This window comes from Streptomyces sp. NPDC006872 (assembly GCF_040635845.1).
Taxonomy (GTDB): Bacteria; Actinomycetota; Actinomycetes; order Streptomycetales; family Streptomycetaceae; genus Streptomyces.
The window spans coordinates 54972-109733 of the sequence record NZ_JBEYIL010000025.1; the positions used below are offsets into that span (position 1 = coordinate 54972).

The window sequence follows — 54762 nt, forward strand, 5'->3', positions numbered from 1 at the left end:
CGCGGCCTCCGCGCGCGCCTGCTTCACCGGCTTGCCCATCTCGGTCGTCATGACCCGGCCGATGTCGGCCTGGTCCTCGTCCAGGAGGTCGGCGGCCCGGTTCAGCAGACGGGCGCGTTCGGCGTACGTCGTCGTCCGGTACGTACGGAACGTGGCCTCGGCGAGCTGGAGCCGGCGCTCCAGCTCCTCCTCGCCCATGGCCTCGTACGTCTGAAGCGTCTCGCCGCTGGCCGGATTCACCGTCGCGATGGGCATGACCGACCTCCTGAAGAGCTGACCGTGCTTCGACCTTCCCGCGCCGGGCCCGGGGCCGCAACGCGTGGGCGTCCGCGGATCCGCTCAGTGCGAGTGCTCCGCCAGCCGGTCGAGAAACGCGGCCTGCGCCGGGACGATCAGCTCGCGGGCGCGTTCGACGCCGAGCCACGCCACCCGGTCCAGCTCGGGGAACTCCTGCGTACGGCCCGACCGGGGCGGCCACTCCATCGTGAACGTGCCGGGCACCACGGCCGCCGGATCGAGGTCCGCCTCGATCGCCCATACGGTGACGATCTTGCCGTTGTGCTGCCTGACCTCCCCGAGCGCGATCGCCTCGCCGTCGGGCGGGGCCAGCCCGAGCTCCTCCCGGAACTCGCGCCGGGCGGCCTCCCAGGCGGGTTCGTCGGGCTCGTACTCGCCCTTGGGGACGCCCCAGGCGCCCGCGTCCTTCTTCGCGAAGTACGGCCCGCCCATATGGCCGAGCAGCACCTCGACGCCGTTCTCGCCGCGTCGGAACAGCAGGAGCCCGGCGCTGCGCTTCTGTGTCACGGGTGTACCTCCGGGTGGGCGGCCAGCAGGGTCTCCACGGTGTCGGCCTCCTCCGGCCGTTTGTCCTCCCGGTAGCGGACCACCCGGGCGAAGCGCAAGGTGACGCCGGCCGGGTAGCGGGTGGAGCGCTGCAGGCCGTCGTAGGCGATCTCGACCACGAGCTCGGGGCGGACGGTCACCACCCAGCCGTCGTCCTCCACGGCGAGCCGCTGGAGGCGTTCCGTCTGCCAGGTGAGCATCGCGTCGGTCATGCCCTTGAAGGTCTTGCCGAGCATCGCGAAGCCGCCGTCGGCCGTGCGGGCGCCCAGGTGCAGGTTGGACAGCTTGCCGGTGCGGCGGCCGTGGCCCCGCTCGACGGCCAGTACGACGAGGTCGAGGGTGTGCACCGGCTTGACCTTCAGCCAGGACGCGCCGCGCCGCCCCGCGCTGTAGGGCGCGTCGAGGGCCTTGACCACGACTCCCTCGTGGCCGCGCTGCAACGTCTGCCGGGAGAACTCCTCCGCCGCCTCGACGTCCTCGGGGCCGGAGACGATCGTCCGGCGCACCCGCATCGGCTCGGGCGCCAGCCGGGCCAGTTCCGCCTGTCGTTCGGTGAGGGGCAGGTCGAGCAGGTCCCGGCCGTCCACGGACAGCACGTCGAAGAAGACGGGGGAGACCGGGACCGCCGAGGCCGCCGCCGTCACGTCCACCCGGGAGCCGACGCGGCCGGCGGTCTCCTGGAAGGAGCGGGGGCGTCCGGTCTCGTCGAAGGCGATCACCTCACCGTCCAGGATGAACCGCGACCCGGCCAACCTCCTTGCCGCGTCCGTCACTTCGGGCAGGCGGTCGGTGATGTCGTCGAGGGTGCGGGTGTACAGGCGGACGTCGTCGCCGTCGCGGTGCACCTGGATGCGGATGCCGTCCAGCTTCTCCTCCACCGCACAGGCGCCGAGCTTGCCGACGGCCTCGGTGACGGAGGACGCGGTGTGCGCGAGCATCGGCAGGACCGGACGGCCGACGGTGAGCCGGAACGCCTCCAGCGCCGGGGGGCCGTCGGCGAGCAGCGCCTGCGCCACCGTCCGCAGCGAGCCGGCCAGCATCACCGCCCGCCGCACGTCCGGCGCGGACGCCCCGGTCGCCTGTGCCAGACCCTCCACGGCGACGGCGTCCAGGGCGCCCTGCCGGACCTCGCCGGTGAGCAGGCCGAACAGGAAGCGCTGTTCGTCCGCGGTGGACGCGGCCATCAACTCGCCGACCAGACGCGTTCGTTCGGCCTGCGAGCCGGCCCCCGACAGATTGCCGAGCTCGGTGAGGCGGGCGTCCACCTCGCGCACGGTCAGGGTCGGCTCGCCGGCCGGGGCGACCGGACGGCTCAGCACCTTCCAGCCGACGCCCAGGCGGCCCTGGGGGAGCCGGCCGGCCAGGTAGGGGATGACGATCGGCACGTCGTCCGGCTCCGCGTCCCGGAAGAGCTCGGCGAGCAGGGCGATCTTGCGGGAGCGCGCCGAGGCGGCGGCGACCTCCCGGGACACGTCGGCGAGCCGGGTGAGCAGCATGCAGCCATGGTGCGGCGCGCTCCGCTGTTTTACACGCCGAGGAAGGGGTCGCCTTTCGTCTGCGGGCGCGTTGTGGCTGGTCGCTCCCCCACTCTCGGCTGCGCTCGAGCGGGGGGACCCCCATCGCGGCGGGAGCCGCACATCGATACAGCCCCGCGCCCCTTGGGGGCGTTGCCGAACCGCAGCCTGATTCGCCTGGGCGCTCAGCGGGCGGCCTCGGCGTCGAGGTCCGTCATCAGCAGCTCCCCGTTGATCGCGGCCCCCGCCCGGTAGCCGCGGCTGGCCGCGTTCACGACCTGCTCGGCGAACCCGGACGCGTTGCCCGCCGCCCACAGGCCGGGCACGGTGGTCAGCCCCCGTGCGTCGACCACTGGGTAGGCGCCGAAGGGGGTCTCGCTCATCTCGGCGCCCAGTCGGGACAGGAGGTCCGTCTGCGGCACCGCCCGGGGCGCGACGAAGAGCACCTCACGGTCGTGCACCCGACCGTCCCTGAGCCGGACCGCGGTGAGCCGGTCGTCCTCGACGACCAGCCCGGCCACCTCGCCGGGGACGACGTCCACGCCGGCCGCGGCCAGTCTGCGCCGGTCCTCGTCGGTCAGGTCCGCCTCGGCGACCGTGTGCAGGAAGAGGGTCACGTCCTTCGACCACTGGGTCACGATCAGCGCCTGGTGGACGCTCATCGGGGTCGTCGCGAGTACGCCGAAGGCCTGGTCGCGGACCTCCCAGCCGTGGCAGTACGGGCAGTGGACCACGTCCCGGCCGAAGCGTTCGGCGACGCCTTCGACGGGCGGCAGCTCGTCCTTCAGGCCGGTCGCGACGACGAGCTGCCGGGCGTGCACGGTCCGCCCCGCGGCCAGCCGGACGGCGAAGCCCTCGCGCTGGCCTCCGGTGACGTCCACCGCCCGGTCGTGGACCAGCCGCACGCCGTACCGCGCGATCTCCTCGCGGCCGACGGCCAGGAACTCGGCGGGCGGCATCCCGTCCCGCGACAGAAAGCCCTGCATGTGCGCGGCGGGCGCGTTGCGCGGCTCGCCCGCGTCGACGACCAGCGTCCGGCGCCGGGCCCGGCCCAGCACGAGCGCGGCGGACAGGCCCGCGGCGCCGCCGCCGACGACGATCACTTCGTACTTTCCGTCGAACGTCCCGTCGAGCGTCCCGTCGAACGTCCCGTCGTACGTCTCGTCCTGCTTCTCGGTCATGGTGACCACCTCCGCGGCCACGGTCGCCGGACTGCTGCGGGATTGACAAACATCTTTGCCGATTCGGCAAGATGGAGGGATGACTACCGATGACGTTCTCGCGGAGGTCGGCCCGAGGCTGCGGCGGATCCGGAAGGACCGGGAGGTGACGCTGGCGGCGCTGTCCGAGTCCACCGGGATCTCCGTCAGCACCCTCTCGCGGCTGGAGTCGGGGCTGCGCAAGCCCAGCCTGGAGCTGCTGCTGCCGATCGCCCAGGCCCACCAGGTGCCGCTGGACGAGCTGGTCGGGGCGCCGCCGGTGAGCGATCCCCGGGTCCGGGGCAAGCCGCTGGTGCGGCATGGGCGCACCTTCTGGCCGCTCAGCCGCCAGCCCGGCGGACTCCAGGCGTTCAAGGTGCTGGTGCCGCAGCGTGACGAGGAGCCCGACCCGCGCACGCATGAGGGCTACGAGTGGCTGTACGTGATGTCGGGGCGGCTGCGGTGCGTGCTGGGGGAGCATGACGTGGTGCTGGAGGCGGGGGAGGCCGCCGAGTTCGACACCCGGGTGCCGCACTGGTTCGGGTCGACGGGGGAGGGGCCGGTGGAGTTCCTGAGCCTGTTCGGGCCACAGGGGGAGCGGATGCATGTTCGGGCGAAACCCCGGCAGGGGTGACGGAGGCGACTCTTCCGTCGTCGCCTGTTCCCTCCCGGCAAGCGACCGCTTAGTATGCGATCGAACCGGTCAGCACGCCGGTCGGACGACGCAGTCCCGTGGAGGCTCCGCATGCAGGCATGGCAGGTGCACGAGAACGGCGAGCCGAGCGAGGTGATGCGGCTCCAGGACACGGAGCGGCCCACCCCCGGCGACGGCCAGGTCCTGCTCAGGGTGCGCGCCGCGAACATCAACTTCCCCGACGCGCTGATGGTCCGGGGCCACTACCAGGTGCAGCCCCCGCTGCCGTTCACCCCGGGCGTGGAGATCTGCGGCGAGACCGAGGACGGCCGGCGCGTCATCGCCAACCCGGCCCTGCCGTACGGCGGGTTCGCCGAGTACGCCGTCGCGGACGCCGCGGCCCTGCTGCCCGCCCCCGAGTCGCTGGACGACGCCGAGGCCGCCGCTCTGCACATCGGCTACCAGACGGGCTGGTTCGGCCTGCACCGCAGGGCTCGTCTGGAAGCCGGCGAGACGCTCCTCGTGCACGCTGCCGCGGGCGGGGTCGGCAGCGCGGCCGTACAGCTCGGGAAGGCGGCCGGTGCGACCGTCATCGGCGTCGTGGGCGGTGCCGAAAAGGCGGCCGTGGCCCGGGAGCTGGGCTGCGACCTCGTCATCGACCGGCGCGCCGAGAACGTGATCGGCGCCGTCAAGGAGGCGACCGGCGGCCGGGGCGCCGATGTGATCTACGACCCCGTCGGCGGCGAGGCCTACACCCAGTCCACCAAGGTCGTCGCCTTCGAGGGCCGGATCGTCGTCGTCGGCTTCGCGAGCGGAACCATCCCGAGCCCCGCCCTGAACCACGCCCTGGTGAAGAACTACTCGATCCTCGGCCTGCACTGGGGCCTGTACAACACCAAGAACCCGAAGCTGGTCCAGCACTGCCACGAACAGCTCACCGAGCTGGCCGCCCGGGGCGCGATCCGGCCGCTGGTGAGCGAGCGCGTGCCGCTCGACGGGGCCGCGGCCGCCGTGCAGCGGCTCGCCGACGGCGTCACCACCGGCAGGGTCGTCGTGGTGCCGTCGCTTGAGAACGGAGCCGCCGTATGACCGTCGACGCAGCCGAACTGCGCCGCCGCACACAGGAGTTGCTGGCCGCGCACCCTCCCGCCACGACCGACCGGCTGGACTTCCTCAAGGCCCGCTTCGACGCCGGACTCGCCTGGGTGCACTACCCCGAGGGTCTCGGCGGACTCGACGCGCCCCGCTCCCTCCAGGTCGTCGTGGACGCCGAGCTGGCGGCCGCGGCCGCCCCCGACAACGACCCGCGGCGCATCGGCATCGGCCTCGGCATGGCCGCGCCGACGATCCTGAAGTACGGCACCGAGGAGCAGAAGCAGCGCTTCCTGCGGCCCCTGTGGGTGGGCGAGGAGGTCTGGTGCCAGCTGTTCAGCGAGCCCGGCGCCGGCTCCGACCTGGCCGCACTCGGCACGCGTGCCGTCCGCGAGGGTGAGGAATGGGTCGTCAACGGGCAGAAGGTGTGGACGTCCAGCGCGCATCTCGCCCGCTGGGCCATCCTCATCGCCCGCACCGACCCGGACCTGCCCAAGCACGCGGGCATCACCTACTTCCTCTGCGACATGACCGACCCCGGCGTCGAGGTCCGTCCGCTGCGCCAGATCACCGGCGAGGCCGAGTTCAACGAGGTCTTCCTCACCGACGTCCGGATCCCCGACGCACGGCGGCTCGGCGAGGTCGGCGACGGCTGGCGGGTCGCGCAGACCACGCTCAACAACGAGCGCGTCGCCATCGGCGGCATGCGGCTGCCCCGCGAGGGCGGCATGATCGGCCCGATCTCGAAGACCTGGCGCGAGCGCCCCGAACTGCGCACCCACGACCTGCATCAGCGGCTGCTGAAGCTGTGGGTGGAGGCCGAGGTCGCCCGGCTCACCGGCGAACGTCTGCGCCAGCAGCTCGCCCAGGGCCAGCCCGGCCCCGAGGGCGCCGGCATGAAGCTCGCCTTCGCCCGCCTCAACCAGGAGATCAGCGGCCTGGAGGTCGAACTCCGCGGCGAGGAGGGCCTGTTGTACGACGACTGGACCATGCGCCGCCCGGAACTCGTGGACTTCACCGGCCGGGACGCCGGATACCGCTACCTCCGCTCCAAGGGCAACAGCATCGAGGGCGGGACCAGCGAGGTCCTGCTGAACATCGTCGCCGAGCGCGTCCTGGGCCTGCCGTCCGAGCCGCGCACCGACAAGGACGTCGCCTGGAAGGACCTGGCCCGATGAACGCACAGCCGGATCTGCTCTACTCCGAGGAGGAAGAGGCGCTGCGGGCCGCCGTGCGCGACCTGCTCGCCGACCACTGCGACGCGCCCGGAGTCATCGCGCGCACGGAGTCGGACGCACCGCACGACCTCGCGGCCTGGAAGGCGCTCTCCGACGGGATGGGTCTCGCGGGCCTGCTGGTGCCCGAGGCGCTGGGCGGCCAGGGCGCCACCCCTCGCGAAGTCGCCGTGGTCCTGGAGGAGTTGGGGCGCGCGGTCGCCCCCGTGCCGTACCTGACCAGTGCCGTGGTCGCCACCGAGGCGCTGCTGGCCGTCGGCGACGAAGAGCTGCTCGGCCGGCTGGCGTCCGGACGGACGATCGGCGCGCTGGCCGTGGGGCTGCACCTCGCACCGGGCACCGCCTTCAAGGCCGTACACGTCGAAGACGGCCTTCTCCGGGGGGAGTTGACCGGTATCGCGGACGCGGTCGTCGCCGACGTGCTGCTCGTGCCGGCGGACGACGGCGGGCTGTACGCGGTCGACGCCTCCGCCGTGACCGTCACCCCGCAGGTCTCCTTCGACCTGACCCGCCCCCTCGCCACGGTCACCCTCACCGGTGCCCCCGGCCGCCGCCTCGGCGACGCCGAACCCGCCGTCCGGCGTGCCCTGCGGGCCGGCGCCGGGCTGCTCGCCTCCGAGCAACTCGGGCTCGCCGACTGGGCGTTGACCGAGACCGTGCGCTATCTGAAGGAGCGCAACCAGTTCAACCGGCCGGTCGGCGGCTTCCAGGCGCTCAAGCACCGGCTGGCCCAGCTGTGGCTGGAGGTCGTCAACCTCCGGGCCGCCGCGCGGGCCGCGGCCGACGCGCTCGCGGGCGGCTCGGACGTGGACGTGGCGGTCGCCGTCGCCCAGGCCTACGCGGCGCCCGTCGCCGTACGGGCCGCCGAGGAGGCGCTGCAACTGCACGCCGGCATCGGCATGACGTGGGAGCACCCGGTCCACCTCAACCTCAAGCGGGCCAAGGCCGACTCGATCGCCTACGGCACGGCGGGCGCCCACCGGGCGGCCCTGGCCGAACTGGTCGACCTGCAAGCGCCCTGACCGACGCCCGACACCCGGTACCGGCATCCGGTGAAGCCCGCCCCACCTGGGGCGGGCTTTTTCGTGCGGCTGCACGGAAGGAGTGAACAAGCGACGGCGGTCCGGCCAACTCCTGGCATGTACAGGTTCGTCGGCGTTCGGACCGCCTCATACTCCCTGTGGTTCAGACCGCCCCACAGGGAGGAACGAGATGGCCCCCTTCACCCGCCGCAGAGCCCTCACCACCTTCGGCGCCACACTGGCCGCGGTGCTCGCCCCGCCCGCCGGCAGCGCCTTCGCCGACGGAGACCAGCGCGGCGCCCGCCCGCTGTGGCGCGCCCACGCCCACAACGACTACGAGCACCCCCGCCCCCTCTTCGACGCGCTCGACCACCGCTTCGGCAGCGTCGAGGCCGACATCTTCCTCGTCGACGGCGAACTCCTCATCGCCCACTCGGCGGACCAACTCGACCCGACGCGCACCCTGGAGTCCCTCTACCTCGCCCCGCTCGCCGCCCGTGTGAAGGCCAACCACGGCTCGGTGTACCGGGGTTACCGCAAGCCCCTGCAACTGCTCATCGACATCAAGACCGAGGGCTCCTCGACCTACCTCGAACTCGACCGTCAACTGCGGCGCTACAAGGGCCTGTTCACGACATACGCCCACGGCCGTGTCCACGCCGGCCCGGTCACCGCCGTCATCTCCGGCGACCGCGCCGCCCGTACGCCCATGGCGGCGCAGACCGTCCGCCGGGCCTTCTACGACGGCCGACTCGTCGACCTCGGCGCCTCCGAGGCGTCGTTCGCCTCGCTCATCAGCGACAACTGGGCCCTCAACTTCACCTGGCTCGGCGTCGGGGCCTTCCCCGAAGCGGAACGGCAGAAGCTGCGGAGCATCGTGGCGGCGGCCCACGCGCGCGGGCAGCAGGTGCGGTTCTGGGCCACGCCGGATCTCGCCGGTCCCGCCCGGGACGCGTTGTGGGCCGAACTCCTCGCCGCGGACGTCGACTACCTCAACACCGACGACCTGGCCGGCCTGGAGGCCTTCCTCGACACCCACCGAGCGGCGGCGTAACACGACTCGTCCGACGCCGCCCGTCCGACACCACTCGTTCGGCGGACGGCTCAGCCGCACGGACGAAACCTCCGTTACGCCACACTTGCGGCCGAACGCCGCGAAAACGGACGTGGCGGAGGAGGTTGACGATGGCCATTTCGATTTCCGTCGTGCTGCTGCTGCTGATCCTGGCGGTGATCTTCATGCGCAACGGCGGACTGAAGGTCTCGCACGCGCTGGTCTGCCTGCTGCTCGGGTTCTTCCTGGCCGGCACCAGCATGGCTCCCACCATCCGCAGTGGCCTCACGGCGACCGCCGACATCGTCGGCAGCCTTCGCCCGTGAGGCCACTGCGGGGTCGCGCACGACCCGACGGAACTACTTGACGAAGACCCCGATGCCGTTCGACACCGGGCGCTCATAACCGTCGGACGGGTGGTTGCGGACCGTCACCTTGGTCGCGCCCGACGGACGGGCCACCAGGGTCGACGAACCGCCGCCGTCCAGGCTGAAGCCCTCGGTCGCACCGAGGCTCTTCAGCTCGGCGGCGACCTCGGCGATGGTCAGGCCCTTGCGGTACGCGGTGGCGCCGTCCAGCGCGAACAGGAACACCTTCTTCCCGCCGTTGCCGATGCCCACGGCCGTCCGCACGGCCGAGACCGACGTGTCCAGACCGGCCAGCGGCTTGCTGCCCGACAGGATCGGATAGCCGCCGACGGCGAAGCTGTACGCCGACTTGGACGCGGACGTCAGCCCGTACCGCACCGCCACCCGCTGGCCCTTGACGAGCTTCTTCAGGCGCTGTGCGCCCGCCTCCCGCCCGACGAGGACCGTGGTGCCGGCCGCGATGGCGCCGCCGCCGGGCGTGGTCGAGGTCGACACGACCCGGCCCTTCTTGAGCGTCACCTCGTAGGTGCTGGTGCTGCACGCCGCGGCCCGTTCGGTGTCCGTGCCGCAGGTGGCCCGCTTGCGCGAGACGCTGCCCCAGTCCGAGGTGAACGCGCCGACGGAGTTCTCCGGCAGCGCGTACTGGTTGACGCCGCCCAACGGCAGCCGCCGCCCCACCGTGGTGTACGTCCCGTTGAGGGACAGACTGTCCACCTTGGCCTTGCCGTCGGTGCCGACACCGACCACCGCCTTGGTGGTGGTGCCCGGCGGCAGCGCGGGGCCGAACCGCTGCGCGTTCGGGACCGCGCCCTTGAGCGCCTTCCCGTTCGCGATCGCCGGACCCACGGTCGACCCGGTCGCGGAGACGCCCGGGTGCTGCACCTCGCTGATGTTGAAGAAGTCGCCGTTGATGCCGGCGACGGCGTTCTGCTTGTTCGCCATCGCGGAGATGTCCGCACGGGCCGCGACCGTCCCCGGGTACAACAGCCCGAGGCGGACGTGGGTGTTGGCGAGGTCGACGCTGAGCACGTGCACATGCGTCTTCCCGGCGGCCGCCTGCAGGTCGTACTGTCGGTACGCCACGCCTGCCGCCACGGTGGTCCAGGTCGCGGCGTCGGCCGTGGCCGCCCCCGCGAACGTCGCACCGGCCACCGTGCCGAGGGCGACGAGCAGCGACAGGGACTTCCTGCGCACCCCGGACCGTTTCTGATGTTGTGTCACAGACCCCCCTGGGTAGTTTTGGCTCGCAACTTTCTCACGGCCTGTGGTGACGACCGGCGGGGGGTGGGGGTGAACACCACGCGAACGGGTGAGGAAACGCACAAATTCGGGGCGTCACTGTCCCTTGTGGTCGTACTGACGGTCGGGTCGGCGGTCGTACGGGGTGAAGTGGGCCGGCGGGTGGTCGATCGGCAGGTCGGGGCGCCAGGCGGTGAGGGACTGGGCGCTGCACACGAACAGGGACGGCGGCAGGTGGTCCAGGGAGTACCAGCGCCAGTCGCCGACGCTCTCGCCGGGCTGGTCGGCCGGCTCGCCCTCCCAGTCGGCGACGACGGCGCCGACCGTCATCCGTACGACACCGTCGACCCGGTCGAGGAGCGTGCCCAGCAGGCGTACGTCCGAGGGGGCCGCCCGCAGCCCGGTCTCCTCCCGCAGCTCCCGTACGACCGTCTCCTGGAGCGACTCCCCGGGTTCCACCGTGCCGCCGGGCAGCTCCCAGGTGCCCCGACGGTGCCGGCCCAGGAGCAGTCCGCGGGGGCCGTACAGGATGGCGCCGACGCCGAGCGCCGCGTGCGCGACGGGCGGGAGGTCGGTGCGGGGCCGGGCGGAGACCCGCAAGGGGCGTCGCGCCCGGAAGACCCGATAGGCGGCGAGATTCGCGGGGTCTGCGGAGCCGGTGGGGTCTGCGGAGTCAGTGGGCCCGGAGGGGCCGGCGGCGGTGGGGGCGGGTGCCGTCACCGGCACCACCTCCTCGACGCGCAGCCCGTGCTCGGCGAGCAGCGCCTCCCACACCTCGGGCGTGGGCGCCCACATCCGGACCGTCGTCTCGCCGCCGCCCGCGAACCGCAGGGTCTCCGGCCGGGCCACGAGATCCGAAGTCGGCCCGTCCCCGCGGGAGTTGGTGTGCAGCACGGAGAAGCACAGCGTCCCGCCGGGGGCGAGCGCGGTCGCCAGCGCGGGCAGCAGCCGTCGTGGATCGACGAACGGGACGGCGTTGACGGAGTAGATCACGTCGTACGGCTGCGCCGCCGCCCGCAGATGCGCGACGGCGTCGGCGTGGAAGAGCCGCAGCCCGGGCAGCGAACCGTACCGGGCCCGGGCCCGCTCGATCTGGCCGGGCGCGGAGTCCACGGCGTCGACGACGGCCTCGTGCACGCGGACGAGCCGCGCCGCGTGCCGGGCCGTGCCGCAGCCGAGGTCCAGGACGCGCCGCCCCTTCAACTCGCCCAGGAAGGCGTCGTCCGGCCCCGCGTCCGGGAACCCCCAGTCGATCCGTTCCGCCTCCGCCAGGACCGTGCCGCGCCGCAGATGATGCGCGGCGTAGGCCTGCCAGGCGTCGGCGTTGACGGACTCCGGTCCGTCGGGGACGTCGAGGGGGTGGGGCGGCATGGGCGGGGCCTCCAGGGGCGGGCGGACAGACGGACGGTGCTCACTCACCGGCCAGACGATCCTTACCGCACTCGGCGCCGGACAATCGCCGGACTCAGTGCACGGGGTGCTTGCTGAGGACGGACACCCGGTTGAAGGCGTTGATGGTGACGGCCACCCAGATCACCGCCGAGATCTGGTCGTCGGTGAGCACCTCACGGGCGTCCTCGTAGGCGGCCTCCTGCGCGGCCGCGTCGGGCAGCACGGTGGTCGCCTCGGCCAGCGCCAGGGCCGCGCGCTCCAGGGGAGTGAAGAGCTCGGTGTCCCGCCAGGCCGCGAGGACAGCCAGCCGCCGGGCGTCCTCTCCCACGCGCAGGGCGGCTTTGGAGTGCACGTCGAGACAGAACGCGCAGCCGTTGAGCTGCGAGACGCGCAGGTTGACCAGTTCCACGACGGTGCGCTCCAGACCGGCCTCGGCGGCGGTCGCCCGCACGGCCTCGGACGTCTGGACCAGCGCGTGGTAGGCCTTGGGGCTCTGCTTGTCGATGAAGATCCGTCGAGTCATGTTGAACATCCAACCACTGGGACGAACGTGGATGCCGACGGCGGGCGACGCCCCGTACACGCAGCCTGACACTGGAAACACGTTGGGCCCAAATCACAAACAGTGTGTCTGAGCGATCATTGTGACATCCTTCGGACTGTCTTTCCCGAACGCCACAGAAAGCAGACAGGTCAGCATGTCGGATGAAGTCAGGCCGGTTCATGTTCCGGCGGACGGCGGGACTGCCGTTTTCCTGGACGGCCACACCTACACCACGATCATGTCGAAGGCTCAGAGCAACGGTGAGTTCTCACTGGTCGAGTGTGTGATTCCGGACGGGGCGGGGACTCCTCCGCATCGTCACCACAACGAGTCCGAGACGTTCTTCGTCCTGGAGGGCGAGCTCGTCGTGATGGCTGGGGACGAGGAGTACGAACTGCAGCCGGGTGGCCTGGTGTACGTGCCGAAGGGCACCCGTCACAACTTCCTGAACCGGAGCGGCAGGACCGTCCGTATGCTGGCTCTCTTCTCCCCCGGCGGCATGGACGGGCTGTTCACCGACGTCGGCAAGCCCGGAGTCCGTGGTGCGGCCGCCCCGCCGGAGCCCCCCAACTTCGAGCTCATGGCCCGCGTGGCGGGGCAGTACGGCTTCTCCATGGCCTGAGCAGGACTGGCCCGCTCCAGGTGTCGAAGGGTTCGTGGGTTCGTGCTTCTTCCCTTCTTGCGGTCTCTGCGCCTCAATGAGGCAATGCCTGAGCCGACTTGACCGGACTTGACCTGGAGTGACCCATGAGACCTACGACGCGTAAGTCACGTGCAGCCCTGGTCGCCGCCGCCTCCGCCGCCCTGCTGGTCGGGAGCGTGGCGTCGGCGCCCGGGGCGGGCGCCGTGACGCCGGACTCGGCCACCGCTCAGTACGACTGTGGAGTCTGGGGCCCGTCGACGGCCGCGTACTTCACGGCCACCCAGTCCGGCAGCGGGGCGACGATCACGATCACCCTGTCCTCGCTGACCGCCCCGCTCCCGATTCAGACGAACAGTGTGACGTCCACCCTGGTGCTTGTTAAGAACGGTTGGGAGACGACCGAGTTCACCGGGACGACCAACCCGTTCACGAGTGTGGGCACCCCGTTCGTCCTCGGCCCGCTCAGCGGCACGGTGGCACCGGGCGACACCCTGGACTCCTACTCCCTCGGCCTGTACTCGCTGCGCATGGTGTTCTTCGGGATCACGATCAACTGTGTGGCGAAGAGCTCGTTGTCCCCCGGCCCGTTCGTCTTCTGACGACGGGAGCCCCGGGACGGCACGGCCGCGCCGCCCGGTGCGGTCGCGGGCGGCGGGCCGTCGCTCACTGTCCCGGGGCGAGGATGTAGGAGTTGAGGGTGCCGACCGTGTCGAGCGGGGTGGGGGAGCCCAGGTCGTAGCGGTCCACGGCGAGGTAGTTGGGCTTCTTGCGCGCGGCGGGCGTGCAGAAATTCTGTGCGCGGTTGACGAGCTTGCCGTTGTCGGTCCGGGCGGTGGAGCCGATCGTGTAGTCCCTGAAGTGGTTCATCACGAACAGCGGGTGGAAGGCGGACGAGGTCACGGTCAGCGGCCGGCCGGTGCCCCAGCGGCTGTAGCAGGACCAGTCGGAGTCGCCGAGTCCGGCGCCCATGGACCAGTAGTTCTCGACGGTCCACTCGCGCTGGTACATCACACCGAAGGTGTCACGGGTGGTCCAGCCGTTGGCGGTGTCGCTCGCGCGGGTCCGGTCGCTGAAGATCAGCAGTTGCTTGCCGCGTGCCGCGAGGTCGGCCATGGTCGGCCAGCCGCTGGTCGCCACGCCCTCCTGGTCGGGCCGGTACAGCACGTCGTACAGGCCGTTCACGGAGGCCAGGGAGGACTTCAGCACGTCGGAGGAGGCGTAGTCCTCGAGGAACACGGTGACGACCTGACCCGGACTGGCCTTGAGGAAGTCGACCATGCGCTGCAGATCGGTGGCGAGCGGGACCGGGTTGCTCACACCGTCGCAGCTGTTGTGACACAGCACGGCCTGCCCGGAGACGGCGTAGTCGTCCAGCATGAAGCCGCGGACGCCGTCGCCGAGTTGCTGGGCGACGCCGCGGTTCTGGTTGGGGAACAGGCTGACCGGGAACGACGCGAAGTTGCCGTCGGCCCCGTTGGCGAAGGCGTTGTGGGCGGTGAGGAAGGTGACCTGGTCGAGGGTGCGGGTGTCGGCGGAGGGCATCGAGGCGGTCGCGTACGTCACCGGGGTGAGGTACCAGCGGGCGAGATCGCCGGCCGAGCCCAGCTGCACGGCGCTGGAGTCGGCGGCGGACCCGGTGAGGTACTGCGTGGTGCCCGGGACGCTCACGGTGTAGGTGCTGTCGGCGCCGGACGCGATCGTCCAGGTGGTGCCGTCCGCGCCGCAGGCGGCGGTCACCGCGGACGTGCCGCTGCGGCCGAGGCAGACGCCCGACTCGTCCGCGTTCCGCAACTGGTAGCCGCCGCTGACCGCGACCGGGGTCCACTGCTGGTGGTCCTCGTTGCCCTTGGGATTGTGCGCGGCGACCGTGCCGCCGCTGTCGGCCGCATGGAGACCGGTGGTGTAGTTCTGCAGATAGACCGAGTACGCGGGGACGGCGGCCGAGGCCTGGCCGGCCGACAGGACGGGCAGGGTCAGGGCGAGCGCGGCGGTGCCGCACAGGGCGCGCAGGGGGCGCAGGTGCACGCGAGTTTCCTCTCACTCCAGCACTTAGTGATGTCAGAGGCATGACATATCGAAAGTGCCGGGTGTTGCGCCAGACTCCCTGCCCGAACTCACAGTGAAAACCGTCCACCGTTCATCGTGCACTGTTCACCGTGCACCGTGCAGCGCTCAGTGATACGGGGCGGCCGCCTCGTCGCCGCCGTGTATACCGCCCGGCAGGCCGTCGGTCGTGATGGCGAAGCCGTGACCGGTGGGGCCGGGTTCGAAGGTCCAGCCGAACAGGGCTCCGTAGAAGGTGCGACCGCGCCCGGGGTCGGCCACGCCCAGTTCGAAGAAGGTAGGTTCGCTCGCCATGGTCGTGCCTCGTACGGGTAGGGCTTGCGCGGGTACCGCTGCCTCCATCGTCCGCCCGGTCGCCACGGTGTGGCAACCGTGGTCTGTCACACCTCCTGGGCCCGTCCGGTCTAACAGGTGTCGACCAACGAGCAGAGGGAATCATGCGTGAGATTGTGATCGTCGGTGGTGGCTACGCGGGCTTCTACACCGCATGGGGCCTGGAGAAGTCGCTGCGTTCGGGCGAGGCGCGGGTCACCGTCGTCGACCCGCGTCCCTATATGACCTACCAGCCGTTCCTGCCCGAGGTGACGGCCGGATCGGTCGAGGCACGGCATGCCGCGGTGTCGTTGCGACGGCACCTGCACCGCACCCGGCTGATCGCGGGGAGCGTCACGGAGATCCGTCACGCGGACCGGAAACTCACCGTCCGGCCCGTCAACGGAGCCGACTACGAACTTTCTTACGACACCCTTGTGGTCACCGCCGGCGCTGTCACCCGCACCTTCCCCATACCGGGGCTGGCGCAGGAGGCGATCGGCCTGAAGCACGTGGAGGAGGCGGTGGCCATCCGCGACCGGCTGCTGACCGCCTTCGACCAGGCGGCGTCGCTGCCGCCGGGGCCCGAACGGCGGAAACTGCTCACCGTCACGTTCGTGGGCGGCGGGTTCTCCGGCGTCGAGGGCTTCGGCGAGCTGCTGTCGCTGGCGACCGCCATGCTCAAGTCCTATCCGGAGCTGAGCTTCGGCGAACTGTCCTTCCACCTGGTCGAGGCCCGGGGCCGGATCCTGCCCGAGGTGGGGGACGGGCCCGGCGCCTGGGTGGTGCGGTCGCTGGAACGCCGGGGCGGGCACGTCCACTTGAACACGCAGCTCGTCTCCGTCGAGGACGGGCACGTCGTGCTCTCCTCGGGAGAGGAGTTCGATTCCGCCCTGGTCGTCTGGACCGCCGGCAACGCCTCGAACCCGGTCGTGCACAACCACACCGATCTGCCGGTCGACGAGCGCGGCCTGCTCGTGGTCCGTCCCGATCTCCGGGTGGGCACCGACAGCGAGCCGGTGCCGGATGTGTGGGCGGCCGGAGACGACGCGGCCGTCCCCGACCTCGCCGTGCCCCTGCCGGGCGCGCGCACGGTGCCGAACGCCCAGCACGCGGTGCGGCAGGGCAGGCGCCTGGCGAAGAACATCGCGGCCGACCTGCGCGGGGGGAGGGTCCGCGACTACCGCCACAGCAGTCTGGGCGTGGTGGCGACCCTGGGACTCGGGCGCGGCATCTTCCAGTACAAGGGCATCGTCATCAAGGGTTTCCCCGCCTGGCTCATGCACCGGGGCTACCACGTCCTGGCGGTGCCCACCTGGGAGCGCAAGGTCCGGGTGCTGACCGTCTGGCTGACCGCCGCCCTCTTCGGCCGGGATCTCGTCTCCCTGGCCTCGGTGCAGCACCCACGGGACGCGTTCGTCGCGAGCGGCCGGCCTCAGTCCCCCGACGGGAGCCGGAGCCGGGCGAGCGACCGCCCGGCCGCGTGAGCCGCTTCGACGAGCGCGGCTCGGCGGCGCTCGGCGCTCCCACCTGCTCGTCATCGCCTTCCCTCTGGAGCACACCATGGACGCGAGTGAGGAGGCCGCGCGCGGCCTGACCGACATCGAGACATTCCTGTACTGGGAGGCTCACCTACGAGCGGCACATCAGCGCGTGGCGGAGTTCACCGCACGGGCGCCGGGGCTGACCCGGGAGCAGAAGAAACACCTCGAGCGGTGGTACGTCGAGGAGCAGAGGTACGTCGCCCGCATGGTGACCGAGCACATCGCCGATGCCATCGGCGGGGTCGAAGAGAAACACCACATCCGCTTCGGACGATGGCTACGAGGCACGCTGATCGCCATGACCCTGATCACCGTGGCGATGATCTGGGTGTGCGTCGCGGTGATCATGGGCGCGTAGGGGTGGGCAGGGGTGTGTAGAGGCGTGCACGGGTGCGTAGAGGCGCGCGGGGATGCGTAGGGCTGAACGAACCTCTAGGAACGCCTCGCACGGTAGAGGCCCCGGCCGCTCCGCTGGACGCGCGAGGTGCCGACCAGACGGTCGAGGGTGCTGCGGACGCCGTTGATGCTTCCGCTGTCGGTGTCACGGCCGAGAGCCGCCGCGACATCACGAGCCCGCACATCGGCGTCGCCGACGCCGGCGAAGTACTCCATGATCTGCTCGGTGAGCTTGCCGTACTGCCTCTGCGAGTCCGCGTCCGAGTCCGCGTTCGCGTCCGCGTACGACTTCCCGCCCAGGTCGGGTCCGGCGGCCGCCGGACCCTTCGCGTCCTTGCCGCCCTGGCGCTTCCGCGGCTGTGCGGCCGCCTCCGCGGCAGTGTCCGCAGGCACGGCGGAGGCACGGTCGGTGTGCGGTTCGGCGGTCTCCACGGCCTGCTCCGGCCGCACCTGCACACCTGCGGCACCTGCCGTGCTCGGTACCGCGGCGACCGGGTGGCGCATCAGCGTCTCGAGAGCGCTGAGGGCCCTCTGCACCGAGCCGAGATGGGCCACGACCGCGGCCAACTCCCTTTCCAGCGCCTGCTTCTGGATCTGCAGACGGGCCAGGTCCTCCTGCAGGCTCTCGGTGGTGACCTCGATGTCATGCGCCGCATGGGTTGCTGCATGGGTTACAGAGACCATGTGTTCCTCTCATCCTCAGCCCCTCGTGCCGCGCGCCGACTCATGTGCGGTGCCGCTCGGTCTGAACGCGGGAATGTGTCCACCTGACATCATATGCAGTGACTCACTCTGATTACGGGGGCGGTACGTGGACCGGGCCTGCGCTTCGCCTCAGGTCACGACCTGACAAGGTTGAACTGTTCACCGGTCGATGCGGGACAGTGTCAGATAGTGTGATTCGCGCAGGCCGACGGCGTGCCCCGCGCAAGCAGCCGCATGCGCGGACAGACGCTTGCGAGGGAAGGGTGTATCCCATGGCCGAGCTGTTCCATGACGCCGGCGCCGGCGTGTCCAGCCCTTTCGGTCCCCCTGCGGCTGCGGCTGCGCGCGGCGCCGCCTTCGCCGAGCTGCTGCTGAGCAGCCACCTCGCCCTGACCGGCCGCCCCCTCTGTCCCCCTCACTGGACCTCACCGCACGAAGCGGCCCGCTGGCTCTACGCCGACGCGCCCTTCGGACTGCTCGCCCACGGCCCGGGCCCCGACCCCACGTTCTGCTATGCCAACCGCACGGCCCAGCAGTGCTTCGGCTACTCCTGGGAGGAGTTCACCGCCATGCCGTCCCGGCTGTCGGCCTCCTCGCACCACCAGGAGGACCGGGACGACTTCGTCCGCGCCGCACATGAACACGGCTTCGCCGACGGCTACACCGGGCTGCGCATGACCAGGACCGGCGAAGAGTTCTGGATCAAGGACGTGACGATGTGGGACCTCCTCGGCCCCGAGGGAGACAACCGAGGGCAGGCCGCGGTCTTCCGTGACTGGTCCCCGCCGGTGCGGCCGATGTCGACCGACGCGGGCTGACCGCCCGGCCGCGTCGCCGGCGGTGAGTCCGGCCGTGGCTTCGCGCTTTCGATGGGGCGGTGTCACAACCTCCGCCGGTCTCCGGTCAAGCTGACGAGCCGACAGAAGAAGAGGGGCCCGTGCGCGAAGTCGCGTCGCCGAACATCCCGGCCGAGCAGCGCCGGGGTGTCGTGCCGGTCAGGCGTGCAACCGGCACGAGAGGGAGGTTGCCGTATGGATCAGGCTGACGCGGTGCCGATCGGGGAGTTGCTCGACGAGCGTCGCTTTCTGCTGGACGTCGCGTACTGGATGCTGGGCAGTGCGGGTGAGGCGGAGGACGTCGTCGAGGAGGCGTACCGCCGGTGGTACGGGCTGTCGGACGCGGCGCGCGCCAAGATCACCGCGCCCCGGTCATGGCTGGCGAAGACGGCCGGCGGGATCTGCCTGAGCCGCCTTCCCCTGCCCGACCTGGCCGTCGACCCGCCGGACGAGCGTGCCGAGCGGGAGGCGGAGGGGGAGGAGGTGAGTCGGGTGCTGTTGGACGCGTTGGACTCCCTGACCCCGGCCGAGCGGGCGGCGTTCGTCCTCAACGACGTCTTCGGGATGACGCCCCGCACGGTCGCCGACATCGTCGGGCGGACCGAACCCGAATGCGCCGCACTGGCCGACCGCGCCCGGGACAGTGTCCGGCTGCATCGTTCACATCCCACCAGCCCGGAAGAACACGACGCGCTCGCGCATGCCGTGCGGCGGGCCTGTGTCACCCAGGACTCCGAGCTCCTGGTGTCGCTGCTGTGTCCCGACGCCACGGCGTTCTTCGACGGCGGGGGCAAGGTACGGGCCCTGGCCAGGCCCGTCCACGGCAGCGGGCCCGTCGCCCGCAGTCTCCTGACGCTCCTGGCCCACCGGCCCCGCACCACGTTGGCCACGCATTCCGTGAACGGCCGCACCGGCCTCGTGACCCGCTACGACGACCAGGTCGCCGCCGTCATCACCCTCGACGTCGCCGACCACCACGTCACCCAGGTCTGGGCCGTCCTCAACCCCGACAAACTCCACCTCTGGAACCAACCACGCAGCTAGCGGGAGCTCGACTCGAGGAAAGCGGCGATCTTGCTGGGGTTGAACACCCACATCACCTTGTGGATGCCTTCGTCCGAGGCGGCGATCGTCATGAACGTGGCGGGCTCGCCGTTCCGGTAGATCAGCACGCCGGTGCGGCCGTTGGCGTCGACCGGCCTGGGGTCCGCCTCCGGCCAGAACCGGGGGAAGGCCGTCGACAGGTTGGCCACGCGCGCCCGCCCCACAACCGGGACACGGGCGGCGCCCCGCATGCCGTTGCCGTCGGACAGACTGACGGCGTCGGGGGTGAGCAGGGCTTCCAGTGAAGCCACGTCCCCCGTCTGAGCTGCTGAGACGAAGGCATTGAGAAGGCGCCGGTGCTCCGTGGTGTCCACGGTCTCGCGGTGCTCGTCCGCCAGATGCTTACGCGCACGGCTGACGATCTTCCGCACGTTGACGAGGCTGAGCCGGAGGATCGCAGCGATCTCGGGATAGGTGTAGTCGAACGCCTCACGCAGCACGTATGCGGCGCGCTCGGTCGGGCTCAGTCTCTCCAGCACCAGCAGAAGGGCCATTTCCAGCGCCTCCGCGCGCTGTGCGCCCACCTCCGGGTCCGAGCTCGTGTCGACGGGCTCGGGCAGCCACGGTCCGATGTAGGTCTCCCGGCGCACCCGCGCCGACTCTGCGACGTTGATGGCCAGGCGGGTCGTGGCGCTGGAGAGGAAGGCGACCGGGTTCAGCACCACCGAGCGGTCCGTCTTCTGCCAACGCAGCCACACCTCCTGGACCACGTCCTCGGCCTCCACGGCGCTGCCGAGCACGCGGTAGGCGATCCCGAAGAGACGCTTCCGGTGCTCGATGAAGACAGAGACAGCCTCTTCGAGGTCGCCGGTCGTGGGGGACGGTGCGTGATGCATGGTCGTGGGGTCGCTCAAAGACATGGCTGCTCCAATCGCATCTGCTGCATAGACCGGGCGCGACCCGATCCTGTGACAGAACGGAGCAGCGGATCTGCAGACAGCCGTCGGAGGAGCCCGACTCGCCAAGGCATACGGTGTTTTCGCGGCCCATCGAGCACTGACATGTTGTTGCTCAGTGGAGTGTGGGTGGTTGGTTCCAGAGGTGGAGTTTGTCGGGGTTGAGGACGGCCCAGACCTGGGTGACGTGGTGGTCGGCGACGTCGAGGGTGATGACGGCGGCAACCTGGTCGTCGTAGCGGGTCACGAGGCCGGTGCGGCCGTTCACGGAATGCGTGGCCAACGTGGTGCGGGGCCGGTGGGCCAGGAGCGTCAGGAGACTGCGGGCGACGGGCCCGCTGCCGTGGACGGGCCTGGCCAGGGCCCGTACCTTGCCCCCGCCGTCGAAGAACGCCGTGGCGTCGGGACACAGCAGCGACACCAGGAGCTCGGCGTCCTGGGTGACACAGGCCCGCCGCACGGCATGCGCGAGCGCGTCGTGTTCTTCCGGGCTGGTGGGATGTGAACGATGCAGCCGGACACTGTCCCGGGCGCGGTCGGCCAGTGCGGCGCATTCGGGTTCGGTCCGCCCGACGATGTCGGCGACCGTGCGGGGCGTCATCCCGAAGACGTCGTTGAGGACGAACGCCGCCCGCTCGGCCGGGGTCAGGGAGTCCAACGCGTCCAACAGCACCCGACTCACCTCCTCCCCCAACCTCGCCTGCGCTCCTTCCGGGGCCTGGGCCGGTGTGCGGTGTCCCTGCTTCGGTCCGGCCGCAGCCCGGCCCGGCAGGGGGAGCCGGCTCAGGCAGATCCCGCCCGCGGTCTTCGCCAGCCACGACCGGGGCGCGGTGATCTTGGCGCGCGCCGCGTCCGACAGCCCGTACCACCGGCGGTACGCCTCCTCGACGACGTCCTCCGCCTCATCGGCGTTGCCCAGCATCCAGTAGGCGACGTCCAGCAGGTACCGGCGCTCGTCGAGCAACTCCCCGATCGGCGCCGTGTCAGCCTGGTCCATACGGCAACCTCCCTGACGGCTTCAGCGAGTCCTCGCGCACGACACACTTCCTTCGATTCGGCTCAACCAGTTAGACCGGGCACCCCTTGATGTTGTGACACCGGACATATGGACGCGGCCGCCTGTCACAGATGTGCCCGTTGCGCGGTCTCATGGGCAGCAACCGGTACCGCCTCGCGGAGACGAGAAAGCGGCTTGTTCTCCCCTGGCTGCTGGACGAGGAGGCTACTCCGTGTATTGGCGCGAGCGGGCGGCTTGCCTGCGTGTAGACCCTGATCTGTTCTTCCCCGTCGGACACACCGGCCCGGCACTCGACCAGATCGAAGAGGCCAAGGCCGTGTGCGGCCGTTGCCCCGTGATGGAGCAGTGCCGCGACTGGGCCGTGGAGGTGGGGCAGGTCGAAGGCATCTGGGGTGGCATGACGGAGAGCGAACGCCGTGCGCTCAGGCGGCGCAGGATCCGTCCGACCAAGGACACGGTCGCCACCGCGGCGTGACGGCAGCCGCCGCACAGAGGCGTGCACCTTGCTGTGCACCTTGCTGATTCCAAGACACTTCTGGACGATTCATGAACGGTGGTAAGGGGATGGAAAAAGGGGAAAGGGTTGCCGCATGGGCCGATGGGCGCCTGGGTGTCTACAGCCAGGTCAGGGCGAAAGCGCGTAAGGCCTTTCCGGACCACTGGTCGTTCATGCTGGGCGAGATCTGCCTCTACAGCTTCATCATCATCATCGTGACCGGCGTGTATCTGACGCTGTACTTCCATCCGTCGATGAACCAGGTGGAGTACACCGGCAGCTACGCACCGCTGCGCGGCCAGTTGGTGTCGGAGGCGTTCAATTCGACCATGCACATCTCCTTCGACGTCCGCGGCGGACTGCTGATCCGGCAGGCTCACCACTGGGCGGCACTGGTCTTCGTCGGCGCCATGCTCGTCCATATGATGCGCGTGTTCTTCACCGGCGCCTTCCGTAAGCCCCGGGAAATCAACTGGGTCTTCGGATTCCTGCTGCTCGTCCTCGGAATGTTCGCAGGGCTGACGGGATACGACCTGCCGGACGACCTTCTCTCCGGGACCGGACTCATGGTCGTGCACGGAACGATCCTCTCCATACCGATCGTCGGAACCTACATCTCGATGTTCCTCTTCGGCGGCGAGTTCCCGGGCAACGATCTGGTGGCGCGCTTCAACACGATCCACGTCCTGCTCATCCCGGCCCTCATGGTGGCTCTGCTCGTGGCCCATCTGATCCTGGTTCTCCGCCACCGGCACACCCAATATCCGGGTCCGGGGCGTACGAACAAGAACGTGGTCGGAGTTCCGCTCAAGGTCCGCGTCGTGAAATCCGCCGGCTACTTCTCCCTGGTCTCCGGAGTCATCTTCGTCATGGCCGCGGTCGCGCAGATCAACCCGGTCTGGGCGTACGGGCCCTACCGGGCCGACCAGGTCTCGGCCGGATCGCAGCCCGACTGGTACATGGGCGTGGCGGACGGGCTGCTGCGCGTCATGCCTGGCTGGGAGATCGCTCTTTGGGGTCACACCCTGGCTCTGGACAACCTGATCCCGCTGTCGGTGGGCCTGGGTCTCTTTCTCGCCATGGGCGCCTATCCGTTCATCGAGGCCTGGGTGACCGACGACGATCGTGATCAACACATCCTCGACAGGCCGCGCAATCGCCCGGTGCGGACGGGACTGGGGGTCGCCTGGCTCAGTTTCTATCTGGTGGCCACGATCGGCGCCGCGAACGACATCATCGCCATTCGCTTGCACATCTCGTTCGAATCGGTCACATGGGCGGTTCGCATCGCTCTCTTCGTCGTGCCGGTGCTGGCCTATGTCGTGGCGAGTCGGATTGCGCTGGCCCTCCAGCGCCAGGACCGTGACAAAGTGCTGCACGGCCGTGAGACCGGCATCGTCAAGCGGCTTCCGCACGGCGAGTTCGTCGAGGTGCACGAGCCGCTCAGCCAGGAAAGACTCCACGCGCTCACGCGGCACGAGCAGTACCAGCCGATCCCGGCCGGCCCGGAGAACGGATCCCGTCTTTCCCAGCGTTTGCGCGTGCGACTCAGCCGGGGTTTCTACGGCGAGGACGCACAGATCCCCAAGCCGACCGAGCAGGAGTACAAGGAGATCACCGGCAAACACTGAACCTCCCGTCTCGGCGTCGTCGGCCCTTTTTCCGCGGTGCTTGTCACAGCGTCAGCATCTGCCCTGTCTTTAAAGGTGAAAGCAGGTGACAGCCTGCCGACCCAAGGAGTGCAACTCATGATCAAGCCCGTTCTTGAGACTGCAGCTCAGGAGCTCGCGGACGCGACGGCCAACCCGCCGTTCCTGTACGAGCTCGGCCCGGAGGGCGCCCGCAAGGTCCTGGACGACCTGCAGGCCGCGCCGATCGAGAAGCCGGACGTGGAGGAGAAGTGGTTCACGGTCTCCGCCGAGGTCGGCGATGTGCGGATACGCGTCGTCAGGCCCGTCGGCGCCGAGGGCGCACTGCCGGTCGTCCTGTACGTGCACGGGGGCGGCTGGGTCATCGGCAATGCCGGTACCCATGACCGTCTGGTGCGCGAGCTGGCGGTCGGGGCGGACGTCGCCGTCGTGTTCGTCGAGTACGACCGTTCCCCGGAGGCCAGATACCCGGTCGCCATCGAGCAGGCGTACGCGACCGCCCGGTGGATCACCGCGAAGGGCGCCGCCGAGGGCCTGGACGCCTCCCGTCTGGCCGTCGCCGGCGACTCGGTGGGCGGCAACATGACCGCCGCCCTGACCCTCATGGCCAAGCAGCGCGGTGACGTGACCTTCGTGCACCAGTCGCTGTACTACCCCGTCACGGACGCGGCCCAGAACACCGACAGCTACCGGGAGTTCGCCGACGGGCCCTACCTCACGGCGAAGGCCATGGCCTGGTTCTGGGACTGCTACACCACCGACCCCGCCCAGCGGGCGGAGATCACCGCCTCGCCGCTGCGGGCGAGCCTGGAGGAGCTGCGGGGGCTGCCGCCGGCGCTCGTCGTCGTCGACGAGAGCGATGTGCTGCGGGACGAGGGCGAGGCGTACGCCCGCAGGCTGACCCAGGCCGGGGTCGCCACCACGAACATCCGCGTCAACGGCACCCTGCACGACTTCATGATGCTCAACCCGCTGCGCTCCACCCAGGCCACGACTGCCGCTGTGGAGCTGGCCGTTCACACCCTGCGCACCGCCCTGCACCGCGACTGAGCCATCCGGACACGGCCGAAACCCCTGCCTCGGCCAGTTCGCCGCGGACGTCCCCAAGGTCCTGGTGGCCACCGAGGACCTCAACATCCCGCCGCAGGCGCAGACGTTCATGGCCGAGCGTGCCAAGGCGCACACGGTGGAGGTCCGGGCCTCGCACGCAGAAGGGCGGGGCGGCAGAGTTGCCGCCCCGCCCTTTCGTTCGTTCAGAGGGAAGGAAGCCGGTGCAGAGCCTCGGAGAGGGCTGCCATCCGCTCGTCGAGGTCGACGAGTTCCTGGCGGAGCTCGTCGACGCGCGTGTGCAGCTCGGTGGCTTCCGCGGCCAGTGACATGACTGTGGCCGCGATGTCGACATGGTTCTCGGTGACTGAGGTCATCCTGGTCTCCCTGATCTAGGCGGCGTCGGCCTGGTCCACTTGCACCGCGGAGACGTCGAGAAGCAGCTTGACCTTGTCGCTGATCAGGACCCCACCGGTGGTCAGGGCCGTGTTCCAGCCCAGCCCCCAGTCGGAGCGCTGCAGCGTGGCCGTGCCCTCGAAGCCGACGCGATGCTGTCCGTAGGAGTCCTGGCTCGATCCGCCGAACTCGAGGTCGATCTGGACGGGCAGCTCGACGTCCTTGATCCGCAGGGATCCCGTGAGACGGAACCGGTCGTCGCCGGCGTCGACGACCCCGGTGGAACGGAAGCTCATGAGGGGGAACGTCGTCGAGTCGAAGAAGTCCGGGCCGGCGACATGCGCGTCCCGCTCCGCAGAACCCGTGTCCACACTGCCGGTCTGGACGCTGAGGTAGGCCTCGGACCGGACGGGATCGGACCCGTCCAGCTTGAGAATTCCTTCGAATGCGGTGAATTTTCCGCGCACATTGCTGATCATCGCGTGCCGGACGGAGAAACCGATCGTGCTGTGGACCGGATCAATGGCGTAGACACCGGTCAGCCCTTCGTAGGGACTGACGGTAAGGGGAATGGTGGTTTCCGTGCGGTTCTGCATGGCGGGCCGGATCCTTTCCGGGTGAATCTCAGACAGGAATGAATTCCGGCTCACTGTGGGAACGGATTGTCCGCGGCCGGAACGCAAGGTGGCCCCCGCCCGGAGGCAGGGGCCACCCGCGGGGGGCCTACCGCTGCTGCGCGGCAGCCCAGTCGGCGAGCTTGGTCTCGGCGATGTGCGCGTCCGGACCGGGCAGGAGCGTGTCCTCCTTGAGCTCGACGCCGAAGTACGTGGCGTGCACGTCCGTGACCACCGTGCGGGGGTCGTTCTTGGCGGCGAGCGCCTTGCGGACGAGCGCGTCGAGCGGGTACGCCTCCGGGCCCGCGACCTCCACCACGCCGTTGACCGGGGCGCCGACCGTGGCCCGGCCGACCGCCGCGGCCACGTCGTCCGAGGCGATGGGCTGGATCTTGGCCGGGGACAGACGCACGGTGTCGCCGTCGGTGGCCTCGGCCGCGATCGCCTTCATGAACTCGAAGAACTGGGTGGCGTGGACGATCGTGTAGGGGATCCCGGACGCCTTGATCAGCTCCTCCTGAGCCTGCTTGGCGCGGAAGTACCCGCTGTCCTGAAGGCGATCGGTGCCGACCACGGACAGCGCCACGTGGTGCGTCACGCCGGCCTCGGCCTCCGCCTTGAGGACGTTCGTCGTGGACGTACGGAAGAAGTCCATGACGGCCTGGTCCTCGAACGAGGGGGAGTTGGACACGTCGACCACGACCGACGCGCCCTTCAGTACCTCGGCCAGCCCCTCGCCGGTCAGCGTGTTGACGCCGGTGTTGGGCGCGGCGGCGACCGCCTCGTGCCCGTGCTCGGTCAGCTTGCCGACCACCTTCGAACCGATGAGCCCGGTTCCACCGATCACTACGACCTTCATGACGGATTCCTCTCGTAGGTTTTAGCGGTGCCAGCACCGAAATCGGCCTGCACTATCTGCACTAGATGAGACAGGGCAACGGCCCCGGTTGTGACACGAGGTGCGCGAAAATCGACGGGAAATTTATTCGACGAGCTTTCCCTCGGTCGAGACGTCCTGCATGAGGGAGGAAATCTCGTCCGGGATCGCCGGAATGCTCTCGTGGGTGATTCCGGTCGTCGGCGACCACACGAGATTGACCTGCAGAGCGGGATCCATGTCGGGATAGTCGCTGCGGTTGTGACAGCCGCGCGTCTCGCGACGCTCCAGTGCGGCTTCGAGCGTGGCCCGGGCGGCCAGGGCGGCGGACTTGAGATCGAAGGCGTGCGCGAGGTCCTGGTAGCCGGCGATGTCCGGGTGGACGCCGACGTCCTCCATCCGCTTCTCGATCGCCGCCAGCTCCTCCAGCCCGGTCCGCAGCCCCTCTTCGTCGCGTACGACTCCCGCATGCTCGGTCATCGTGTTGCGGATGGCGCGCTGCAGGGCGCGCACGTTCTCCGACCCGTCGGCCGCCAGCAGGTCCTCGACCTCCGCGCGGGCCTGTGCGATCGCCGACGCCGAGCGCGGGTGCGCGGTCAGGGACTCCGAGTAGGCGGCGGCCGCCCGGCCGGTGAGACGGCCGAAGACCAGCAGCTCGATGAGGCTGTTCCCGCCGAGCCGGTTGGCGCCGTGCAGCCCGCTGGAGGCCTCGCCGATGGCGTACAGGCCGCGCACGTCCGTGCTGTGGTCCTCGGGACGCACCCACACCCCGCCCATCGAGTAGTGCGCGGTGGGCGCGATCTCGATCGGCTCGCGGGTGATGTCCAGCATCTGCAGGTCCAGCAGGGTCTGGTAGACCCGGGGCAGCCGCGTCATGATCGTCTGCCGGGGCAGGTGGGAGACGTCGAGCCAGATGCCGCCCTTCGGGGTCCCACGTCCCTCCTTGATCTCCGTGTAGGCGGCCAGCGCCACCCGGTCGCGGGTGGACAGCTCCATGCGGACGGGGTCGTAGCGGTTCATGAACCGCTCCCCGAGCGCGTTGCGCAGGATCCCGCCCTCGCCCCGGGCGGCCTCGCTGACCAGGGTGCCGGCCGCGCTCTCCGGCTCGATGATCCCGGAAGGGTGGAACTGGACCAGCTCGGGGTCGCGCAGGCGTGCACCGGCGTCCACGGCCAGGCGGAAGGAGTCACCCGTGTTCTCGTCGCGCCGCGAGGACGTGCGCCGCCAGATCCGGGTGTGGCCGCCCGCCGCGAGAATGACGGCGTCGGCGTGGATCAGATAGCGCGTGCCGTCCGTGAGATCGAAGCCGTAGGCGCCGAAGACGGTGCCGTCGTCCACCAGCAGCCGGGTGATGTAGACGCCGTCGAGGATGGGGATGTCCAGCTGCTCGGCGCGCCTGATCAGCGTGCGCTGGATCTCCAGGCCTGTGTAGTCGCCGGAGAAGGCGGTGCGCCGGAACTTGTGCGCGCCGAAGAAGCGCTGCGAGATCCGGCCGTCCTCCTCCCGGGCGAAGGCCATGCCATAGCGTTCGAGGTCGTCGATGCCCCGGGCGGCGCCCTGCGTCACGATCTCGACGGTGTGCGGGTCGGCCAGCAGATAACTCTCCTTGAGAGTGTCGGCCGCATGCTGCTGCCAGCTGTCCTCGGGGTCCATGGTGGCCAGGGCCGCGTTGATGCCTCCGGCAGCGAGTGCCGTATGAGCGTCCTCCTTGGGGCGCTTGCCGACCGCGAGGACGTCGATACCGGCTTCGGCCAGTTCGATCGATGCTCGCAGGCCAGCACCTCCGGTGCCGATCACCAGCACCATGGTGGAAAGACGTTGTTCGGTGATAGCCACGGTCTACTCCGATCGCCGGGTTGGTCACTCAGTACGACCAGGAAGTCCCGGGATCTGTGACAGGGGTGTCTCCCACCAGGGCCTGTCCGGCGGATCAAGTCGGAGGAAAGCAGCGGTGACTGATGAGCGCGGGTGAGCGGGGTCTGGTGCGTGCGACTGCAAGGCGGAGGAGGGCGTCGACGCGGAGCGTCGGCAACCGACGACAACGCCGCAGGCGGGCGTGCCAGACCCCGCGTCTCCGGCATGATCCGCCGGGCAGGCCCTGGGTGAGGGTGCAGCGCGTTGTGCGTTGTCACATGCTGGGGGGCCGTCAGGGGGCCAGTGTGATGGTGGCCGGTGTGCCCTGCCAGACCATCCTCGCGTAGGGGCACAGCGAGTCGGCCTTCTCCAGGAGTGGGGCGGCGCGCTCGGGATCGACGTTCGGCCATGTGACCACCAGGTCGACGCGGAGCAGATAGCCGCCGTCTCCCGGGTCCCGCCCGAAGGCCACGGTCGCCGCCACGGAGATCGTGGTGGGGTCGAGCGCGGCCTGTCGTGCCACCAGGCTCAGCGCGCCGTGGAAGCAGGCGGCGAAACCGGCGGCGAACAGCTGTTCGGGGTTTGTTCCCTGGCCGTCGCCGCCCAGTTCGGCGGGCATCCGCAGGTCGAGGTCCAGGACGCCGTCGGTCGAGCGCGCTCGTCCCGAGGCGCGTCCGTGACTGGCCGACCCGCCGTTCACCGTCACCGTCGTGGTGTAGAGCGGGGCGAAGGAGTCTCCTTCGAAGTCCTTCTCGGTGGACAGATCGGGCAGCCCGATCGGCTCGCCGCTGCCGTGATCAACTGGACCAGATGCCATGTACCGTTCGCCTTCGCGTCGTGGGCCGGTCGTGAGAGCAGCCCCGGATTCCGGACAGCCAGTTGACCGACGAGTCACCTGTCGTGTGACACCGCCGACGCGGCGGACGGAAAGGACGCCTCAGCTGCTCAGCGAGGCGACGTAAGGCGCGAGCTTGGCCGGGTTCATCACCCACATGATGCGTTCGATGCCCTGTGCCGTCGCCTCGACGCACAGCAACGCAGCCGCGTTCCCGTCGAACGAGACGAGGACGGCCGGCCGGCCGTTGGCCTCGACCCAGCGAACGTCTGCCTGAGGCCAGAAACGCGGGGCGAAGGCGGCGAGGTACTTGGCGACGCGCGAACGCCCGACGACCGGGATCTTGGACGCGCCGCGGATTCCGCCGCCGTCGGAGTAGCTGACCACGTCCGTCGTCAGAAGGTCCTCGAGCACCGCCAGATCGCCGGTCTGCGCCGCCGCGAGGAACACCTCCAGCAGACGCCGGTGCGCGGTGGAGTCGACCGGCTCGCTGCGTTCCGCCGACAGATGCTTGCGGCCGCGGCTCACCAACTGGCGCGTATTGGCCTCACTCGTCTCCAGGATCTCCGCGATCCGCTTGTACGGGTAGTCGAAGGCCTCCCGCAGCACGTAGGCGGCCCGTTCCGCCGGGTTCAGCTTCTCCAGCAGGAAGAGCACCGCGAGGTCGACGGCCTCCGCCCGCTCCGCGCCGATCTGCGGATCCACGCTGGTGTCCACCGGCTCGGGAAGCCAGGGGCCCACGTACGACTCACGCCGCATCCGGGCGGACTGGGCCAGGTTGATCGCCAGTCGGACGGTGATCGTGGCCAGGAACGCCGTGGGCTCCTGGACGTCGCTGCGGTCGGTGGTCTGCCACCGCACCCACGCCTCCTGGACGATGTCCTCGGCCTCCACCGCACTGCCGAGCACGCGGTACGCGATGCCGAAGAGTTGGGGACGCGCCGCGATGAAATCCCTCGTCGCCTGATCGAGAGAGTTTGCGTCATCACCGGTGCGCATATGTGTCCTCCAACGTTGGGACATCATGCTACAAGCCGTCGTGGGACGGTGTGCTCGGGGCTCCCCACGGTCGGTTCGGACAAGTGTCATCGCTGCCCGAACGCACCCATCGGCCCGAGCCGTACTGCAAGCACGGCACGATCGGTGCGTTCGGTGCGTTCGGGCACGGGAGCGAAGCCGCACTCGCCCAGCTCCCCGATCAGCTCCGCACGGGAGGCCGGCCACATCCAGAACGTCTCGGTGTGCTCGCGCAGCACATCGCCCGCACCACCCTCACCCCGCACCCAGTAGCAGAAGCGGGTCCGGATGCGGTTCCCGTCCGCCGACGAACGCATCAGTCCGCCGTACTCGTGCTGGCCCACCCGCTGGGCGGGGAACACATACGTGGTCTCGCGCAACGGAAGGCGGGCGGGCGGGAGTTGGACGAGCAGTACGCCTTCGGGCACGAGCGCCTCGGCCACGGCCGGCCACAGGGCCCGCCGCGCAGCCGGGTGAAGACAGGCGATCGTGTTGTGGCACACGGCGACGTCCGCCACCCCGCGCAGCGCGGCCTCGTCGAGGGTGCAGGGGTGCACCGTGACCCGCATCCGCAGACCCGCGGGCAGGGCTGCCAGCCGTGTCATCAAGGGGGAACGCATCGAACGCGCGGGCTCGACGGCATGCACCGCAACGCGTGACTCCATCAGGCTCATCAGTGTGACCCGTCCGGTCCCGGCGCCGACGTCCAGCACACCGAGACGGGCGCTGCCGACATGACCGCGGTAGAGACGTCGTACCCGGGCCTCGTCCCGCTCGGCCTGCAGGATGTCGTAGAACTCGGCGCTGATCGCGTAGTCGTCCTGCCGCTCCCGGCCGAGATCGTCGGTCAGCGTCTCGATCGGAGTCTCGATCGGAGTCTCGATCGGTGTCTTTATCGGTGTCTTTATCGGGGCATCTACTAGAGAAGTGTACATATCTAACAGACCGGTCATCCGCCCCATCTGTGACACCGGGCACGGTCCTCACCCCACCCAGCCGTAGCGGTCGCGCGCCCGGACCACCGCGTCCGGGGCGACCTCGCCGGTGCGCGCCAGCCGGTCCAGGGCCGCGACGACGATCGACTCGGCGTCCACCCGGAAATAGCGGCGCACGGCGTCACGCGTGTCCGACAGCCCGAAGCCGTCCGTGCCCAGCGAGGAGTAGTCCTGCTCCACCCACTGGCTGATCTGGTCCGGCACCTGCCGCATCCAGTCGCTGACCGCCAGGACGGGCCCGCGGGCGCCCGACAACGCCGCCGTCACGTACGGGACGCGCTCCTCGCCCCGCAGCCGCGCCCGGTCCGCGCACAGCGCGTCGCGGCGCAGCTCAGTCCAGGACGTCACCGACCAGACGTCGGCGTGGACTCCCCAGTCGGACATCAGCAGCTCCTGGGCCTTCAGCGCCCAGTGGATGGCCGTGCCGGAGGCCAGCAGCTGGATCGTCGGCCCCGCGTCGTGGGGCGCCGCCCGCCGGAAGCGGTAGACGCCCTTGAGGATCCCCCCCTCGACCGACGGTCCGACGGGCATGGCCGGCTGCCGTTTCGGCTCGTTGTAGACCGTCAGGTAGTAGAAGACGTCCTCCGGCCGGTCGCCGTACATCCGGCGCAGCCCTTCCCGGACGATCACCGCGATCTCGTACGCGAAGGCGGGGTCATAGCTCACGGCGGCGGGGTTCGTGGAGGCCAGCAGGTGGGAGTGGCCGTCCGCGTGCTGGAGGCCCTCGCCGGTCATCGTCGTACGGCCGGCCGTCGCCCCGACGGCGAAACCGCGGCCCATCTGGTCGGCCAGGGCCCAGAACTGGTCGCCGGTGCGCTGGAATCCGAACATGGCGTAGAAGATGTAGAAGGGGATCATAGGCTCGCCGTGCGTGGCGTACGACGTCGCCGCCGCCGTGAACTCGGCCAGCGACCCGGCTTCGGTGATGCCCTCGTCGATGAGCTGGCCGTCCTTGGCCTCCCGGTAGTGCAGCAGCTGATCGATGTCGACCGGCTCGTAGGTCTGGCCCTTCGGCGAGTAGATCCCGGCCGTCGGGAACAGGGACTCCATCCCGAACGTACGTGCCTCGTCGGGGATGATGGGCACCCAGCGCCGTCCCGTCCCCTCGACCCGCATCAGGTCCTTGACCAGCCGGACCAGCGCCATGGTGGTGGCCACCTCCTGGGTGCCGAAGCCCTTGAGGAGGGTTTCGAAGGGGCCGGACGGCGGCTGCTCCAGCGGCCTCGCCACCACCCTGCGTACCGGGACCGGGCCGCCGAGAGCCGTACGGCGTTCCCGCAGGTACCGCACCTCTTCCGCATCCTCGCCGGGGTGCCAGTACGGCACCAGGTCCCCGCTCAGCGCACGGTCGGGGATGGGCAGCTCCAGCAGGTCGCGCATCTCACGGAACTGGGCCATCGTCAGCTTCTTCATCTGATGGTTGGCGTTGCGGGACTCGAAGCCCGACCCCAGCGTGTGGCCCTTGACCGTCTGGGCCAGGACGACGCTGGGTCCGTCCCGGTGGTCGACGGCGGCCCGGTAGGCGGCGTGGACCTTGAGCGGTTCGTGTCCGCCCCGGGAGTTCGTGAAGAGATCGGTGAGCTGCGCGTCGCTCAGGCCGGCCGAAAGGTGTGACAACGTATCGCCCGTGAAGAAGTGTTTGCGTATATAGGCGGCGTCCCGTGCGGCATACGTCTGGAGCTGTGCGTCGGGCACCTCGCCGAGACGGTGGACCAGGGAGCCGTCCGTGTCCTGGCGCAGCACCGGGTCCCAGGCCTCGCCCCAGAGCGTCTTCACCACATGCCAGCCCGCACCCCGGAACCGGGCCTCCAGCTCCTGCACGATCTTGAAGTTCGCCCGCACCGGACCGTCCAGCCGCTGGAGGTTGCAGTTGACGACGAAGGTGAGGTTGTCGAGACCCTCGCGGGCGGCGAGTTCCAGCGCGGCCGTCGACTCGGGCTCGTCCACCTCCCCGTCGCCCAGGAAGACCCAGACATGCGACCCGGACGTGTCCTTGATGCCCCGGTCGTGCAGGTAGCGGTTGAAGCGGGCCTGGTACACGGCGGCGAGCGGCCCCAGCCCCATGGAGACGGTGGGGAACTCCCACAGCCACGGCAGCCGCCTCGGGTGCGGGTAGGACGGCAGGCCGTGCCCGTCGGCCTCCCGCCGGAAACCGTCCAGCTGCTCCGCACGCAGCCGGCCCTCCAGGAACACCCGCGCGTAGATGCCGGGCGACGCATGCCCCTGCAGGAACAGCTGGTCCCCGGAGCCTCCGGCACCCTCCTTGCCCTGGAAGAAGTGGTTGAACCCGACCTCGTAGAGCCAGGCCGCCGACGCGTAGGTCGAGATGTGGCCGCCGAGGCCCAGGCGGGAACCGCGGGTCACCATCGCGGCCGCGTTCCACCGGTTCAGCGCGGTGATACGGGACTCCATGGCGAGATCGCCCGGGTAGGGCGGCTGGGACGACGCCGGGATCGTGTTGATGTAGTCCGAGGACAGCAGCCCCGGGAGGGTCACTCCGGACCTGGCCGCGAACTCGTGCACGCGCCGCAGCAGATACCCGGCGCGGTCGGGCCCGGCATGCCGGACGACCGCGTCGAGCGACGCCTGCCACTCCCGCGTCTCCTCGGCGTCACGGTCGGGCAACTGGTCGAGCTCGCTCATCGGTCAGCGCTCCCCGAGCCACGCGTCGAACGTCGTGTGACAGATATGGGCCTGCGGGCCGGGCAGCAGCGTGCGCTCGTCGTGCACATTGGCGCCGAGCAGTCCGGCGCGCTCATCGGGGACGACATCCCTGGCGTCGCCCTTGGCGGCCAGGAGCTTCGCCGTGAGGTCGTCCAGGCGGTACTCCTCGGGACCGACCGCCTCGAGCGTGCCGAACAGCGGCAGTCCCACGGCGACATGCGCGAGCGCGGCGGCGATGTCGCCCGTCGCGACCGGCTGCACCGGCGCGGGCACGACATGGACCCCGTCCCGGTGCGCGTCCGCGAGCGCCATGGCCTCGACGAACTCGAAGGACAGCGCGGCCCGCACGATCGAGTGCGGGATCGGGGAGTGCCGCACCTGCTCCTCCTGCAGCAGCTTCGCGCGGAAGTACCCCGACCGCAGCCGCTCGGCCCCCACCATCGACACGACGACGTGATGCTCGACGCCCGCCGTGGCCGCGGCGGCGAGCAGGTTGGCCGAAGCCGTGCGGAAGAACCGCAGAGCGGCGTCCTCGGTGCGTGCGGGCGCGTCGGTGACGTCCACCACCACCTCGGCGCCGCGCATGGCCTCGTCGAGGCCGCTCCCCGTGATCAGGTCGACGCCGTGCCCGCGTGACACGGGCACGGCCTCCACCCCGTGGTCACGGAGCCTCGCGACCGTCCTGGAGCCGATCAGCCCGGTGGCGCCTGCGACGACGATTTTCATGGGGGTCCCTTCCGAGGAGTCGGCCATGTGCACCAGCTACGACAGGCCGCACCCCACTGTTGTGACACCGACGGCTGTCACAGACGCAGCGTGTGCCCGGTCTTTCCTGGTGACAGCGCCCGAGCGCAGGGAAACCGACTGCACCGACGACCGAGGAGCACACAGTGGCAAGCAACTCCGAGACGTGGATGACCGCGGCGACGGTGCTGCAGGACGCCAAGCCGCCCCACATCCCCGAGGGCGCCTCGGGCATGACCCTCCTGGTCGAGTGGCCGCCCGGAGCGTCCGGCACCCCTCCGCACCGCCACTCGGGACCGGCCTTCGGCTATGTGATCGAGGGCGAGGTGCGCTTCGAGCTGGAGGGCGATCCGGAACGGGTCGTCAAGGCCGGCGAGACGTTCTGGGAGCCCGGCGGCGACGTGATCCACTACCAGGACGGCAACGCGAGCACGGACGCGCCCTGCCGGTTCGTCGTCACCATGCTGTGCGCGCCGGGCCGGCCGATGCTCACGCTGGTCGACGAGGAGGAACTCGCGCAGCGCGCCCATCTGCGAGCTCCGCGCCCCACGGCCTGATCCGTTCTGCCGTGCAGCGCGGTCGCCGTGCACCCCGGCATGGCCGTGGTGCACGGCAGCCATCGTTGAGAACGCCCCCGACGGGTAGCGTCGGAACGCACCCTGCCGACCGGCACGGTGCGCCGCTCGACCGAAAGAGACGTGATGTCCCCGACGATCCGCAGGGCTGTCATCCCCGCCGCCGGACTCGGCTCCCGTCTGCTGCCCCTGACGAAGGCGACCCCGAAGGAGATGCTCCCGGTCGGCGACAAGCCGGTCATCGAGCACACCGTCCGTGAGCTGGTGGACTCCGGCATCACCGACATCACCATCGTCGTCTCCGGCGGCAAGAGCCTCATCCAGGACCATTTCCGCCCCAACCCCGCCCTCGTCGAACAACTCCGGGCGGACGGCAAGACGGCCTACGCGGACGCCGTCGAAGAGGTCGCGGAGCTGGCCCGGCGGGGTCACATCACCTACCTGGACCAGTACGGCCCGTACGGCAACGGCACCCCGGTGCTGAACGCCGCCCGGGCCTTCGGCGACGAGCCGGTGCTGGTGCTGTGGCCCGACGACGTCTTCGTGGCCGACGTCCCTCGCGCCCAGCAGCTGATCCGCGCGTACGAACAGACCGGCTGCCCGGTGCTGGCCCTCCTGCCGATGGACCCCACCCATTCCCAGCGCTACGGCGTGCCCATCGTCAAGGAGGACCTCGGCGGCGGCCAACTGCGCATCACCGGCCTGGTCGAGAAGCCCGAGCCCGCCTCCGCGCCGTCCTCGTACGCGGCCATCGGCGGCTATGTGGTCACCCCCGGCATCATCGACGAACTGCGCGAGCAGACCCGCCGCTGGTACGAGCACCGGACCGGCGAGGTCTATCTGACCGACGCCATCAACGCCTATGCCGCCACCCGCGCGGTGTACGGGCAGGTCATCAAGGGCCGCTGGTACGACACCGGCAACCCGGCCGACTACCTGGTCGCCCAGATGGCGTTCGCCCTCGCCCACCCGGAGTACGGCCCCGTCCTGCGCGGCCTGGTCGCGGGACTCGACGACGATCCCGCGGCCGCGCTCCAGGCGGAAGCCGACGCCTGACCCGCCGCTGACGGGCCGCCCGCCTCGGCGAGCGGCCCATCCACGCGGCCCGTCGGCACGGTCCGGTCCGTCGGATCGGCGGAGGTCTCAGGGCACCTGGTGGTCCGTCGTCGTGCTCGTACCGAGTTGGGCGCGGATGACGGCGATCACGGTGTCGGTGGTGTGTTCGAGGTAGCTGTGCCCGTCGGGGAGCCGTCCCTCCGGACTGATGTAGCTGTGCGGCCCGAGGTGGGTGGCCGGATCCAGCCGATGCACGGTGATCTTCCCCGCGTGGCGGGCCCGGTTCCAACCGCTGCGCGGCAGCAGCCGCCAGCGCTGCGGGAAGATCCAGGTGCCGACCCGCTCGATCCGGTCGTACGCGCTGGTCAGCTGGTGCAACTGCGCCACATGGGTGAGGTCGTTGGCGCCGTTGTGGAAACCGCCGAGGGTGATCAGCAGCAGCGGGGCGCGCAACTGGGTGTGCAGCTCGTGGACCGCGCCCGTGGCGACCTGGGCGCCGCCGCTGTAGCTGAGCAGCACCACGGGGATGCCGCTGTCGGGCCGGTATCCGGCCAGCCGGAGCTGGGCGGCGATCTGCGAACCGACGGCCCGGTTGTACAGGGGCCGGTAGCGGTGGTCGGCGGCGACGAAGACCTGCATCACGTTGTGCAGGAACAGCAGCAGCCCGATGTGCCGGCGCAGCCATATCCACACCGGCCGGTCGGAGAGCGGGTCGGCCAGCGGCGAGTAGGGCTGCACCTGACCCAGCACCCGCAGCTCCGGCGCTCCGGCGAGCAGGGCCTTGACCAGCTGGCCGCCGTCCCGGGTGTCGCGGACGCGGCGCTTGCCGATGCCGTCCAGGTAGACGAGGTAGGCGCCCGGGGGAGTGTCGGGGGCCGCGCCCCGGGCGTAGGGCACGCCCTCGGGGAGCTCGGTGGTGGGGGCCCGCCAGCCGGCGCTGTAGGCCAGCACCTCGTAGCGGGCCAGCAGGGCTTCGGCCAGCAGCACCGGCCCGATCGCGAAGACCCAGAGCAGGAAGTGGTTCATGCGATCGCCTCCGGCTTCGCGGTCGCGCTGAGCCGCACGACCAGTCGACGGACGGCCTCCACCGTGACGCCGAGCCCGGCCCCGGCGACGGCCACGCACCCCGCGGCACCCCACCAGCCCAGCTCGGTCGCCTCCGCGAGCGGGTCGGCCAGACCGGCCCCGACACCCACGAACAGCAGCAGATGGAGCAGCGGTCCGAGCAACGGGAACGCCAGGACGGCGCAGAGCAGCAGCGGGGCGACCAGGCTGGGCGTCCACACAAGAGCGTCGCCCGTCGGCGGCGGGGACAGCACCAGCTCGGCCAGCGTCCACGCGGTCAGCGGCCACAGCGCGAACACGGCGGCCTCGACGAGGCCGCCGGCCAGCAGCAGGCTCGCCACGAAGGGCCGCGACATGCCGGGCCGGCGCGCCACCAGCGGCAGGATGCGCCCGGCGGCCTCCGACATCCCGGCGAACACCAGCAGGGCCACGACGGCAAGTGACATCTCTCAGCCTCGCTGCGCGGGATCGACGGGCGCCGACGGGCTGCCCGAGCCGGCCGCACGCAGGTACTGCTCGAGCTCGTCCGCCGCGTGCCGATACCCGCCCGCCTCCTGCTGGGCGGCCTGCAGGGTGGCCGCGGCCGCCCGGAACCGCGGCTCGTGGAGCAGGCGGCGGGCGAGGGAGCGCACGGCGCCCTGGGTGACGTCCTGGGTCCGGATCGACAGGCCCGCGCCGAGCTCGACGACGCGCTTCGCCACCAGCGGCTGGTCGGCGCCCTGCGGGACCACCAGCATCGGAACCCCGGCGTACATGGCCTCGTTGGCGCTGTTCATCCCGCCATGGGTGATGAACAGCGCCGCCCGGGCCAGCACCTCCGGCTGCGGCACGGAGCGCAGCGCGAGCACATTGGCCGGCAACGGACCCAGCGCCTCGGGATCGGTCTGCCCGGTGGAGACGATCACGGTGCCGCCGAGCGGTTCGAGCGCGGTGGCGAAGGTGCGCAGCACCCGTGGGTCGGAGTTGAACACCGTGCCCAGCGAGGCGTACAGCACCGGGTCGTGCAGCCGGTCGACCTGGAACGACGGGTCGAGCGGGCGGGCGCCGATGCTCGGGCCGACGAACTTGAAGGACTCGTCGAACGCGTCGGCGGCGGGCTGGAACGCCCGAGAGGTGTAGACCAGATTGAGCGGCGCCCGGATGTTCCCCATGTCGACCAGGGGCAGCCCGTGCGCGTCGTAGCGGCGGTGCAGCTCCCGGCGCGCCCGCACATAGCCCTGAACGCTGCGCGGCCGAGCCGTCCCCGCGGCGAACAGGCTCCACGAGCCGCCGGTGGGGCTGGGCACCTGCCGGTTGTAGGCGAACGTGGTGCACGACGACGCCGCCGGCACCCGGAGTTCGCGAGCGGCGACGGCGCCCCACAGACAGGCGTTGTCGTGCACGATCAGATCGGGGCGGATGCCGCGCAGCTCGTCGAGCACGGTGGGCAGCACCCGGACGGCGGTCCGCGCGATCCCCTCGACCAGCGTGACCGGCATCGGCGGATCGGCGATCGGCTGGTCGCCCCCGGGGTAGAGGCACACGGTCGCACCGGTCGCCTCGATCTCGGCAGCGAACGCGGGGGTCGTGTGGTAGCTGACGGAGTGGCCGCGCCGGACGAGCTCGGCCACGACCGGCAGCGTCGGGTTGACGCGCCCGTGCATGCCGATGTTGAGGAACGAGATGGTGCTCACGGGCCTACCTCCAGTGCGGAAGAAGTCGATGCGTCGCCCGGACCGGCCGTTGTCGTCAGTGGACCGTCCACCCGGTACAGACCGGGCCCACTGATGTGCAGTCCGTCGAGGAAGCGCCCCGCCGCCAGCGAGGCGGTGCTGATCAGCCGCTTGGAGTGGCCGAAGTCCCACGGAGCCGGCCAGGCCTCGACGCCGGTCGGCAGTACGACGGTCGGGATGTGCTCGGACACCTCGTGCAGGTCACGCTCGATCTGATGGTGCAGCAGAAGCAGCCCCGCCCGGGACGCGATCGCGGCGGCGCTGCGGCGCGAGAAGGTGGGGCTCAACGGCGAGCTCTCCGGCCCGGTCGACACGACCACCACGCTGGCCGCCCCCGCCTGCCTGGCCGCCAGCACCGGGACATAGGCGATCACCCCGCCGTCGACGAGGGTCCGGCCCTCGCGCTCCACCGGGGGCAGCATCCCGGGAATGGCCGCGCTGGCCAGCAGCGCGGACTCCAGGTCTCCGTGGTCGAGCAGCACCGGAGCGCCGGTGACCAGGTCCATCGCCACCGCGGTGAACGGGACCGACAACTGCTCGATCCGCGACGGCAGCCCGGCCCCGGCGATCAGCCGGCGCAGACCGCGGTCGGTGAAGACGCTGGCCCGCGAGGACAGGTAGCCGAGCGGATACACATGACGGCGACGCAACTGGGTCCACACATGGTCCAGCCACGGTGCGGCACTGTGTGGATGGGCGGCCGCGATCGCCCCGTTGAGTGCACCCACCGAGGTTCCGATGATCATGTCCGGGACGAATCCGCGCTGCTCCAGCGCGTACCCGACGCCGACGTGCGCCGCTCCGAGCACCCCACCGGCGCCCACCACCACGGCCACGGGACGGGGGAGCGAATTCAAGCCCGCTGATGCGGTTCCGCGTGTCATCGGTTGCTCCACGAAAGCCTTTGTATGAGAGTCCGTCTCCCGCCGTAGGTCGGGGCGGCGCGGAGACGGACCGTGCGTGACCGTCGGCCCGGCCGGCGCCGGCGGGCCGGTCGGCCGAACTGGCCGGGCCGGTCAGCCGAACTGACCGGGCTGGTAGTCGCCGGCAGGCTGCTGGATGATGACGTTGATCCGGTTGTACGCGTTGATGACGGCGATGAGGGAGACCAGGGAGACGAGTTGGTCCTCGTCGTAGTACTTGGCCGCGTTCGCCCAGGCCTCGTCGGTGACGCCGCCGGCGGCGTCGGCGGTGCGGGTGCCCTGCTCGGCCAGCTCCAGGGCGGCGCGCTCGGCGTCGGTGAACACCGTCGCCTCCCGCCAGGCCGCCACCAGGTGGAGACGCTGCACGGTCTCGCCGGCGTGCGCGGCGTCCTTGGTGTGCATGTCGGTGCAGAAGCCGCAGCCGTTGATCTGGCTGGCGCGGATCTTCACCAGCTCCTGGGTGGCGGCCGGCAGCGTCGAGTCGGCGACCAGCTTGCTCGCCGAGTTGATGTGCCTCAGCACCTTGCCCGCGAGGGGGTGCCCGAAGTAGTTGAGACGCGATTCCACGGTGATCTCTCCTTGCCGTGTTGCGGATACACACTACTGACCGGGATCACCCCGCGATCTGTGACAGGCAGCCCGGTGTGACGTGCGTCTCATTCACTCATTGCAGGGCACGGTTGAGCACACGCCGAGAATGACAGCGGAGACCCGGCCCCGTGTGACAAGGTGTCGAGTCACACGGTATGTTCGCGGGACACGCATGGACGCGCATGGACGCGCTGGAGTCCACCTCCTTCACCAGGGCCTGGTGGCAGGCTTCGACGTCCCTGCGAAGGCGGCCGGGTCGGCAGAGTCGGTGGAGTCGGTGGAGGAGAGAGTCGGACTGGACTGCGTCTGCGCCTGTGGGTGCCGGCGCCGGTGAGAGTGTGCGGTGCGCGCGGTCATTCCAGCGCGGAGCGCACGATCCGCAGGACCGTCGGGTCGTCCACCTCCGCCCTGATGTCGGCGAGAGTCTGGGCGGCCAGTGCCTGGTGCCACGCCTGTTCCGCGCGACGCATGGCCGAGTTGACCGCACAGACGCCCGTGGGCGGCGGTGACAGCGCGCCGATTCTGCCGCCGCAGCGGATCTCGGTGCAGTGAAAGATCTTCGTGCTGCCCTCGATGGCCTCCACGACGTCCAGGAGGGTGATGTCCTCGAGGGGTCTGGCCAGCCGGAACCCCCCGCGCGGCCCCGGCACGGAGACCACGAGCCCGGCCCGGGCGAGCTGCTGCAGCTGCTTGTTGAGGTAGGAGGCCGACAGGCCGTGGGCCTCGGCGAGCTGGCCGCTGCCCACCGGGCCGCCGCCGATCATGTCCAGGTTCAACAGGGTGTGCAGAGCCCACTCGACCCCTTTAGCCATTCGCATATTACGGACATTACATGTCCACGATCGAAGCGTGCCGCCAGCCGGGCGTCGCCGTTGAAAATCTTGACATCAAATATCCAGGATAAGTAGTGTCCAGGTTATGCGGTGCGGGCCCTGCATGAGGCCGCCGCAGTAGACAGCCCCTGCTCACGGCGCATCTGCCCAGGGAATCCCTGTTCCTGGAGCACCGGCCGCCGGAGCACCGGCTCATCGCTTCGGCTTCGAAAACGGAGAAGTTCATGAAGGATGTCCTGATCATCGGTGGCGGCTTCGCCGGCGTGTGGAGTGCGGCAGGAGCCGTGCGCGCCGCCCGGGAGGCCGGCACCCCCGGTGACGAACTGCGGGTGACCCTCGTCAGCGGCGGCGACGATCTGGTCATACGCCCCCGCCTGTACGAGGACGCCCCCGACGGCATGCGCGTCGCCCTCGACCGCGTCCTCGGCCCGATCGGCGTCCGCCGTGTCACGGCGACCGTCACCGGGATCGACACCGAGGCGCACACCGTGCGCGCCCTCGGACGCTCGGGTGAGGAACTGGAGCTGTCCTACGACAAGCTGGTGCTGGCCACGGGCAGCCAGGTCGTGCGGCCCGAGTTCCCGGGCTCGCAGGAGGTCTTCGACGTCGACACCCTCGCCACGGCCGCCGCGCTCGACAACCACCTGCGGCGGCTGCCCGGGCGGAGCCCCTCCCAGGGCCGCTTCACGGCCGTCGTCGTCGGCGCCGGCTTCACCGGCGTGGAGATCGCCACCGCGCTGAGCGGACGCCTCCAGGCCATCGCCGACCGTCACCTCGGCGCGGAGGAGGTCCGCGTCGTGATGGTCGACCGCGCCGACGTCCTGGGCCCGGAGCTCGGCCCGGGCCCCCGCCCGAACATCGAGGACGCGATCGACGAGCTGAAGATCGAGCGCCGGCTGGGACGCACCGTGGCATCGGTGACCAGCCAGGACGTCACGCTCTCGGACGGCGAAGTGATCCCCGCGGCGACCGTCGTGTGGACGGCCGGTATGGCCGCGAGCCCGCTCACCGCCCAGATCCCCGGGGAGCGCGACCGGCTGGGCCGCCTGACCGTGGACGAGCACCTGCGGGTCGTCGGGGTGTCCGACGTCTACGCCGCCGGCGACACCGCGCTCGCCGCCGTGGAGGACGGCCACTCCGCGACGCAGTCCTGCCAGCACGCCCTGCCCATGGGCAAGTTCGCCGGCCACAACGTGGCGGCCGACCTCCTGGGCGCCGCTCCGCTGCCCTTCACCGCCGACCCCTATGTCACGTGCCTCGACCTCGGCCCCGCCGGCGCCATCTTCACGGAGGGCTGGGACCGCCGGATCGCGCTGACCGGCGAGGAGGCCAAGACCCTCAAGCACAACATCAACGCGCTCTGGATCTACCCGCCGACCGACGACCCGGAGCAGATCCTCGCCCAGGCGGGCCGCTTCTCCAACGGCTGACCACCGTCCGCCCCCCCGGTGAGTCGTCCGCCGCGTGTGCCCGTGCACCGCGGCGGGCGGCCCGGCCGTTCGGGGCCGTGCCCGCCTGGTGCGCTCCGGGCCGAGTACGATGATCCCTGTCCAAATGTCCTGTCAATAGCCTGTTGTCGGGGGATCTCCAGTGCTCGCCAGGACCTGTCCTAGGGTGGTCGTGTCGAAGGGTGGGTTCAGGTGGATGCATCGGGCAGGCAGCGGCCCACGATGGCGGACGTCGCCGCGAAGGCGGGCGTCTCCCGGGCCCTGGTCTCGATCGTGTTCCGCAACCAGCCGGGAGCCAGCGACGAGACCCGGGAGCGGGTCCTGCGGGTCGCCGACGAGATCGGCTACCGGCCCGACAGCGCGGCCCGGCTGCTGGCCCGTGGCCGCAGCCGCACGCTCGGTGTGATGTTCCACGTCCACCAGACCTTCCACACCAACCTCGTCGAGGGCATCTACCCGGAGGCGGAGCGGCTCGGCTACGAGGTCCTGCTGTCGGGCGCCACGCCGGGCCGCAGCGAGGAGAAGGCGGTCGAGGCGCTGCTCAGCCACCGTTGCGAGGCGGTGATCCTGCTCGGCTCCTTCGCCGAACCCTCGTTCCTGGAGGAACTGGGACGCCGCACGGTCGCGGTCTCCGTCAGCCGCCGGGTCCCGCACGCCCACGTCGACTTCGTGCACTCCGCCGAGGGCAAGGGCGTACGGCAGGCGATGGAGCACCTCGTCGAGCTGGGGCACCGCCGGATCGTGCACCTCGACGGCGGACGCGGCCCCGGCTCGGCCGAGCGGCGGCGGGCCTACCGGGCGGCGATGCGCCGGCACGGGCTGGAGGCCGAGGCGCGGGTCGTGCCCGGTGATCACACCGAGGAGTCGGGCATCGAGACCGGTCGACTCCTCCTCGCGGAACGCGACCGGGGACAGGCGCTGCCGACGGCGGTCCTCGCGGGCAACGACCGTAGCGCGATGGGCCTGTTGATGGCGCTGACCCGGGCCGGAGTCGAGGTGCCGGGCGACCTGTCCGTCGTCGGCTACGACGACAGCCATCTCTCCCATCTGATGCCGATCGGGCTGACCACGGTCCGCCAGGACGCGGTCCTCATGGCGGAACACGCGGTGCGGTTCGCGGTGGAACGGCTGGAGAAGCCCGAACTGGATCCGCGGGAAGCGGTGTTGGACCCGAAGCTCGTGGTGCGGGGCAGCAGCGGCCCACCGCCGGAGAACGCGGTCTGAGAGCACGGAATCGAGCCGGCCGGCACCGTGCCCCACGATGCCTGCCGACTCGCGTGCGTGCTCCCGTAGCCGTCAGCGTGTTCCGTTGGCCGCGAACTCGGCGACGGTGTCCGCGTTCTCCTTCGTGATGAAGGCCGGGCCGGTCAGGACGGGCGCGGTGCCGCCCCCGCTGACGTTGCCGTTGTTCTTGTAGAGCCAGAGGGAGTCGACGGCGAGGTAGCCCTGCAGATAGGGCTGCTGGTCGACGGCGAACTCGACCGTGCCGCTCTGGACGGCCTCGACCAGGTCCTTGTTGAGGTCGAAGGTCGCGACCTCGGCCTTGGTGCCCGCGTCGGACAGCGACTGCACCGCGGTGAGCGCGATCGGGGCGCCGAGGGTGACCACCTGGTCGATGGAGGAGTCGGCCTTGAGCTTGGCGGTGATCGTCGACTTCACGGACGGCATGTCGGTGCCGTTGACGTAGAGGATGTCGGTCTTGCCGCCGAAGCCCTTCTTCAGGCCGGCGCAGCGAGCCTCCAGGGCGACCTGCCCCTGCTCCTGGATCACACAGAGAGCGTGCTTGGCGCCGAGCTGGTCGAGACGTTCGCCGAAGGCCTGGCCCGCGATGTTCTCGTCCTGGCCGAAGTACTCGAGCATGCCGAGCTTCTTCCAGTCGTCGACGCCGGAGTTGAAGCCGACGACCGGGATGCCGGCCGCGGTGGCCTTGGCGACCACGTCCTTCATGGCCTCGGGCTTGGCGGCGGTGAGGGCGATGCCGTCGACCTTCTGGTCGATCGCGTTCTGCACGAGGTTGGCCTGGTTGCCGGCGCTGGGGTCGCTGGAGTAGACGAGCTTGATGTTGTCCTTGGCGGCCGCGGCCTGGGCGCCCTTGCGGATCAGATCCCAGAAGGTGTCGCCGGGGGAGGCGTGGGTGACCATGGCCACCGTCATCCGGGGCGTGTCCGCCTTGCCCGCGCCGGCGGCGGCCCCGCTCTCCTCGGACTTCTTCCCGCCGGAACTGCTGGAGCAGCCGGCGGCGAACAGGGCGCCGACCAGGACGGTGGCGGTCAGAGCGACGGCTCGGTGGTGTGTGCGCATGTCCCTTGCACCTCACTGTGCTGGTCAGGGTGGGGTCTGCAGACCGGCGCCCGGCGGCTGGTCCGGCAACTAGAGCGCTTTATTAGCGCGCTCTAGTGGCATGACTATGGAGCCACTCACCGATGATGTCAACGGGTTTGTCAGGACGTTTTGACATCCTGTGTCGTGCTCGTGGCGGACGTGTGGGCGCTCCGGTTCCGCCTGCCGCCGTGTCCGGTGCCGTGTCCGCTGCCGGTGCCCCGTGTGTCGGTGCCCCGTGTGTCGGTCGCGCAGTCGGAGTCGCCGGCCGTGGGGTCGTCGTCGCCGTCGTCCGCGGTGCCGGGGTCCGGGTCCGCCGTGTGCGGAGCCTCGGGTTCGGGTGCTTCGGGCTCCGGGGTCTCGGGGGCCGGAGCGGGGGGTTCCGGCGTGCCTTCCTCGGCCGGGGGCGGGGGGTCCTCGGGCTTCTGGGCCGAGCCTCCGTCAGGGGCCTGCGGGAGGGAGGTTCCTGTTCCGCCGGAAGTGTCGCCGGTGTCGCCGGTCTCGGCGGCGTCCAAGGGAGTGGTGGGCGCGGTGGTGTCGGCCTTGCGGGCCGGGGCGCTCTCCTGGAGTTCGGTGGTCGGTGCGGACGGGCCGTGGTTCGCGGCGGCCTCGGCCCGGACGGCGGCCGGTGCGGGCGGCGTCGCCGGCGCCTGGGCCACCGGCGCCTGTCTCGCGGGCGCCTCGGCCACGGGGGTGCGCTGCACCGGTATCGGGGCAGCGTCGGCCCCGCCGAGGATGAGGCAGACCGCCGCGGCGCCCGCCGCGAGCGCGCCGGCCGTCACCGTCATGGGCGCCTTCGAGCCGCCGACCGCTGCGTGACGCACGCCGTGCAGCAACCCGGCGCCGGGCCCGCCCGCAGCGCCTGCCGCGCCCGCCGCGCCCGCCGCCGCACCGGCCGACCCCGCGACGAAGCTCAGGAGGAACTTGCCGGCGCCGCCCAGCGCGAAGACCAGCAGGGCCGGTCCGACGAGTGCGGGGAGCCGGTTGTTGGTGAGCATCAGCGCGGCGAGCGTCTCGCGGCAGTCGTCGCACGCGTCCACATGGCCGAGCAGTCGCTCGCCCTGGCGCGCGGTCGCGGCGCCACGGACGTACGCGGGCATCCGGGCCCAGTGGACCTGGCACGCGGGGTCCTCCGGGGCTCCGGTCTGGGCCCGCAGGAAGGCCTGCCGCATGCCCTCCCGCGCACGGTGCAGCAGTACGGCCGTCGCGCCGTCCTTGGTGCCGAGCTGCGGCCCGATCGCCGCCAGCGGCTGGCCCTCCGCCTCCGCGAGCCACAGCGCCTTCACCCAGCGCTCGGGCAGTTGGCCCAGCACCCGCACGACCAGGTCGACGCAGGACACCTGTTCGGCCGGGTCCTCTCCGTGCGCGCCCGTCTCGGCGCGGTCCTCGGTGTGCGGATCCCGTGGGGTCTCGCGCACCGCGCTGCCCGAGGCGATCGCGAGATGCCGCACGGTCGTCCTCAGATACGCCGGCACGTTGTCGATCTCGTGCCCCTCGGCCAGCCGTCGCCACACGCGGAAGTGCGCCTCGGCGACGAGGTCTTCGGCGGTCCAGGGGTTCCTGGTGAGGGAGCGGGCGTAGGCGACGAGGCGCGGCTGCTGCTCTTCGTAGACGCGGGCGTACGCGGCCGTGGCGGCGGCCGGGGCGGACACGGCAGTGGACCGGTCGGTCATGGAGGAACGCTCCAGTTGCCTGCTGAGGGGCGGAAGGATTTGTGAGCCTAGATGACAAAACTTTCAACCAAAGTTGCAGTCATCCATGGATGTGACTCACATCACCTCCGCGGGTGCCCGACGGCGGAGCCAGCCGAGCAGCAGCACCGACCACAGGGCCGCGAACGCGCACCAGGTCGAGACGAACTCCAGCCGCCACAGCGTGAAGCAGACCGCCGCGCCCACGCCGACCACCACCCCCAGGACCAGCAGCCCCCGGTCGCCGGACAGCAGCAGTGAGCCGACGGTGGCCAGGAGGTAGCCCGCGACGAGCACCTCCGGGTGCGGAAGGTCCACGGTGTAGCCGATCGTGCGGCCGCGGATCTCGGCCGTCACCGGGCCGTTGGCGATCCCGTACGCGAGCGCCGTGGCGGTCGCGACACCGATCGCGAGCAGCAGCGTCAGCCCGCGTCGCGCGGGCGGCGGGGCGACGCACCACACCGCCGCCGGCACCCACACCGCCAGCAGCGGCATCGCCATGACGGCCCAGAGGACGGTGGCGGCTCCGCTGCCCCCGCCCGAGTCCCAGACCACCGCCTCCACGATCTGGTGCGCCCCGAGCAGCAGCGGCAGCGCGGCCAGCGGAAGGTCCCGGCTGCCGCGCGCAGCCGTCACACAGGCCACTCCGACGGCCGCCACCCCGGCCCCCGCGACCAGATCGGCCGTCGCACTCCAACACATCACGTCACCATGGGTTCGGCCGTCGTCCGCATCCGCCTTGCTGTGCTGCCACGCTACGTCCCGCCCCGGAGATCCACCTGCCGCCCTGCGGAGCGGCGTTACGCTGCTTTCGGCGGATACCGAAGGAGGCCGCGGGTGGTGGACGCCTCGCAGGGAGTCGACGGGCTCGGGCTGCTGCACCCCGCGCTGTTCTACCGGACCGAACGCGAGTACGTGGACCGGACCGTGTCGTTCGTGCAGGAGGGCCTGGCCGTCGGCGAGCCGGTGGCGGTGGCGGTGCCCGGCCCCCACCTGGAGCTGATCGCGGCGGGACTGGGCGCCGCCGCCCGACGCGTCCGCCTGCTCGACATGACCGAGGCGGGCCGTAACCCGGGCCGGATCATCCCCACGGTGCTACGCGCGTTCGCCGACGCCCACCCGCGCGGACGGGTGCGGATCATCGGCGAGCCGATCTGGGCGGGCCGCAGCGCCGTGGAGTATCCGGCGTGCGCGCAGCACGAGGCGCTCATCAACGAGGCCTTCGAAGGCCGGACGGTCACGATCCTGTGCCCGTACGACGCGACCCGACTGGACGGGCAGGTCCTGGCCGACGCGCGGATCACCCACCCGACCGTCATCGCCGACGGCACGGAACGGGTCAGCGACGCCTACGACTGGCCCTCCGTCCTCGCCCGCTACAACGAGGCGCTGGCGCCCGCGCCGGACGCCGCCGTGTACTCGTTCGGCCCCGACGACCTGTTCGCGGTGCGTGCCTTCGCCGTCGGCCAGGCCGAGCGACTGGGCCTCGCGGGGCAGCGGCTGGCGGACGCCGAACTGGCGGCCGCGGAACTGACGACCAACAGCGTGGTGCACGGCGACGGACGGGGCACCCTCGCCGTCTGGGCCGAGGCCGGGCAGATCGTCTGCGAGGTCAGGGACGCGGGCCGACTGGCCGATTCGCTGGCCGGACGCCGGGTACCCGCCCGCGGTCAGATCGGCGGCCGCGGTCTGCTGCTGGTCCACTGTGTGACCGACCTGGTGCGCCTGCACACCGGCGACGACGGCACGACCGTCCGCTTCTACATCGGCCGCTGAGCGCACGTCAGTCGGCGGCGCGCAGCGCGCCCCAGGTGTTCTGGCCGACGATGCCGTCGACCGCCAGTCCCTTGTCGCTCTGGAAGCCGCGGACCGCCGTCTCCGTGTCGGGGCCGAAGTCGCCGTCGACGCCCGAACCGCCCACGTCGTAGCCGCGTCTGGTGAGCATGCACTGCAGTTGGACGACCCGCTTGCCGCTGTCGCCCAGGTCGGTGCGGCCGTTGCCCGAGTAGTACGTGCAGTCGGTGATCCAGGCCGGGGCGCCGGGCTCGGTCGGGGCCGGGGTGGAGGAGGCGACGGTGTCGTCGACGGGGGCGGCGGGGGTGGTCCGTGGGCCGTCGACGGCGGGGACGGTGGCGGCCGCGGAGGCATCGGGCGGCGTGCTTTCGTCGTCGCCCGTGACGTCGGCGGGTCTGCCGGAGGCGTCCGTGGCGGGGGTCCGGCCCGGGGCGCCGGTGGTGCTCGGCCGGGCGTTGCCGCCGGGCAGGTCGCCGGACCGGCCGCCGTCGGCCGACGCGACGGCCTCCGGCGAGGCGACGGCCGGGCCGTCCGTGCGGACGAGCACGAAGGCGCCCGCGGCGACGGCGCACAGGGCGGTGCCCGCTGCGGCGGCCAGGATCCGCTTCCGGCGCACCGGAGGCCTGCCCGCCGTGAGCGAGGTCGGCGCGACGGCAGAAGGCGCGGGTGTCGGGGCCCCGGGCGCCGGGCTCCCCTGCACAGGCACAGGCACAGGCACCTGCACCCGCGCCGGTTCCTGCACCGGTACCGGCTTCACCCGGTTGTCCGAGGGCTGCAGGCGTTCCGCCCGTTCCACGGGAAGGCGGTACAGCGTCTCGTATGCGCGTCGGCGGGCCAGCACATGGCCGTGCAGCGGTTCCGGCCAGCCGGCGGTCGCGGGACGCCCGCCGGCCGTGTCGATCAGTTGCCGCGGGGTCGGCCGCCGCTCGGGTTCCTTCGCCAGACAGGCGGTCAGCAGCGCTCCCAGCTCCGGGTCGACCTCCGAGACGGCGCCGGTCACCTCCGGGTTCGGCTGCTCGAACGCCACGCGGTGCATGACGTCGACACCGGTGCCGTCGCCGAAGGGGGCCCGCCCGGTGGCCGCGTAGAGCAGGGTGCCGGCCAGGGAGAACACGTCGGACGCCGTGTCGCAGTGGCCCGTCCGCAGATACTCCGGCGACATGTAGGCCGCGGTGCCGACCCGGTTGCCCGTGCCCGTGATGGCGCTCGCGTCCAGGGCCTTGGAGATCCCGAAGTCGATCACATGCGCGCCCTGCGGCGACAACAGCACGTTGGACGGCTTCAGGTCCCGGTGCACGACTCCCACGGCGGCGAGGGCGGTGAGCGCCCGGCCCAGCTCGGCCACCAGCCGCCACACCGTGGCCGTGGGCAGGGCGCCGCCCTCGCGCACGGCTTCGGCCAGGTCCAGCCCGGGGATGTACTCGGTGGCCATCCACAGCAGCCGGTCGTCCCAGCCGGTGCCGCATAACCTCGGCGCGTGCGGCGGACCGAGGCGGCCGTGCACCGACGCCTCACGTTCGAACCGGCGCTGGAAGCGGACGTCCTCGGCGTACTCCGGCCGGATCACCTTCACGGCGAACAGCCCGGGACCGTCGTCCGCGGCCCGCGCCAGATAGACGCGTCCCATCCCGCCGCTGCCGAGCAGCGCCACCGGTACGAACGGGCCGACGCGGCCCGGGTCGCCGATCCGAAGCGGAGCGGCGCCGGTCTGCCGGAGCGCGGCGGCCTCGTTCGCCGCGGGGTTCACCACGGAGTTCGGCGGGGGCGGCAACTGGTCGGACACGGAACTCCCGAAGTGATGTTCGTCGTAAGTCAGTTCGCACTCGATGGGAGATCGAGGCTAGCCGAGCCCCGCCCGGTGCTCAGGGTTTCCACCGGTTCCGTCCGGCCCGTCCCGACCGTACGCCGGCCCGCCTGTGGCGCGTCCGCGGCGCGAAGCAGGCGGGTGAAGCCTGAAGCGCCGTCAGCTCCACGGGGCATGCATGAGGATCTCCGCCGTATCCGGCCGGGTCGGCGGACACGACGCGCTGGAGGCGAGAGTGATGAACGAACGAGCCGAAGAGGCCGGTCCCCGCACCCTCAGGGTCCCGGTCCTCATCGTCGGCGGCTCCCTGGTCGGTCTGGCGACCTCGTTGTTCCTGGGCAGGCTGGGGGTGCCGCATGTGCTGCTGGAGCGCCACTCCGGCACCTCCATCCACCCACGCGGCCGCGGCAACAACGTCCGCACGATGGAGCTGTTCCGGGTGGCCGGGGTCGAGCGGGCGATCCAGGAGGCCGCCGCCACCCTGGCCGACAACCACGGCATCCTGCAGGCGCCCACTCTGGTCGGCGACGCGGGGGAGTGGCTGTTCCGGGACATCGACCCGGGCGGCGGACTGGCCCGCTTCAGCCCCAGTTCCTGGTGCCTGTGCAGCCAGAACGACCTGGAGCCGGTCCTGCTGGACCACGCCAAGCGGCTCGGCGGGGACCTCCGGTTCTCCACCGAGCTGATGTCGTTCGAGACCGACTCCCATGGCGTCACCGCCGTGGCGAAGAGCCGGGACACCGGTGAGCACCTCACCGTCCGCGCGGACTACCTCGTCGCCGCCGACGGCCCCCGCAGCCCCGTCCGCGAGCAGCTCGGCATCGGCCAGAGCGGCCCCGGCGACCTGTTCCACAACGTCAGCCTGACGTTCCGCTCCCACGGCCTCGCCGAGGTCGTGGGCGACCGCCGCTTCATCGTCTGCTACCTGACCAGCCCGGACGCCGACGGCGCCCTGCTGCCGGTGGACAACCGCGAGAACTGGGTCTTCCACGCCCCCTGGCACCCCGAACAGGGCGAAACCCTGGAGGAGTTCACCGACGAGCGGTGCATCGAGCACATCCGGCGGGCGGTCGGGGTCGCCGACCTCGACGTGGAGATCACCGGCAAGGCGCCCTGGCACGCCGCCCAGCGCGTCGCCCGCAGCTACCGCTCGGGGCGTGTGTTCCTGGCCGGCGACTCGGCCCACGAGATGTCGCCGACCGGGGCCTTCGGCTCCAACACCGGTATCCAGGACGCCCACAACCTCGCCTGGAAGCTGGCCGCGGTCCTCGACGGCTGGGCGGGGGAGCGCCTGCTGGACAGCTACGACGCCGAGCGCCGCCCCGTCGCGGAGGCCACCAGCGCCCGGGCCGCCGTCCGCTCGGCCGAGCACAGCCACCCCGGATTCGCCCCGCCGCCCGGCGTGGGCGGTGGAGGCGGTCCCCAGCGCGGCATCCTCAACGTGGCCCTCGGCTACCGCTACCCGCAGGGCGCCGTGGTCGGCGCCGATCCCGCGTCCCCGGTCGTCCCGGAGGGCCTCGACCTGACCGGCGAGCCCGGCAGCAGGGCGCCCCACCTGTGGGTGCGGCGCGGGGACGAGCGGATCTCCACCCTGGACCTCTACGAGCGGTCCCTGGTGCTGCTCAGCGACGCCGGTGAGCCGAGCGGCTGGCACGAGGCCGCCGAACGCCTCGCCGCGGAGCTGGCCCTTCCGCTCAAGTCGTACCGGGTGGGCGCCGGCTCCGGGGCCGACCTGGCGCCGGAGGGCGACGCCGACTGGGCGGAGCGCCATGGCACGGCCCGCGGGGGCGCGGTGCTCGTCCGGCCCGACGGGTTCGTCGCCTGGCGGTCGCCGGGTCCGGACCCGGCCCCCGAGTCGACGCTGCGTCAGGTCCTGAGCGGCGGGCTGGCACTCGGCTGACCCCGTTCCCCTCCCGAGGGCGTCACCCGTGTGAACGCCCCGAGTGGTGCTGCGGCGGCCGTCGGCTGACGGTGGATCACGTCCCGGTCGGGTCTTGTCAGCTGACGAGGCGTCGGCTGCCCGGCCGTGACGGAAGGACCATCAGATGCGTTCTGCTCGCATGATCCTGGCCACCGCGGCGGCGTCCGCCGCCCTCGCCATCGGCGCCCCCGGCGCCTACGCGGCCGCCGGTGACACGGACCACGACGACTCCTCCTACAGCAAGGAGGACAGCTCCTCGTACAGCAAGGACGACACCTCCTCCGACAAGGAGGAGCACGGCAAGGACGAACACGGCAAGGAGGAGTCCGGCAAGGAAGAGCACGGCAAGCCGCACGGCGGGATGCACACCGGCGGCGGAGCCCTCAGGGACACGGCCGCGGACGACGAAGCCGACAAGGAATCCGGCAAGGACAAGGACTCCTGGGGCGGCGGCCACGAGAAGCCCAGCGGCGGCGTGCACACCGGTGGCGGCGCCCTCGCGGGGCCCTCGGCGACCGCGGCCGGCCTCGGTGTCCTCGCCGTCGCCGGCACCGGCCTCTACGCCCTGCGCCGCAGGAAGTCCGCCGGAAGCGTGGCCTGAGCCATGCCGGTTGCGATAGCGAAGCCGCGGCCGCCGCCCGTACCCCGTGCGGCGGCCCGGCTCGCTCCCCGTGCCCCGTACGCTCCGCTGCCGCGCCCGAGTGAGGTTGTCTCCGATGGCAGTTCCCCCTTCGTCCCCCACCCCCACCCCGTCCTCCTCCGATCCCGGCAGCTCCCGGTCCGGTGTCACGATGCTCTGCGCCGCGGCCGCCGTGATCCTGGCGCTGAACCTGTTCGGCGGCAACGACACGTCGACGACCGGCATCTCCCGCCCCCCGCACGCCCCGCCCGCCGCCGCCCCGGTCCCGGGCAGTCGCGCACCGGCCACGCCCACGTCGGGCGCGGCCGCCGACGCCCCGATGGGCAAGCATCTGCCGCGCTCGCGGCCGGTACGTCTGCTGATCCCGAAGATCTCGGTCGACGCGCCCTTCACCGACCTGGCCATCGGCCCCAGCGGCCGGCTGGACGCGCCCCCCGCGAACGACGTCAACCTCGTCGGCTGGCACGCCGACGGGGCCTCCCCGGGGGAGCCGGGCACCTCGATCATCGCCGGGCACGTCGACACCAAGACGTCCCCCGCCGTCTTCGCCGGGCTCAGCGCGCTGGTCAAGGGCGACCTCTTCCATGTGCGGCGGGCCGACGGCAGCAAGGCCACCTTCCGGGTCGACAGCGTGGAGACCTTCGACAAGGACGACTTCCCCAGCGAGCGGGTGTACGCCGACACCGCCGAGGCGCAGGTGCGGCTCATCACCTGTGCGGGGGCCTACGACCGACGGGTCAAGGACTACACGGAGAACCTGGTCGTCTTCGCCCACCTCGTCTGACCGTCCGCCACCGACGGTCCCCCACCGGCCGTCCCCACCGGCCGTCCGCCACCCGTTCACCCGCCCAGTCACCCACGTAGTTCATCCGAGTCGCGCACTTGCGGGGACGGGCACAGGATCGAGGAACGCTGACGTCGCGGACCCGCGGCCGACGTTCACCACCCCCCTCCGCGAAGGAGATGTGCGCAGGATGACCACCACGTCCGAACGTGTTGCAGGTTCGCGGACGCGACAGGCGTCGCAACGTGTGTCCCAGTCCGTGTTCGACGGCTCCCGCCTCAGGGTCGTCCTGCTGGTCGACGTCTACGACGGAGCCCAGCAGCAGTTCCTCGAGGCGTACGAGCAGCTCTGCAACCAGGTCGCGTCCGTCCCCGGGCATGTCAGCGACCAGCTCTGCCAGTCCATCGAGAACCCCTCCCAGTGGCTCATCACCAGTGAATGGGAGAGCGCCCCGCCGTTCCTCGCGTGGGTCAACAGCGAGGAGCACGTGCGGATGGTGGAGCCGCTGCACAGCTGCGTCCGTGACACCAGGTCGCTGCGCTTCCACGTGGTCCGCGAGACCGGCGGCCCGGCGGCGGCCGCCGACGCGGGCAAGCGCCGGCTCCAGACCTCGCCCAGGATCGGCGACGGCATGATCCGGCACGCGCTCACCTTCACCGTCAAGCCGGGCAGCGAGGAGATCGTCGCCAAGATCCTCGCCGACTACGCCTCGCCCGAGCCGCAGGTCGACGACACCACCCGGCTGTGCCGCACCTCGCTGTTCA

At 71.1% G+C, this 54762-nt stretch carries 55 protein-coding genes and 1 pseudogene (2 of these 56 running past the window's edge); 25 read left to right on the forward strand and 31 right to left on the reverse strand.

What is annotated here, in order from left to right:
- From ABZ725_RS46185 to ABZ725_RS46200, 4 genes are all read right to left on the reverse strand, one after another.
- Positions 1–255, reverse strand: the beginning of a protein-coding gene (locus ABZ725_RS46185) for an NADP-dependent succinic semialdehyde dehydrogenase (protein ID WP_358808366.1). Its footprint begins 1131 nt before the window's first position; only the first 255 of its 1386 coding nucleotides appear in the window; it begins with the start codon at positions 253–255; its stop codon lies beyond the left edge, outside the window.
- 84 nt (positions 256–339) lie between these two features.
- Complete coding sequence (locus ABZ725_RS46190) at positions 340–804, reverse strand: NUDIX domain-containing protein (protein WP_358808367.1); 465 nt, start codon at positions 802–804, stop codon at positions 340–342.
- Positions 801–2339 (reverse strand): ATP-dependent DNA ligase, encoded by a 1539-nt coding sequence (locus ABZ725_RS46195; protein WP_358808368.1) that lies wholly within the window; start codon positions 2337–2339, stop codon positions 801–803. Before ABZ725_RS46195 ends, ABZ725_RS46190 begins: the two co-directional genes overlap by 4 nt.
- 203 nt (positions 2340–2542) lie before the next feature.
- Positions 2543–3538: an NAD(P)/FAD-dependent oxidoreductase gene (locus ABZ725_RS46200; RefSeq protein ID WP_358808369.1), complete on the reverse strand. Its 996-nt coding sequence runs from the start codon at positions 3536–3538 to the stop codon at positions 2543–2545.
- A gap of 79 nt (positions 3539–3617) precedes the next feature.
- Here ABZ725_RS46200 and ABZ725_RS46205 point away from each other — a divergent pair, with 79 nt between their 5' ends.
- From ABZ725_RS46205 to ABZ725_RS46230, 6 genes are all read left to right on the forward strand, one after another.
- Positions 3618–4190, forward strand: a complete 573-nt coding sequence (locus ABZ725_RS46205) for an XRE family transcriptional regulator (RefSeq protein WP_351910507.1) — start codon at positions 3618–3620, stop codon at positions 4188–4190.
- A gap of 111 nt (positions 4191–4301) precedes the next feature.
- The gene (locus tag ABZ725_RS46210) at positions 4302–5279 is read left to right on the forward strand and encodes an NADPH:quinone oxidoreductase family protein (protein WP_358808370.1); all 978 of its coding nucleotides are present in this window, start codon (positions 4302–4304) and stop codon (positions 5277–5279) included.
- Complete coding sequence (locus ABZ725_RS46215; protein ID WP_358808371.1) at positions 5276–6460, forward strand: acyl-CoA dehydrogenase family protein; 1185 nt, start codon at positions 5276–5278, stop codon at positions 6458–6460. Before ABZ725_RS46210 ends, ABZ725_RS46215 begins: the two co-directional genes overlap by 4 nt.
- A complete protein-coding gene (locus tag ABZ725_RS46220; RefSeq protein WP_358808372.1) occupies positions 6457–7539 on the forward strand; it encodes an acyl-CoA dehydrogenase family protein in 1083 nt (360 codons plus the stop codon). The genes ABZ725_RS46215 and ABZ725_RS46220 overlap by 4 nt, the downstream gene beginning before the upstream one ends.
- A 190-nt stretch (positions 7540–7729) precedes the next feature.
- Complete coding sequence (locus ABZ725_RS46225; RefSeq protein WP_358808373.1) at positions 7730–8593, forward strand: phosphatidylinositol-specific phospholipase C/glycerophosphodiester phosphodiesterase family protein; 864 nt, start codon at positions 7730–7732, stop codon at positions 8591–8593.
- Between the two features lie 131 nt (positions 8594–8724).
- Positions 8725–8919: a hypothetical protein gene (locus ABZ725_RS46230; RefSeq protein WP_351910496.1), complete on the forward strand. Its 195-nt coding sequence runs from the start codon at positions 8725–8727 to the stop codon at positions 8917–8919.
- Between the two features lie 33 nt (positions 8920–8952).
- Here ABZ725_RS46230 and ABZ725_RS46235 read toward each other — a convergent pair whose 3' ends face one another.
- The 3 genes from ABZ725_RS46235 to ABZ725_RS46245 form a co-directional block, all read right to left on the reverse strand.
- Positions 8953–10182: a phosphodiester glycosidase family protein gene (locus tag ABZ725_RS46235; RefSeq protein WP_358808374.1), complete on the reverse strand. Its 1230-nt coding sequence runs from the start codon at positions 10180–10182 to the stop codon at positions 8953–8955.
- A gap of 114 nt (positions 10183–10296) precedes the next feature.
- Positions 10297–11571, reverse strand: coding sequence for an NUDIX domain-containing protein (locus ABZ725_RS46240; protein WP_358808375.1), 1275 nt, complete (start codon positions 11569–11571; stop codon positions 10297–10299).
- Between the two features lie 94 nt (positions 11572–11665).
- The gene (locus tag ABZ725_RS46245; protein WP_358808376.1) at positions 11666–12115 is read right to left on the reverse strand and encodes a carboxymuconolactone decarboxylase family protein; all 450 of its coding nucleotides are present in this window, start codon (positions 12113–12115) and stop codon (positions 11666–11668) included.
- 175 nt (positions 12116–12290) lie between these two features.
- Between ABZ725_RS46245 and ABZ725_RS46250 the strand changes: the two genes are divergently transcribed.
- Both ABZ725_RS46250 and ABZ725_RS46255 read left to right on the forward strand, forming a co-directional pair.
- Positions 12291–12758: a cupin domain-containing protein gene (locus ABZ725_RS46250; protein ID WP_358808377.1), complete on the forward strand. Its 468-nt coding sequence runs from the start codon at positions 12291–12293 to the stop codon at positions 12756–12758.
- 125 nt (positions 12759–12883) lie between these two features.
- Entirely contained in the window at positions 12884–13378 is a 495-nt protein-coding gene (locus tag ABZ725_RS46255) for a hypothetical protein (RefSeq protein ID WP_358808378.1), read from the forward strand.
- Positions 13379–13442: 64 nt separating this feature from the next.
- Here the strand turns inward: ABZ725_RS46255 and ABZ725_RS46260 are convergent, their stop codons facing one another.
- Together ABZ725_RS46260 and ABZ725_RS46265 are read right to left on the reverse strand one after the other, a co-directional pair.
- The gene (locus tag ABZ725_RS46260; protein WP_358808434.1) at positions 13443–14756 is read right to left on the reverse strand and encodes an RICIN domain-containing protein; all 1314 of its coding nucleotides are present in this window, start codon (positions 14754–14756) and stop codon (positions 13443–13445) included.
- A 195-nt stretch (positions 14757–14951) separates the two neighbouring features.
- Complete coding sequence (locus ABZ725_RS46265; RefSeq protein ID WP_358808379.1) at positions 14952–15137, reverse strand: hypothetical protein; 186 nt, start codon at positions 15135–15137, stop codon at positions 14952–14954.
- Positions 15138–15280: 143 nt separating this feature from the next.
- On the opposite strand from ABZ725_RS46265, the gene ABZ725_RS46270 reads away from it, so the two are divergent.
- Together ABZ725_RS46270 and ABZ725_RS46275 are read left to right on the forward strand one after the other, a co-directional pair.
- Positions 15281–16642: an NAD(P)/FAD-dependent oxidoreductase gene (locus tag ABZ725_RS46270; protein WP_358808380.1), complete on the forward strand. Its 1362-nt coding sequence runs from the start codon at positions 15281–15283 to the stop codon at positions 16640–16642.
- 76 nt (positions 16643–16718) lie between these two features.
- Positions 16719–17057, forward strand: a complete 339-nt coding sequence (locus ABZ725_RS46275; RefSeq protein WP_351910483.1) for a hypothetical protein — start codon at positions 16719–16721, stop codon at positions 17055–17057.
- Positions 17058–17131: 74 nt separating this feature from the next.
- Here the strand turns inward: ABZ725_RS46275 and ABZ725_RS46280 are convergent, their stop codons facing one another.
- Positions 17132–17779 carry a hypothetical protein gene (locus ABZ725_RS46280; protein ID WP_358808381.1) on the reverse strand — a complete coding sequence of 216 codons (648 nt, stop codon included), beginning with the start codon at positions 17777–17779 and terminating at the stop codon, positions 17132–17134.
- A 293-nt stretch (positions 17780–18072) separates the two neighbouring features.
- Between ABZ725_RS46280 and ABZ725_RS46285 the strand changes: the two genes are divergently transcribed.
- On the forward strand, positions 18073–18618 hold the full coding sequence (locus tag ABZ725_RS46285) for an MEKHLA domain-containing protein (protein WP_358808382.1): 546 nt from the start codon (positions 18073–18075) through the stop codon (positions 18616–18618).
- A gap of 213 nt (positions 18619–18831) precedes the next feature.
- Complete coding sequence (locus ABZ725_RS46290; protein ID WP_358808383.1) at positions 18832–19680, forward strand: sigma factor-like helix-turn-helix DNA-binding protein; 849 nt, start codon at positions 18832–18834, stop codon at positions 19678–19680.
- On the opposite strand, the gene ABZ725_RS46295 is transcribed toward ABZ725_RS46290, so the two are convergent.
- Positions 19677–20576 (reverse strand): RNA polymerase sigma-70 factor, encoded by a 900-nt coding sequence (locus ABZ725_RS46295; protein WP_358808384.1) that lies wholly within the window; start codon positions 20574–20576, stop codon positions 19677–19679. The two genes, ABZ725_RS46290 and ABZ725_RS46295, sit on opposite strands and share 4 nt — an antisense overlap.
- 175 nt (positions 20577–20751) lie before the next feature.
- Complete coding sequence (locus ABZ725_RS46300) at positions 20752–21633, reverse strand: sigma factor-like helix-turn-helix DNA-binding protein (protein WP_358808385.1); 882 nt, start codon at positions 21631–21633, stop codon at positions 20752–20754.
- Positions 21634–21865: 232 nt separating this feature from the next.
- Here ABZ725_RS46300 and ABZ725_RS46305 point away from each other — a divergent pair, with 232 nt between their 5' ends.
- From ABZ725_RS46305 to ABZ725_RS46320, 4 genes and pseudogenes are all read left to right on the forward strand, one after another.
- Positions 21866–22129 carry a WhiB family transcriptional regulator gene (locus ABZ725_RS46305; protein WP_358808386.1) on the forward strand — a complete coding sequence of 88 codons (264 nt, stop codon included), beginning with the start codon at positions 21866–21868 and terminating at the stop codon, positions 22127–22129.
- 71 nt (positions 22130–22200) lie between these two features.
- Positions 22201–23781 carry a cytochrome bc complex cytochrome b subunit gene (locus ABZ725_RS46310; protein WP_358808387.1) on the forward strand — a complete coding sequence of 527 codons (1581 nt, stop codon included), beginning with the start codon at positions 22201–22203 and terminating at the stop codon, positions 23779–23781.
- Between the two features lie 117 nt (positions 23782–23898).
- Entirely contained in the window at positions 23899–24849 is a 951-nt protein-coding gene (locus tag ABZ725_RS46315; protein WP_358808388.1) for an alpha/beta hydrolase, read from the forward strand.
- A 49-nt stretch (positions 24850–24898) separates the two neighbouring features.
- Positions 24899–25009: pseudogene (locus ABZ725_RS46320) on the forward strand (alpha/beta hydrolase); the annotation flags it as partial.
- 43 nt (positions 25010–25052) lie between these two features.
- Here ABZ725_RS46320 and ABZ725_RS46325 read toward each other — a convergent pair.
- From ABZ725_RS46325 to ABZ725_RS46365, 9 genes are all read right to left on the reverse strand, one after another.
- The gene (locus ABZ725_RS46325) at positions 25053–25223 is read right to left on the reverse strand and encodes a hypothetical protein (protein ID WP_358808389.1); all 171 of its coding nucleotides are present in this window, start codon (positions 25221–25223) and stop codon (positions 25053–25055) included.
- Positions 25224–25238: 15 nt separating this feature from the next.
- Positions 25239–25838 (reverse strand): YceI family protein, encoded by a 600-nt coding sequence (locus ABZ725_RS46330; RefSeq protein WP_358808390.1) that lies wholly within the window; start codon positions 25836–25838, stop codon positions 25239–25241.
- 127 nt (positions 25839–25965) lie between these two features.
- Positions 25966–26715 carry an SDR family oxidoreductase gene (locus ABZ725_RS46335; RefSeq protein WP_358808391.1) on the reverse strand — a complete coding sequence of 250 codons (750 nt, stop codon included), beginning with the start codon at positions 26713–26715 and terminating at the stop codon, positions 25966–25968.
- Positions 26716–26838: 123 nt separating this feature from the next.
- The gene (locus ABZ725_RS46340) at positions 26839–28539 is read right to left on the reverse strand and encodes an FAD-dependent oxidoreductase (protein ID WP_351920447.1); all 1701 of its coding nucleotides are present in this window, start codon (positions 28537–28539) and stop codon (positions 26839–26841) included.
- A gap of 340 nt (positions 28540–28879) precedes the next feature.
- A complete protein-coding gene (locus ABZ725_RS46345; RefSeq protein ID WP_351920431.1) occupies positions 28880–29404 on the reverse strand; it encodes an Ohr family peroxiredoxin in 525 nt (174 codons plus the stop codon).
- Between the two features lie 120 nt (positions 29405–29524).
- On the reverse strand, positions 29525–30421 hold the full coding sequence (locus tag ABZ725_RS46350) for an RNA polymerase sigma-70 factor (protein WP_358808392.1): 897 nt from the start codon (positions 30419–30421) through the stop codon (positions 29525–29527).
- An 86-nt stretch (positions 30422–30507) separates the two neighbouring features.
- Positions 30508–31374: a class I SAM-dependent methyltransferase gene (locus ABZ725_RS46355; protein WP_358808393.1), complete on the reverse strand. Its 867-nt coding sequence runs from the start codon at positions 31372–31374 to the stop codon at positions 30508–30510.
- A gap of 48 nt (positions 31375–31422) precedes the next feature.
- Complete coding sequence (gene aceE, locus ABZ725_RS46360) at positions 31423–34077, reverse strand: pyruvate dehydrogenase (acetyl-transferring), homodimeric type (protein ID WP_358808394.1); 2655 nt, start codon at positions 34075–34077, stop codon at positions 31423–31425.
- A gap of 3 nt (positions 34078–34080) precedes the next feature.
- On the reverse strand, positions 34081–34824 hold the full coding sequence (locus tag ABZ725_RS46365; protein WP_358808395.1) for an NAD(P)H-binding protein: 744 nt from the start codon (positions 34822–34824) through the stop codon (positions 34081–34083).
- A gap of 188 nt (positions 34825–35012) precedes the next feature.
- On the opposite strand from ABZ725_RS46365, the gene ABZ725_RS46370 reads away from it, so the two are divergent.
- Both ABZ725_RS46370 and ABZ725_RS46375 read left to right on the forward strand, forming a co-directional pair.
- Entirely contained in the window at positions 35013–35399 is a 387-nt protein-coding gene (locus ABZ725_RS46370; RefSeq protein WP_358808435.1) for a cupin domain-containing protein, read from the forward strand.
- A 144-nt stretch (positions 35400–35543) separates the two neighbouring features.
- Positions 35544–36473, forward strand: a complete 930-nt coding sequence (locus ABZ725_RS46375) for a UTP--glucose-1-phosphate uridylyltransferase (protein ID WP_358808396.1) — start codon at positions 35544–35546, stop codon at positions 36471–36473.
- An 87-nt stretch (positions 36474–36560) separates the two neighbouring features.
- Here ABZ725_RS46375 and ABZ725_RS46380 read toward each other — a convergent pair whose 3' ends face one another.
- The 6 genes from ABZ725_RS46380 to ABZ725_RS46405 all read right to left on the reverse strand — a co-directional run bounded on the left by ABZ725_RS46380 (position 36561) and on the right by ABZ725_RS46405 (position 41576).
- On the reverse strand, positions 36561–37499 hold the full coding sequence (locus ABZ725_RS46380; RefSeq protein ID WP_358808397.1) for a hypothetical protein: 939 nt from the start codon (positions 37497–37499) through the stop codon (positions 36561–36563).
- On the reverse strand, positions 37496–37984 hold the full coding sequence (locus ABZ725_RS46385) for a hypothetical protein (protein WP_358808398.1): 489 nt from the start codon (positions 37982–37984) through the stop codon (positions 37496–37498). Before ABZ725_RS46385 ends, ABZ725_RS46380 begins: the two co-directional genes overlap by 4 nt.
- A gap of 3 nt (positions 37985–37987) precedes the next feature.
- A complete protein-coding gene (locus ABZ725_RS46390) occupies positions 37988–39211 on the reverse strand; it encodes a macrolide family glycosyltransferase (protein WP_358808399.1) in 1224 nt (407 codons plus the stop codon).
- Positions 39208–40134, reverse strand: coding sequence for a patatin-like phospholipase family protein (locus tag ABZ725_RS46395; RefSeq protein ID WP_358808400.1), 927 nt, complete (start codon positions 40132–40134; stop codon positions 39208–39210). The genes ABZ725_RS46390 and ABZ725_RS46395 overlap by 4 nt, the downstream gene beginning before the upstream one ends.
- A gap of 132 nt (positions 40135–40266) precedes the next feature.
- Complete coding sequence (locus ABZ725_RS46400) at positions 40267–40740, reverse strand: carboxymuconolactone decarboxylase family protein (protein ID WP_358808401.1); 474 nt, start codon at positions 40738–40740, stop codon at positions 40267–40269.
- A gap of 377 nt (positions 40741–41117) precedes the next feature.
- Positions 41118–41576 carry an Rrf2 family transcriptional regulator gene (locus ABZ725_RS46405; protein ID WP_358808402.1) on the reverse strand — a complete coding sequence of 153 codons (459 nt, stop codon included), beginning with the start codon at positions 41574–41576 and terminating at the stop codon, positions 41118–41120.
- Between the two features lie 245 nt (positions 41577–41821).
- Between ABZ725_RS46405 and ABZ725_RS46410 the strand changes: the two genes are divergently transcribed.
- Both ABZ725_RS46410 and ABZ725_RS46415 read left to right on the forward strand, forming a co-directional pair.
- The gene (locus tag ABZ725_RS46410) at positions 41822–43027 is read left to right on the forward strand and encodes an FAD-dependent oxidoreductase (RefSeq protein WP_358808403.1); all 1206 of its coding nucleotides are present in this window, start codon (positions 41822–41824) and stop codon (positions 43025–43027) included.
- A 240-nt stretch (positions 43028–43267) separates the two neighbouring features.
- Positions 43268–44269, forward strand: a complete 1002-nt coding sequence (locus ABZ725_RS46415) for a LacI family DNA-binding transcriptional regulator (RefSeq protein ID WP_358808436.1) — start codon at positions 43268–43270, stop codon at positions 44267–44269.
- A 72-nt stretch (positions 44270–44341) separates the two neighbouring features.
- On the opposite strand, the gene ABZ725_RS46420 is transcribed toward ABZ725_RS46415, so the two are convergent.
- From ABZ725_RS46420 to ABZ725_RS46430, 3 genes are all read right to left on the reverse strand, one after another.
- Positions 44342–45346 carry a sugar ABC transporter substrate-binding protein gene (locus ABZ725_RS46420; protein ID WP_358808404.1) on the reverse strand — a complete coding sequence of 335 codons (1005 nt, stop codon included), beginning with the start codon at positions 45344–45346 and terminating at the stop codon, positions 44342–44344.
- 140 nt (positions 45347–45486) lie between these two features.
- Positions 45487–47037, reverse strand: a complete 1551-nt coding sequence (locus ABZ725_RS46425; protein WP_358808405.1) for a sigma-70 family RNA polymerase sigma factor — start codon at positions 47035–47037, stop codon at positions 45487–45489.
- A 96-nt stretch (positions 47038–47133) separates the two neighbouring features.
- Positions 47134–47757 carry a DUF6629 family protein gene (locus tag ABZ725_RS46430; protein ID WP_358808406.1) on the reverse strand — a complete coding sequence of 208 codons (624 nt, stop codon included), beginning with the start codon at positions 47755–47757 and terminating at the stop codon, positions 47134–47136.
- A 138-nt stretch (positions 47758–47895) separates the two neighbouring features.
- Between ABZ725_RS46430 and ABZ725_RS46435 the strand changes: the two genes are divergently transcribed.
- Entirely contained in the window at positions 47896–48831 is a 936-nt protein-coding gene (locus ABZ725_RS46435) for an anti-sigma factor RsbA family regulatory protein (RefSeq protein ID WP_358808407.1), read from the forward strand.
- A 7-nt stretch (positions 48832–48838) separates the two neighbouring features.
- Here the strand turns inward: ABZ725_RS46435 and ABZ725_RS46440 are convergent, their stop codons facing one another.
- On the reverse strand, positions 48839–50632 hold the full coding sequence (locus ABZ725_RS46440; RefSeq protein ID WP_358808408.1) for a protein kinase: 1794 nt from the start codon (positions 50630–50632) through the stop codon (positions 48839–48841).
- Positions 50633–50891: 259 nt separating this feature from the next.
- Here ABZ725_RS46440 and ABZ725_RS46445 point away from each other — a divergent pair, with 259 nt between their 5' ends.
- The 4 genes from ABZ725_RS46445 to ABZ725_RS46460 form a co-directional block, all read left to right on the forward strand.
- Positions 50892–52553, forward strand: a complete 1662-nt coding sequence (locus tag ABZ725_RS46445) for an FAD-dependent monooxygenase (protein WP_358808437.1) — start codon at positions 50892–50894, stop codon at positions 52551–52553.
- 145 nt (positions 52554–52698) lie between these two features.
- Positions 52699–53175: a hypothetical protein gene (locus ABZ725_RS46450; RefSeq protein WP_358808409.1), complete on the forward strand. Its 477-nt coding sequence runs from the start codon at positions 52699–52701 to the stop codon at positions 53173–53175.
- Positions 53176–53290: 115 nt separating this feature from the next.
- Positions 53291–53998, forward strand: a complete 708-nt coding sequence (locus ABZ725_RS46455) for a class F sortase (RefSeq protein ID WP_358808410.1) — start codon at positions 53291–53293, stop codon at positions 53996–53998.
- A 190-nt stretch (positions 53999–54188) separates the two neighbouring features.
- Positions 54189–54762: the beginning of a SchA/CurD-like domain-containing protein gene (locus ABZ725_RS46460; RefSeq protein ID WP_358808411.1), read on the forward strand. Its footprint extends 584 nt past the window's final position; the window shows 574 of its 1158 coding nt (coding positions 1–574); its start codon is at positions 54189–54191; the stop codon falls past the right edge of the window.

Coding starts and splice junctions, on each gene's coding strand:
- ABZ725_RS46370 (WP_358808435.1), top strand. CDS start 35,013: ATGACCGCGGCGACGGTGCTGCAGGACGCCAAGCCGCCCCACATCCCC.
- ABZ725_RS46325 (WP_358808389.1), bottom strand. CDS start 25,223: ATGACCTCAGTCACCGAGAACCATGTCGACATCGCGGCCACAGTCATG.
- ABZ725_RS46230 (WP_351910496.1), top strand. CDS start 8,725: ATGGCCATTTCGATTTCCGTCGTGCTGCTGCTGCTGATCCTGGCGGTG.
- ABZ725_RS46275 (WP_351910483.1), top strand. CDS start 16,719: ATGGACGCGAGTGAGGAGGCCGCGCGCGGCCTGACCGACATCGAGACA.
- aceE (WP_358808394.1), bottom strand. CDS start 34,077: ATGAGCGAGCTCGACCAGTTGCCCGACCGTGACGCCGAGGAGACGCGG.
- ABZ725_RS46285 (WP_358808382.1), top strand. CDS start 18,073: ATGGCCGAGCTGTTCCATGACGCCGGCGCCGGCGTGTCCAGCCCTTTC.
- ABZ725_RS46265 (WP_358808379.1), bottom strand. CDS start 15,137: ATGGCGAGCGAACCTACCTTCTTCGAACTGGGCGTGGCCGACCCCGGG.
- ABZ725_RS46240 (WP_358808375.1), bottom strand. CDS start 11,571: ATGCCGCCCCACCCCCTCGACGTCCCCGACGGACCGGAGTCCGTCAAC.
- ABZ725_RS46350 (WP_358808392.1), bottom strand. CDS start 30,421: ATGCGCACCGGTGATGACGCAAACTCTCTCGATCAGGCGACGAGGGAT.
- ABZ725_RS46245 (WP_358808376.1), bottom strand. CDS start 12,115: ATGACTCGACGGATCTTCATCGACAAGCAGAGCCCCAAGGCCTACCAC.
- ABZ725_RS46220 (WP_358808372.1), top strand. CDS start 6,457: ATGAACGCACAGCCGGATCTGCTCTACTCCGAGGAGGAAGAGGCGCTG.
- ABZ725_RS46330 (WP_358808390.1), bottom strand. CDS start 25,838: ATGCAGAACCGCACGGAAACCACCATTCCCCTTACCGTCAGTCCCTAC.
- ABZ725_RS46300 (WP_358808385.1), bottom strand. CDS start 21,633: ATGGACCAGGCTGACACGGCGCCGATCGGGGAGTTGCTCGACGAGCGC.
- ABZ725_RS46270 (WP_358808380.1), top strand. CDS start 15,281: ATGCGTGAGATTGTGATCGTCGGTGGTGGCTACGCGGGCTTCTACACC.
- ABZ725_RS46340 (WP_351920447.1), bottom strand. CDS start 28,539: ATGGTGCTGGTGATCGGCACCGGAGGTGCTGGCCTGCGAGCATCGATC.
- ABZ725_RS46335 (WP_358808391.1), bottom strand. CDS start 26,715: ATGAAGGTCGTAGTGATCGGTGGAACCGGGCTCATCGGTTCGAAGGTG.
- ABZ725_RS46365 (WP_358808395.1), bottom strand. CDS start 34,824: ATGAAAATCGTCGTCGCAGGCGCCACCGGGCTGATCGGCTCCAGGACG.
- ABZ725_RS46205 (WP_351910507.1), top strand. CDS start 3,618: ATGACTACCGATGACGTTCTCGCGGAGGTCGGCCCGAGGCTGCGGCGG.
- ABZ725_RS46210 (WP_358808370.1), top strand. CDS start 4,302: ATGCAGGCATGGCAGGTGCACGAGAACGGCGAGCCGAGCGAGGTGATG.
- ABZ725_RS46445 (WP_358808437.1), top strand. CDS start 50,892: ATGAACGAACGAGCCGAAGAGGCCGGTCCCCGCACCCTCAGGGTCCCG.
- ABZ725_RS46290 (WP_358808383.1), top strand. CDS start 18,832: ATGGATCAGGCTGACGCGGTGCCGATCGGGGAGTTGCTCGACGAGCGT.
- ABZ725_RS46430 (WP_358808406.1), bottom strand. CDS start 47,757: ATGTGTTGGAGTGCGACGGCCGATCTGGTCGCGGGGGCCGGGGTGGCG.
- ABZ725_RS46255 (WP_358808378.1), top strand. CDS start 12,884: ATGAGACCTACGACGCGTAAGTCACGTGCAGCCCTGGTCGCCGCCGCC.
- ABZ725_RS46315 (WP_358808388.1), top strand. CDS start 23,899: ATGATCAAGCCCGTTCTTGAGACTGCAGCTCAGGAGCTCGCGGACGCG.
- ABZ725_RS46215 (WP_358808371.1), top strand. CDS start 5,276: ATGACCGTCGACGCAGCCGAACTGCGCCGCCGCACACAGGAGTTGCTG.
- ABZ725_RS46380 (WP_358808397.1), bottom strand. CDS start 37,499: ATGAACCACTTCCTGCTCTGGGTCTTCGCGATCGGGCCGGTGCTGCTG.
- ABZ725_RS46375 (WP_358808396.1), top strand. CDS start 35,544: ATGTCCCCGACGATCCGCAGGGCTGTCATCCCCGCCGCCGGACTCGGC.
- ABZ725_RS46250 (WP_358808377.1), top strand. CDS start 12,291: ATGTCGGATGAAGTCAGGCCGGTTCATGTTCCGGCGGACGGCGGGACT.
- ABZ725_RS46455 (WP_358808410.1), top strand. CDS start 53,291: ATGGCAGTTCCCCCTTCGTCCCCCACCCCCACCCCGTCCTCCTCCGAT.
- ABZ725_RS46425 (WP_358808405.1), bottom strand. CDS start 47,037: ATGACCGACCGGTCCACTGCCGTGTCCGCCCCGGCCGCCGCCACGGCC.
- ABZ725_RS46355 (WP_358808393.1), bottom strand. CDS start 31,374: ATGTACACTTCTCTAGTAGATGCCCCGATAAAGACACCGATAAAGACA.
- ABZ725_RS46395 (WP_358808400.1), bottom strand. CDS start 40,134: ATGACACGCGGAACCGCATCAGCGGGCTTGAATTCGCTCCCCCGTCCC.
- ABZ725_RS46295 (WP_358808384.1), bottom strand. CDS start 20,576: ATGCATCACGCACCGTCCCCCACGACCGGCGACCTCGAAGAGGCTGTC.
- ABZ725_RS46450 (WP_358808409.1), top strand. CDS start 52,699: ATGCGTTCTGCTCGCATGATCCTGGCCACCGCGGCGGCGTCCGCCGCC.
- ABZ725_RS46310 (WP_358808387.1), top strand. CDS start 22,201: ATGAACGGTGGTAAGGGGATGGAAAAAGGGGAAAGGGTTGCCGCATGG.
- ABZ725_RS46195 (WP_358808368.1), bottom strand. CDS start 2,339: ATGCTGCTCACCCGGCTCGCCGACGTGTCCCGGGAGGTCGCCGCCGCC.
- ABZ725_RS46385 (WP_358808398.1), bottom strand. CDS start 37,984: ATGTCACTTGCCGTCGTGGCCCTGCTGGTGTTCGCCGGGATGTCGGAG.
- ABZ725_RS46415 (WP_358808436.1), top strand. CDS start 43,268: ATGGCGGACGTCGCCGCGAAGGCGGGCGTCTCCCGGGCCCTGGTCTCG.
- ABZ725_RS46420 (WP_358808404.1), bottom strand. CDS start 45,346: ATGCGCACACACCACCGAGCCGTCGCTCTGACCGCCACCGTCCTGGTC.
- ABZ725_RS46200 (WP_358808369.1), bottom strand. CDS start 3,538: ATGACCGAGAAGCAGGACGAGACGTACGACGGGACGTTCGACGGGACG.
- ABZ725_RS46410 (WP_358808403.1), top strand. CDS start 41,822: ATGAAGGATGTCCTGATCATCGGTGGCGGCTTCGCCGGCGTGTGGAGT.
- ABZ725_RS46405 (WP_358808402.1), bottom strand. CDS start 41,576: ATGGCTAAAGGGGTCGAGTGGGCTCTGCACACCCTGTTGAACCTGGAC.
- ABZ725_RS46225 (WP_358808373.1), top strand. CDS start 7,730: ATGGCCCCCTTCACCCGCCGCAGAGCCCTCACCACCTTCGGCGCCACA.
- ABZ725_RS46345 (WP_351920431.1), bottom strand. CDS start 29,404: ATGGCATCTGGTCCAGTTGATCACGGCAGCGGCGAGCCGATCGGGCTG.
- ABZ725_RS46280 (WP_358808381.1), bottom strand. CDS start 17,779: ATGGTCTCTGTAACCCATGCAGCAACCCATGCGGCGCATGACATCGAG.